The organism is Methylophaga sp. UBA2012 (genome assembly GCF_002335235.1).
GTDB lineage: Bacteria > Pseudomonadota > Gammaproteobacteria > Nitrosococcales > Methylophagaceae > Methylophaga > Methylophaga thalassica.
In genome coordinates this window covers 222,125-279,795 of the sequence record NZ_DDCG01000009.1, presented here as the reverse complement: position 1 = coordinate 279,795, position 57,671 = coordinate 222,125, and the positions used below count along the sequence as shown (strand labels likewise).

Genomic DNA, 57,671 nt, shown 5'->3' with positions numbered 1-57,671 from the left:
TGGGGTTACCAACCGATGTGTTTAACCTGCAGACAGTAAAACAGGCGTTGAGTAAATACTGGTCGGAGTTTGGGCAGGTTGCCGGAGGTGTTTTCAGCTATATGACACGCTCTGGCATGGTGTTAGTACAGTGGTTGGGGAATTTGCTTTTAATTCCGGTACTTACTTTTTATTTATTGAGAGACTGGGATAGTTTAGTTGCCCGTTTCAGAGAGTTACTGCCAAGACGTTATGCGAAAAAATTCATTGAAATGTCATTGGAATGTGATGATATGTTAGCTGGCTTTATGCGTGGTCAGTTGATGGTGATGTTCGCACTTGCGGTGATATATACCTTAGGGCTCAGTTTGATTGGCCTGGAATTAGCCTTATTACTGGGCGTAATTGCCGGGCTTGTCAGCTTTGTTCCATATCTTGGCTTAATCGTAGGCATTTTACTGGCTGGATTGGCCGCATTCTTTCAATTTGGTGACTGGCTACCGGTGCTGCAAGTGGCCATTGTTTTTGCTGTCGCCCAGGCTATAGAAGGGATGGTGCTGACGCCTCGTTTTGTTGGTGAGCGTATTGGTTTGCATCCAGTGGCCGTTATTTTTGCTGTATTAGCCGGTGGGCAATTATTTGGCTTTACCGGTGTGTTACTTGCCTTGCCTGCCGCTTCGGTTGTCATGGTGTTGTTACGCCATGCGCATCAGCGTTATCTCGATAGTCATTTGTATTCTTAAATTAGTCACGCACACATGTCATTAGCTGAAACACAACTAACGCTTAGACTATCTCCTCAGGAGATATACAGGCTCGATAATTTCTTGTTTGCCAAACAAGAAACCAAACAAGCCCTACAAGCGTTTTGTCAGTTAGCTGAATTGGATTTCCTATATCTTGCGGGGGATAGTGGCACAGGTAAAACACATTTGCTGATAGCTTGTGCCGAAACGGTTCAGCAAATGGGTTACAGGGTCATTTATTTGTCGTTATCAGAACTTGTGAAAACGGCAGCGCCTGCAGCACTTCAAGCAATTGAACAAGCCGATTTACTCTGCCTGGATGATATCGATGCGATTGCTGGCTTACCCGAGTGGGAAGAAGCTGTTTTTCACTGTTTTAATCGCTTGCATGATGCAAAGGGGCGCCTGTTGGTGGCAGCACAACAGACCCCAGCGAATAGTTCAATTCGATTACCGGATTTACGGTCAAGGCTGGCGACAGGTCTGGTTTATCAATTAGTGATGATGACAGATGAACAGAAACAGCAAGCCCTGGTATTACAGGCACAGTCACGTGGATTAACGATAACAACCGAGGTGGCACAATATTTACTGCGTCATTATGGACGCGATATGCCTGCTCTGATGACTGTTTTACAACAGCTAGATAAAGCTTCTTTACAGGCTAAACGAAAGTTAACCATACCGTTTATCCGGCAAGTTTTGGCGAATGGCTAGCCAACAACTGACGCTGATTCTGCCTGCTTTTTCGGTCGTCGTTGCCAATCCAATAAACCAGAGCTTTTTACCTCAATCATTAAAAATACTGATGAAAAGAGGGACGTTTATTGAGTCTGAAGATCGTTTTTTTCAGCAACTATTATCATTATTTTCTGAAGAAACAAGATATTGGGACGACTTCCCCATGGCGAGGTTAAGAGGTGGAACGGAGTTCAGTCTGTGTGTAGATCCCTGTTATTTACAAGCTGACCGGGACCAACTGCTGCTATTTCATCATGGCCTGGATATCAGTATGGACGAAGCTGAACAACTTATCGCTTCGATTCAATATCTGTTTGATGATTTGGGCGCTTCATTAAGCATTAATACGGCGAATCAATGGCTGCTGAGCATGCCAATCGAACCTGATATTGAATTGACTTGTGTGGATAAGGTCGATCGTCGTGCAGTGACTGAATTTTTACCCAAAGGCGCTGATGCCCGCTTATGGATTCGTTTATGGAATGAGATTCAGATGGTGTTATTCGACTGTCCGGTGAATCAGGCAAGAGAAGCACAGGGTAAGGTGCCGATTAATAGTGTCTGGTTCTGGGGGAAGGAAAAAATGCCTGATGAATGGCAGACCTGGTCACATGTTTCTGGTCAAGATGAAACATTGAAGCAATTGAGTCACTACAGTGGCTCTGAATGGCTGGAGAATATTGACCATTTTACTGATATTCAAGCAAAACACGCCTTGCATTTAGCCCATTTTGATCCGGATAAAGACTGGTCAACGCAAATGGAAGCGCTTGATAAAAACTGGTTAACGCCAATTTATAAAGCATTAAAACGTTTTCAGTTGGATTCCGTGCATATCGTTATTCCTGAGTGGGGGACTTACCATTTAACACCGACATCGGCCTGGAAAATCTGGTTATGAGTGTATTACCTGATATTGTTGAACGCTCTCACCACGGTTGGGAGAAGCTCCCTGAATCATGGCCAGACAGTTTGCGAAAAATTATGGCCGCACGTGGTATTACCGCGGTAGAACAGTTGTATTTTGAACTGGCTGACCTACCAAGGCCAGATCAGCTCCTTGGCATGCAGGCCGCTGTTGAATTATTAGCCACTGCTTTGAAAGAACAATGGAAAGTCACGATTGTTGCTGATTTTGATAGTGACGGTGCTACCAGTTGTGCTTTGGCTATACGTGGTTTGCAGTCGATGGGCTTGAAACAGGTTCATTATATTGTTCCCAATCGCTTTATTCATGGCTATGGACTGACTCCCTCATTATTAGAGGATATTCCAGCGCATGAACAGCCAGATTTACTGGTGACGGTGGATAATGGCATTGCCTCAATATCAGGGGTAAAAGCGGCACATCAACGAGGAATGAAAGTGTTGGTGACGGATCATCACTTGGCTGGTGAGGAGTTGCCGGAAGCGGATGCTATCGTGAATCCCAATCAAGCCGACGATCCCTTTCCCTATAAAAATTTGGCTGGTGTCGGTGTCTGTTTCTATGTTTTATTAGGCTTAAGGCAGCATTTAAGAACAATCGGCTGGTTCGAAAGCGCCGCTTTGCCTGAACCGAAAGTGGGGGATTGGCTCGATCTCGTCGCTTTAGGGACGGTAGCGGATGTGGTGCCCCTGGATAAATTAAATCGTACATTGGTCAATCACGGATTGCAGCGTATTCGTCGCGGTAAAGGCTGTATCGGCATACAAGCACTGATTCGAATTGCGGGCAGAGAAAAAGAAAAACTAGTTTCTTCTGACTTAGGCTTTAGTATTGCCCCAAGATTGAATGCAGCTGGGCGTATGGAGGATATGGGACTCGGCATTAACTTACTGCTGACAGATAATGCTGATCAGGCCCTTAGTATAGCGACACAGCTGGATAGCATTAATTTGGAACGACGCGCGGTAGAGCAAACGATGCAAGTGGATGCATTGAAGATGCTGGAACAGATTGATATTGAGGACAATACCTTAAGAACCGGCTATTGCTTATTTAATGAAGATTGGCATCAGGGTGTGATTGGGCTGTTGGCCTCACGTATTAAAGAAAAAACATACCGTCCGGTTATTGCTTTTGCTCCTGGTAATGAAGATGAAGTCAAAGGATCGGCACGTTCTATTCCAGGCATACATATTCGTGATGTATTGGCCCGAGTAGCAGCTAAACATCCTAAATTGTTAGAACGTTTTGGTGGTCATGCTATGGCGGCTGGTTTAACGATAAAAAAAGCCGATTTAAGCGAATTTAATCGGGCATTTGAATCGGCCTTGAATGAGATGGTGTCAACCGAAACCTACTTACAACAACTACCTTCAGATGGTGAGTTAGCAGCAAGCGATTGCCAGTTGTCATTTGCAGAAATACTGTCTGAGGCTGCGCCATGGGGCCAGGATTTTGAGGAGCCCAGGTTTCATGGGGTGTTTAAAGTAAATCATTTTCGTTTAGTTGGACAGGAACAGAATCACCTGCGTTTACAGCTTGAGATGAATGGTAACAGGCAGGTGAATGCGATGGCTTTCGGTCAGGATAAACCGAGCTGGTTAGATGAAAACAGTCTAGTATTAGTGCGTTATAAATTATCTGTAAATGAGTTTCGCGGTCAGAAAACCTTACAGTTCCTGGTGGATGAATTAATGCCAGCCAATACAGATACGCATAACTGACCATCATTAGTTATATCAGGTAGATAAGTCATGCCCACTCATCAAATTGCTGTGTTTAGTGCTAAGTCATACGATGAACGCTTTTTATTGCAAGCGTCAGTGCCTGCGATTCAATTCATTTGTCATGAGGTCACACTGAATCCATCCACCGCGGTGATGGCAGAGGGCTTTGAAATTGTCAGTGCCTTTGTTAATGATGATTTGAGTCGGGAAACATTAGGCACACTAGCAGAAGGTGGCACACGACTGATTGCCTTACGCTGTGCGGGTTATAATCAGGTCGATCTGAGCGCCGCGCATGAGTTGGGCATCAGCGTGGTTAACGTTCCGGCCTATTCGCCTTATGCTGTAGCTGAGCACACCATCGCTTTGATGTTGGCATTAAGTCGTAAAATTCCTCGTGCCTATAATCGTGTCCGTGATGGCAATTTCTCTCTGGATGGCTTACTCGGCTTTGATTTCTACCAAAAAAAGGTAGGGATAGTCGGTGGCGGGAAAATTGGTTTGTTAGTGGCGGAAAGAATGCGGGCGTTTGGGTGTGAGGTGATCGTTTATGAGCCTGTTAACTCGCAACACTGCGTAAAACAAGGATTTCAAACAGTTGATTTAAAAACACTTATTCAACAATCCGATATTATCAGTCTGCATTGCCCGTTAAACAGTGATACGCGTTACCTGGTTAATCATGACAGCATTGCCAGCATGAAACCGGGAGTGATGTTAATTAACACCAGTCGCGGAGCGTTAATGGATACCCGAGCGCTATTAGACGGACTGAAATCCAAACAAATCGGCTATCTCGGCATTGATGTCTATGAACAGGAAGGCAGTTTGTTTTTTGAAGATCATTCACTTGATATTATTCAGGATGATTTATTTCAACGTCTGTTAACCTTTCCAAATGTATTAGTGACCGGGCATCAGGCCTATTTCACCCAGGAAGCTGTTCAACATATTGCTGAAACCACAGTAAAAAATGTGCTGGCTTATCTTAATGGTGAACGTTTAAGTAATAGAGTGGGCATGTGACGGCAGTAACAACATTATTTGAGCGCATCGAAGCGGCGATGCCTGATTTTAAGGCGCGTCCACAACAGGTGCAAATGAGTGAGTTCATTGCTCAAGCCATGTCAAAACCACCGCAAAAACGGGTGGCTGTCGTCGAAGCACCGACTGGGGTGGGTAAAACGCTGGCTTATCTGACCGGCACTATTCAAACAGCCCTGCTACAAAAGAAAACACTGGTGATCAGTACTGCCACGGTCAACTTACAACAACAGCTTATTCAAAAGGATTTACCTCAGTTTTCAGCGACACTCGAAGAACCTATCCGTTTTGTTCAGGTAAAAGGGCGTCGTCGTTATGTCTGCCCCAGTAAGCTCAATCAGGTAGCTACCACACCGGAACAGCAGTCGCTCAATATTGATGTGGATGAAAAGTATCAACAGGTGCTGCATATGGCGCAAGCTAAGCAGTTACTGAGTGACTGGGACGAAGAACGCTGGGATGGCGATCGCGATAGTCGCCGTGACAAAATAGACGCCGAACTCTGGCATCAGATCTCCACAGATTCCGAAGGCTGTGCCGGGAAAAGCTGTTCCTTCTACTTACGTTGCCCATACTATAAGCTACGGCGGGAAATGACGGCAGCACAGGTGGTGGTCGCCAATCATGATCTGATACTGAGTGATGCAGACTTAGGTGGTGGTTTGGTATTACCGAACCCGGAAGAAATTCTTTTTGTGTTTGATGAAGCGCATAACCTGCCACGAAAAGCGCTGGATCATGCGGCTAAAGCATTAAATTTTATTCAGCTTTACCAAACCACAGAAACAGCGGACAGTGTACTGAAAAAGATACCGTCCACATTGTCATACAGACAACATGATTTTGGCTATATGCTGTCGGAACTAAGACGTGACCTACCGGCGGTAATGAGTCACTTGCAACAGATTGAAACCATTTTGCACAGTGATGGTGTTGTGCAGGACTTATTAGAAAAGCATATCAGTGAGCCACGTATTTTCTGGAATAGCCCGTTAGTCAATGCTCTATTAATCCCGTGCCAGGGGTTATTACAGCGCGCTAATTCGATTTATAAACACTATTCTGTAATGGCCAAATGGGTTAAGGAAGGGCTGGAAAAAACACAGCTTCCGAATAAAGTTGGGGAAGCCTTATTACCGCAAGTGGGTACGGTTCAGAATATTTTTGGCTACCTCATCGACTTTATGGCTTTGTTTCTAGAGCCTGACAAGGAGGATCGACCGCCTAATGTACGTTGGCTATCCGTAGAAACATTTGCAAAGCAGCAAACACTGGTTGTTCATGCCGGCCCAATGACGGCTGCGTATTTCCTGGATCGCAGTTTATGGTCAAGATCCTATGGTGTTGTTCTGACCTCAGCGACACTTCGTGGTTTGGGATTATTTCACCGTTTCAGATTGGATTGTGGTTTACATCGCTTTGATGAACAGCACTTTTTAGCCGTGCCTTCACCGTTTAACTATCAAAAGCAAGCCACACTACATATTCCGGATATGCGTTTCCTACCCAATGAGCAACAGCAGCAATGGCAGCAGGAAGTTGTTAAAAAACTCATCGATATTATTGACGTCACTGAAGCCACTTTAGTGTTATTTACCTCAAAGCTGGTAATGGAAGCGGTATACCGACAATGTCCTGCCGCGATTACGGCCATAACGATGGTGCAGGGTGACAACCTCTCTCCTAAAAATATGGTGCATCGTCATATTCGACAGATTGAGTCAGGCAAAGGCAGTATTATTTTCGGTTTGGATCGCTTCGCTGAAGGTGTGGATCTGCCGGGTCATTTATGTACCCATGTGGTGATTACAAAATTACCTTTTCCAGTATTCACCAGACCGATTGAACAGGCAAAACAAGAGTGGATTATTCGTAAAGGTGGCCAGCCTTTTACTGCGCTTTCCTTGCCCGCGGTTAGCGTAAAACTGATACAAGCGTGTGGCAGGTTGCTAAGAAAGGAAACGGACTCGGGAAGAATTACTATTCTTGATAAACGTTTATTAACAAAAGGTTATGGTAAACAATTGCTTGCCCATTTACCTGATTATCTGCTTGAGAAGTCATAATCGGCAACGCCACAGGTCACAACATCCTCGTTCAGCAGGAAGCGCTTCCTTAATCAAAAGGATTTAATGTAGCAGCGATTGGGAGGTTCTGCTGCATCTATTCCGTCTTCATTACTCTATTCTATTTCCTAAGCTAAATAGTCCCTGAGCTACTGATTTTTAATTTAACCTGAGGAAGGAATCTGACCATGAAAAAAACAACGTTTGCTGCGTTAACTGCATTGAGTCTTGTTGTTGCACCTGCATTTGCTGATATTGAAAACAGAACGTTTTCTGAGCAATTACAGTTACAAAAAACACAACTGCGTCCACATGCGTTTAACTTCTTTTCTGATCGCTACCTGCAAGTACAAGCGATGAAAAAACCGGTTACTTTAAGCTTTAAAGAGCAATTAGATAGCCAAAAAACATTACTGCGCAAGCAACAGTTTAATCCAATCAGTGATGCTTATTTACAGACGCATGCTCGTCAGTCATAAGCCTTATTAATAGGTTGAAATAAAAAACCCGGCTAAAGCCGGGTTTTTTTTATGCCTTATTCAGTGCGGCTAGTCACTTCTAATAAGTGATAACCAAACTGTGTTTTTACAGGTCCCTGAACGGTGTTAACGGGAGCAGAAAAAACCACTTTATCAAATTCAGGCACCATCATACCTGGGCCAAATTCGCCTAAGTCACCGCCTGAACGGCCAGATGGGCATGAAGAGTGTTCTTTAGCAATGTCAGCAAAATCGGCACCTTGTTCGATTTCACGTTTAAGTTCTAAACAGATTTCTTCACTATCTACCAGGATATGTCTTGCTGTTGCTTTAGCCATGTTCACTCTCTATTTTGATAAAAAGCGACAGTATATCAGTTTCAGGCAAACTTACGCAGACGACTCAGTAAGGCCTGAGCAGTGACTTCTGAGGACTGTGGGTTTTGTCCAGTGATTAATAAACCATCCTCACAGCAGAATGGGGCCCAGTCGTCCGCTTTATGATAATAACCACCAGCATTTTTTAATTCCTCTTCCAGTAAAAACGGGACGACATCGGTAAGGCCTACGGCGTCTTCTTCTGAGTTTGAGAAACCGGTTACCGACAGATTCTTAACAAGTGGTTCGTCGGTGAGTGTTTTTACATTGAGTAACACGGCTGGGGCATGGCAGACTGCTGCCACGGGTTTATCCTGGAAGATAAATTGTTGAATTAATTCAATCGACTTCTCTGACACACTGAGATCCCATAATGGGCCATGACCACCGGGATAAAACACCGCATCATAATCATCAGCACGGACAGTATCGAGAACCAATGTATTAGCCAGTTCAGCTTGTGCTTCTTTGTCTTGTTTAAAGCGTTTTGTTGATTCTGTCTGTGAATCTGGATCGTCACTTTTTGGATCTAATGGCGGTTGACCACCTTTAGGACTAGCCAAAGTAATATCAACGCCAGCGTCTTTGAATACATAATAGGGCGAGGCAAACTCTTCTAACCAAAAGCCGGTTTTTTTACCTGTATTTCCTAAACTATCGTGAGATGTCAAAATCATTAAAATTCGCATATTTCTCCCTTTTTTTGTCAGTATTGATGGGGCATGAATGGGTATCTACCACTAACATATGGCTAGCACCTTTCTGGAATTGATAATCAACAGGCTGCTGCTGCAGATTATAACCCCTTTGCGTTAATGCTTTGCTTATCAAGCCTAGATGAGGAGAGGGGGTATTGTCCAACCCAATCAACGGATACACTCTGACTTGTCTGGCGACTCGACACAACTCAAGCATGGCATGCAGGTGAAACTCAAGGTCAAAATGCTCGCTGTATAAAAACAAAAAGTGTGAGCATAAAGCTAAATCAAATTGCTTATCCTCAAAGGGCAGTTGAGGTAGTTGCGCATTAATATAAAACGACGGGCTTGTTGGTAGCGCATAATCGGCTAAAAATAACTGCATTGCCCTGATGCGCTGTTGATATAAATCATCAGCATCAGAGAAATCCTGCCAGATAAACTGATGTTGATGCTCACGGACCTGACCGATCACATCCGGCGCTACCTGTTCGATTCGCTGCCGGATCTGTTCAGCATTGAATTGATAGATAGGGTCTACTGATGTGACATTTGCACCTTTTTGTCTGGCTTCGACATTAAAACTCGCCGGTCCATCACCACAGCCTAAAATAGATTGTTGAAAGTCATCATCACTGAGCAGAAACATCCGTTGATATTCCAGCAGATTACGTCCCCACGGTACGACCTTATCTAATTTCATTCTTTACTTAATCAGTATGGTGTTTAGATTGCTGTTGATAACATGAGTTTCCATTCATTCTAATTGGTGAAGAAAACTGCAAATCCATCAACATTCTGGCGTTTATTCAGAGATAATCAGGGTAATATCTTCAAAGCCAATTTCATCTCCACCGACAATTTTTCTGCGCTTCCGTGTTTCCAGTTCGCCATTTACAGAAACCAGACCTTGCTCAATAAAGAGTTTGGCTTCAGCACCGCTGGCTGCGATACCTTCGAATTTAAGTACTTTATATAGCTCAACCGGTGTACTGGTGAGTTCGACTTCGATTGTTTGAGACATGATGAACTCTCATAAAAAAGACTCATGATAAAGCCTATCTGTGACAGTGTGATAACGATTTCTTAATAAAACATGTCAAAACTATTCAAGAGTGTGAATCAGGTCGCGCACTATTAATCTATCTTCTTTTATATTGTGCTAATTACACGGAGTGTTTATAGATGAAACTACTGGTTAATTTCATACAAATTCTGATTATCGGCGTCATCGTTTATCCCATTTATTATGTATGGGAAACACAGCATATTGATAATTTTTGCAGAGAAATTACACCAGGAATGTCTGATAAGAAACTGATTGAATTAGTTAAAGAGTATCATTTCACTTTAATTGGCTTTGATGAGAACGAGGCCGAAAAAGCTAAGTGGCTGGCACAAGTTAAAGCGAAATCATCGTTTTCAGATTATCGCTGTGAGATTGGTGGAATAGCGAATAAAGTGGCACATGCCAGCATAATGGAAGAAAAATAGACACCCTATCTGTTAGATAGAGTGTCTATTAATCATGTTATGCGCCGACGTAATTAATCAGAATACCTGCAGCGACAGCTGAGCCGATAACACCGGCGACATTCGGTCCCATCGCATGCATTAACAGGAAGTTATGTGGATCAGATTCTAAACCAAGCTTATTGGATACGCGTGCGGCCATAGGCACAGCTGATACGCCCGCAGAGCCAATCAGTGGGTTAATCGGTTCCTTGATCAATTTGTTCAGCACTTTAGCCATGATGACACCCGATGCCGTGCCGATAGCAAATGCCGCCATACCTAGTACCAAGATACCTAGCGTCTGCAAATCAAGGAATTTATCTGCACTCAGCTTTGAACCTACGGCTAAGCCTAAAAAGATGGTTACTGTATTAATCAGCGAATTCTGAGTGGTGTTGCTTAAACGATCTACCACAGCACACTCTTTCATTAAATTACCAAAACAGAACATACCGAGTAATGGTGCTGCATCAGGTAATAAAAACGCGACAAGGATAAGTAACACTAGCGGAAAGACAATTTTTTCTCGTTGTGAGACATGACGTTGTTGCACCATTTTGATTTTACGTTCTGATTCGGTAGTCAGTGCACGCATAATCGGTGGCTGAATTAATGGCACCAAAGCCATGTAGGAGTATGAGGCTACCGCAATGGCGCCGAGTAAATCCGGAGCGAGTTTACTGGCAACATAAATAGACGTTGGTCCATCTGCACCGCCGATAATGCCTATGGCGGCGGCATCAGCCAGACTAAAGTCAAAAATGCCAAAGTGAGCTAAAACAACGGCACCCATTAAGGTAGCAAAGATACCGAACTGGGCAGCAGCCCCCAGAAACAGTGTTTTAGGATTGGCTAACAGAGGACCAAAGTCTGTCATGGCGCCTACACCCATAAAGATGATGAGAGGAAAGGCGCCGCTTTCAATACCGACCGCATAGAAAATGTGCAGGATACCATTACCTTCGGCGAGACCAGCACCGGGAATATTGGCCAATACACCGCCAAAACCAATGGGCACCAACAGTAAAGGTTCGAAGTTTTTCTTGATAGCCAGATACAGCAATAACATGCCAATCAGAATCATGACACCTTGACCAGGTGTCATTTGGTTTATGCCTGTTACTTGCCAGAGATGAAGTAGTTTATCCATGAATTCCCCCAATTAAGCGATAGTTGCCAGCTGATCACCGACTTTGACGGAATCACCTTGTTTAACAGAAATGGACGACACGGTACCTGATTTAGAAGCCACGATTTGTGTTTCCATTTTCATGGCTTCCAGAATCAAAATAGTGTCACCTTCATTGACTTGCTGACCGACGCTGACCTCGACTTTCCAGATATTGCCGGATAAGGGGGCTTCAACAGGATCCCCTTCACCCATTGGGGCAGTTGCTGAACTTGAAGAGGATTCAACATGGCTGATATCACCACCTTCATTCACTTGAACAACATAGCTCTGACCATTGACTTTAATGGTATAGGTTTCTTGTTCCTGGCTTTGAGGACGAGAGGGGGATGATGGGGTGTTATCAATAACAGGAACAGGTTCAAATGCGTCTGGATTATGACGGTTTTTGAGGAATTTAAGCCCGATTTGTGGGAATAGCGCGTAGGTTAAAACATCATCAACGTGTTGTTCACCCTCGGCCAGAACAATTTTTTCCTCATCAGCGATAGCGAGAAGTTCGGTCGTGAGCTTTTCCATTTCTGCTTCAAGTAGGTCAGCAGGGCGGCAAGTGATGGGTTCAGCACCTTCAAGTACCCGGTCCTGAAGCTCTTTGTTATAAGGTGCGGGGGCTGCCCCGTATTCTCCTTTGAGAATACCTGCTGTTTCCGCAGCGATGGTTTTATAACGTTCACCGGTCAGAACATTGATGACGGCCTGGGTGCCGACAATTTGAGATGTAGGAGTGACCAGAGGAATAAAGCCCAAGTCTTCACGAACCCGTGGAATCTCTTTCAATACCTGATCCATCTTATCCAGTGCATTTTGTTCACGCAGCTGACTTTCCATATTGGTCAACATCCCGCCCGGTACCTGAGCAACCAAAATACGTGAATCTACACCACGCAGAGAACCTTCGAACTGGGCATATTTTTTTCTCACATCGCGGAAGTAGGCAGCTACTTCTTCGAGGAGTTCGATATTAAGACCTGTATCGCGATCCGTATCTTCAAAGATAGAGACAACTGATTCTGTTGCTGAGTGACCGTAGGTCATCGACATTGATGAAATAGCTGAATCGACATTATCAATACCGGCTTCCACGCATTTCATAATAGTGGCTGTCGACAAACCGGTGGTGGCGTGTGATTGCATGTGAATCGGGATATCAATGGTCTGCTTAAGGCTTTGAACTAATTCATAAGCTACATAAGGCTTAAGCAAACCAGCCATGTCTTTAATACATAAAGAGTGGGCACCCATGTCTTCAATACGTTTAGCCATGTCTAACCACAAATTCAGATCATGAACCGGGCTGATTGTATAGGCGATGGTACCTTGTGCGTGACGGTCATTTTCCAGCACGGCTTTGATTGCGGTTTCCAGATTGCGTGGATCATTCATCGCATCAAATACACGGAACACATCAACGCCATTGATCGCCGCTCTTTCAACAAATTTTCTGACTACGTCATCAGCATAGTGGCGATAGCCTAATAGATTCTGACCCCGTAACAGCATTTGCTGACGGGTATTCGGCATAGCGGCTTTAAGTGAGCGAATACGATGCCATGGATCTTCGCCCAGATAACGAATACAGGCATCAAAAGTGGCGCCGCCCCAACTTTCGACAGACCAAAAGCCAATTTGGTCAAGCTTGTCAGCGATGGGTAACATGTCATTTAATCTGAGTCGGGTGGCAAATAATGATTGATGAGCATCACGTAAAACGACATCCGTGATGCCCAGTGGTTTTTTAACTTCGGTCATATTCATGGCCTTAATTGATTGATTTGAAAAAGTCTTTAATGCGGTGATTTATTTATGGCGGGAACGAAATTTGTGCACTGCAGCAGAGAGCACAGTAATTAAGTTTTTATCATCATTAGCATGTTGAGACTGATTCATGGCCGGGCTGATGACAGCGGTAGGTGAAGAAATGCCTTCTTCAGGTAAGACACCTACATTTTTTTCGTAGCTGGTGATAATGCGTGACATGATGGATGTGACAAACACCAGTAATGTCAAAAATATAAATACGAACCCCATGCCGATAAGCATCAAGTTCAGACCTTCAGTCATTAAGTTTGAAGTAGTCATTATTATAATCTCTCTCCGTTGGTTTTCTTAGGTCATTAAATCAATGACTTACAAAAAAGCAGCCGGCAATTATACCATTGTTGCCCTATGAACGAATCACTGTGCCGAAACTCCTTAATTTTAAAAGAATAATGGAGAAAAAATCCCTTGTTGAAGTGACGTTAATCTATTCATTGTGCGTATGATATTTTCCTATCTGTTGAAACCCTGCCAAACTAATAGTCACGATAGCAAGCAATAACAAAGGACATCTATGACACCTGATGAGTCTGATTTCTGGTTTTTACCTTTGGGAGGAACCGGAGGAATAGGGATGAATCTCAATCTGTATGGCCATGATGGTCGATGGCTGATGGTTGATTGCGGGGTCACCTTCGAAGCCAAAACCGATATTGATGGTGAACCGATAGAAGGGGCTCGAGCAGAAGTACAAATGGCTGATCCACAATTTATTGTGGATCGCAGAGAGCAATTAGACGGCCTTATTATCACCCATGCCCACGAAGATCATATCGGGGCTGTGCCGTATTTATGGGAACGATTCCGTTGTCCGATTTACACAACGGCTTATACGGCTGAAATCTTACGCCGAAAACTGGCTGAGGCCGGATTAATAAAAAAAGTGAAAGTCCATATTGTTGAAGCGCATGCATCAAGACAAATAGGCGTATTCAATGTGCAGTGGATTCAGCTGACACACTCTATTCCCGATCCCTTTGCTTTATTGATTACAACCCCTGTTGGCAAAGTGTTTCACACCGCTGACTGGAAGCTGGATTCAGGCCCTGTGGTCGGTGAGGCGTATAGGGAAGAAGATTATTCCCGGTTGGGAAAACTGGGGATTGATGTGATGGTTTGTGATTCGACCAATGCTAATGTACCTGGCTGGTCAACTTCGGAGGCGTCTTTATACAAAGGCTTAAAACACCATGTAGAGCAGGCTAAAGGACGGGTTGTTATAACCTGTTTTGGCAGTAATATTGCCCGATTACGAACGGTGGCGGATATTGCTAAAGAAACAGGACGTCATTTAGGTCTGTTGGGACGTTCATTATTAAATACCCATGCAGCGGCAAAACGAGTCGGTTTGTGGAATGGCATTGATACCTTTGTTGATCCTCATCATTTAGGTTTTCTGCCGCGAGATACGGTTTTATTAGTCGCTACAGGCAGTCAGGGCGAACCGCGAACAGCACTGAACCGGCTGAGCCAGAACAGTTTTCGTGATATTGAGCTGGAAGCCGGTGATACCGTTATTTTCAGTTCTAAAGTCATTCCTGGAAATGAACTCCCGATTGAGGCATTAATTGAACGGCTAAAGGCAATGAATGTGGACGTGATTACCGTAGATAACAGTCGACTGGAAATTCATGCTTCAGGTCATCCGGCTATGGAAGAACTGAAGGCCATGTATCGTTGGGTTAAGCCTGCTTGCGCTATTCCTGTACACGGTGAGTTTCATCATCTCAGAGCGAATGCCAGACTGGCAAAATCAGTCGGGGTTCCTGAGCAACTCGAAGGCAAAAATGGTGACTTATATTATATAGCGCCTGTAAAAGGCATCCGACGTGATGCAGTAAAAACAGGGCGATTGGGTCTTGTTCAGGATAAATTGAAAAAATTGTTTTAATCACATTGTTATTAAATAGCGATAAGCTAACAAAATGATAGAAGAACTGAGACGGTTTATACGCCACCCAAGTAGCGTGCCTATCCAGGTTAAGCTAGGTGAGCAGCATCAACAACGTTCGCTCAAGGATGTGAGTAAAGGTGGCCTGTGTTTTTGTTCAGCTGAGCCTATAGCTGTCGGCACGCTGGTTGAGATCAATATCCTGGCCTGTAAGCCGGGATTTACGGCAAAAGGTATTATCAGTTGGTGTAAACCTGAAGGAAATCAGTACCTGGTAGGGGTTAACTTTCAGAGTAAAGCTATGACTTATGCACTCAGAATGGTTGAGCAGATTTGTTATATAGAAGATTACAGAAAACGTATTAGTGCTAACACCGGGCGTCAGTTAACCAGTGATCAAGCGGCGTTAGAATGGATTCAGAAATATGCGGCAGACTTCCCGAGATTAAACGAGTAAACCATGTCAGGCTTTTGCTTCAAAGCGTTGTGAGCGGCGATCGGATGAAACCCGACGTTCGATAAATGGTCTTTGATTTCGTTTTCTACGATCATAGCGTTGCCTACGATCACTATTGTTGGATGGTTTTGCTTCTTGAGCAGCAGGGCGAGCTGGTTCAACCTGTGATGGCGGGCTGATAGTTATCATCGTATTGTGATATAGCTTAGGTATCTCGTTCATTTTTCGCTGAAGATGAGTTATATAAACAAGCTATCGGATTGATTTTTCTAAGCTTTAGAATTTATTTTGTGTCAGCATATTCCATTAGAAACTGGCCGTTTTTAATACGGGGCTTATTGCTTAAGGGATATTGATAAAGATAGGCCCAGGCAAGCGATAGACTGACACCGGCAGCGTGTGGTTGGATAGTGATTAACTGACGTTGGTATTCATGTGGTTCAGGGAAAGATGAGGAACATTCTTCATAATCATCCAGTTGACTGAGCACCCAACTGGCATTGGATAGTTTATAGAGTTCGCCATAGACGATGTCGTCTTTGCTCTCAGAGAGAATGGCGCCCGGATAGTAGTCAATAAGGTAGAGTTGGCCCTGCATTGAGGCACGACAAATAAACTCACTATGTTTGGTAAGTAACTGCGCCATTGAATGATTGGTGTCTTTCATCAATGTGCCGTACACAAATAAATAGGTATTTTGTTCAGTCATTACTTTATTAATCTTTTTTATCTATATGATAAATATAACAAACTATAGGTTTTAAGTTGAGCGAAAAATTAAAGGTAGGCCTGGCATTAGGAAGTGGGGCAGCGCGTGGCTGGGCACACATTGGCATTATCAGACAGTTAGAAAAACTGGGTGTTACTCCCGATATTGTTACAGGTACCTCAATAGGTGCATTGGTTGGTGCAGCTTACGTAGCGAATAATATCGACAAATTGAATGATTGGGTACTGCGGTTGGATAAATTGAAAACTGCTCAGTATTTTGCGATTAATCGCTCACTACAAGGCTTCGTTAATAAAAACCGTTTACGCAGTTTTCTTAATGAATACGTGGTGGAACAGGATGTTGCCATCGAAGATGTACAAACGCGTTTTGCTACTGTGGCGACAGATTTATACAGTGGTCGTGAGATATGGAACACACGGGGCAATATAATGGATGCGGTCTGGTCATCCATGTCCTTACCTGGATTATTTCCAGCGATTAAACACAATAACCGTTGGCTAATAGATGGTGGCTTGGTCAATCCTGTCCCCGTCTCTTTATGCCGTGCTTTGGGCGCCGATGTGGTGATAGCTGTTAACCTCAACAGTGGCATCGTGGGTAAACATTTTAGAACGGATATTGATGATAGCGAGCCCGAAGCAATTCTCGATCACCCTACCAGTTGGACTGGTAAGGTCAGTCATATGGTGGCGGATTACACCAATAACTTATTTCCCAAACGACGTGAAGAAAAAGAAGAAGCACCTGCATTATTAGACGCCATTGCGGCATCGATTAATATTACGCAAGATCGTATCACCCGAAGTCGGATGGCGGGTGATCCACCAGAAATTATTTTAAACCCACGTCTCTCCCATATAGGGATTCTGGAGTTTTATCGTGCTGGTGAAGCCATAGAAGAGGGTATTGCCTGTGTCAAACGTCAGCAAACAGAGCTGGGTTATTATTTGCCAATCGATAAATGATTATCTGGCAGGACACTCCCAGTTTTTCAGTTTGGCAAAGTAGTCACGTAAGAAATCGATTAATATTCTGACTCGGTGAGATAAAAAACGTGTTTGAGAATAGATGGCATAAATCCCGACCTCTTTTTGAACCAAGGCATCATCCAGTATGGTAATGAGTTTGCCGGACTTGATTGCCGGGTAGGAAATAAAATCCGGCGTCAAGATTAAGCCTTTTCCAGTTATACAGACATCTCGCAGGTATTCGCCATTGTTTGATGAAAGCACGGTTGGTAAATTCACAGAAATGGCTTGGCCCTGATAATCTAGTAATGACCAACTGCTACTGACGTGGGAATAGTGCAGCTTCACATGACCGTAGAGAAGATCTTCTGTTTTTTCTGGTAAGCCATTTCGAGCAAAATAATCCGGGCTGCCACAGATTTGTAATCGTGTTGAAGCCAGTTTACGAGCGATTAGACTGGAGTCAGTTAAGTTCGATATACGAATGGCTAAATCTAAACCCTCAGCGACCAAATCTTGGTGTCTGTCGCTAAAGTCGATATCAAAAATGATTTCCGGATGGATCAGATTAAATTCACGTAAAGCCGGACTTAAATGCATCAAACCAAAACTAATGGGTGCAGTGAGCCTGATACGTCCAGACAGCGATGTTTGCTCATTACCTAAAGCATGTTCAACCTCATAAATATCATCAAGAATACGGACGCAATGCTGGTAGTAACTGCGACCGGCATCGGTGAGCGTTTGTTTACGCGTTGTTCTTTTTAGCAAGCTGATACCCAGCCGTCTTTCTAAATCTGTTAAACGTTTGCTGATAGCAGATTTGACCGTATTCATTTGCTCTGCAGCCTTTGTGATGCTGCCAGCTTCAACTACCCGCACAAAACACTGCATTTCTTCTAATTGACTCATGACTATTGTTCTCCATTTGGTAACAATAAGTTCATTAATACACTGTTTTATAAAAATATGGAAACGATAAACTGTGAACCATCAAGACAACACAACAAAAAGGAAAAACATGAACGCAGTAACAGGATTATCAACAGTCACAGGTCGTTTTTTACTGAGCTTGATGTTCATTTCAGCCGGCATTGGAAAACTCGGAGCAGGTTACGAAGCGACACAAGGCTATATGAGCATGATGGGAGTACCGACATCACTGTTGCCTTTGGTGATTGCAACAGAAATTTTAGGTGGTTTGGCGATTTTATTAGGTTTTAAAACGCGTATCGCTGCTTTTTTATTAGCTGGGTTTACCGTCATCGCAGCCGCCATCTTCCACAATAATTTTGCTGATCAAATGCAGAGCATTTTGTTTATGAAGGATTTAGCCATTGCCGGTGGTTTGTTGTTACTGGTGGCTAATGGTGCGGGTAATTTAGCTATCGACAATATTAAATAATGTTATCGAAAACAGGAGAATAAACATGAATAACACGATTTTACATATCAATAGTAGTGAACGTATTCAGGACTCTGTGACACGCCAGGTATCTGCTGAACTGGTCTCGCAACTACAAAAGCAGTCTGTGCTAGCTATTAAATCTCGTGATCTAGCGAAGGGTATTCCGTTTATTAACGAAGATTGGATCCATGCCAATTTTACCGATCCGGAGCAACGTACTGAGCAAAATAGACAGGCTTTAGCTACCTCGGACCAACTGGTAGAAGAATTACAAGCAGCCGAGATACTGGTCATTGCATCGCCTATCTATAACTTTAGCGTACCAGCCGTATTAAAAGCCTGGATCGATCAGGTGGCGAGAGCAAGAGTCACATTTCGTTACACTGAAAATGGCCCAGAAGGTTTATTGAAGGCGAAAAAAGCGTATCTGGTGATGGCTTCTGGCGGCGTGCCTCTGGGTAGTGAAGTCGATTACGCTTCTACTTACTTGAAGCAGGTCATGAATTTTCTTGGGATTCAGGATGTCACTGTGGTGGATGCAGGCGGTCTGATTCAAGAAACAGAAAAACTCACACAAAAAATTGCTGATATTGTCAGCTAATATCTATCAGGAGAATGTGATGACTCAGACGAGGGAATTAAGACAAATCATCAACGGAGACCGGGTCTCAGATGGTGCAGGTGTTCAGCTGACGCGTATTATCGGCTCACCACATCTCAATATGCTTGACCCTTTTCTGATGTTTGATGCCTTTGGTTCAGATAAGCCTCAGGACTATATTGCTGGCTTTCCTCCACATCCTCATCGTGGCTTTGAGACGGTGACCTATATGTTAGAAGGTCGTATGCGTCATGAGGACAGTGCTGGCAATGCGGGGGTAATTGAAACCGGCGGTGTGCAATGGATGACGGCGGGCAAAGGGATTATCCATTCGGAAATGCCAGAGCAGAAAGAGGGACGCTTAGCCGGGTTCCAGTTGTGGGTTAACCTACCGGCAAAAGAAAAGATGAGTGAACCCAAGTATCAGGAGTTTGATGCTGAACAGATTCCGGTAGCCAAATTGGATAATGGCACCGAAATCAAGGTCATTGCTGGTCAGACAGATAGTGGTGTGAGTGGTGTGATTAATAACCCGTTTGTTAATCCGCTTTACCTGCATGTGTTTTTACCTGCAGGTGTCACGTTTGAGCAGACAGTGAAGGAAACAGACAACACGTTTCTGTATCTGATGAAAGGTCAGCTACAGATCGGCGATAAACAGCGGCCACTTAACGCTGGACAACTTGCCGTATTGGAGACCGGATCAAAAGTCCGTGTCAACAGTGAACGTGATACGGAGTTTGTGCTCGTATCTGGACAGCCTTTGAAGGAACCTGTCGCCAGAGGCGGTCCATTTGTGATGAACACTCGCGAGCAGATTGAACAAGCCTTTGATGATTATCGTCAGGGTCGGTTCGCTTAAGTTTTGTTTGTTTGACTATGGAAAAGCCACTGATTTGTCAGTGGCTTTTTTGTTTAAGTATTTTTTAAGTTGCAGGGATTAATCTTGGCCAAAATTAATTTGGTCGAGGTTTACCATGCGTCGTGCAATTCCTTCTCAGTATTTAGTCTTACTGTTCTCAGTGCTCTTGATGCTTGCTTATAACAATGGTTTGTGGGAAGGCATCGTTCAGGCAAATCAATTAATCACCCAACATAATCTCTTGTTTTTAGGTTCATGCGCCATCTTTATGACGGCGCTGTTTAATTTAATATTTAATTTGGTGTCATCCCGATACCTGATAAAACCGATTTTGATTTTCATTGTGTTATGTTCCGCCGCCGCCAGCTATTTTATTGATAGCTATGGTGTGCATATTGACAGTTCGATGATTCAAAATGTGTTGGAGACGGATACCGCAGAAACAAAAGAATTATTGAGTCGAGATTTCATTATTCATTTTCTGTTATGGGGTATTTTGCCGGCATTTTTAATTGCTAAACTACGGATTGCTCATGTCCGTTGGACAAAGCAATTACTGATGAGCTCGTTTTCTATCACCATGAGTATTTTAGCCATGGGCTTGGTTGCTGCTTTTTTCTATCAGGACTACGCTTCTACCTTCCGCAATCACCGGGATTTACGTTATTTAATCAATCCCACCAGTTATATCTATGCGGTCACCAAAATTGCCAAACAACAGTTTGCTGAAGCCGATAAACCACTGATACCTATTTCACAAAATGCCGCGCTCGGCAGCTTCGCGCATGAGAAAAAACACCGTACCGTAACAGTCATGGTGGTGGGGGAAACTGCCAGGGCAGAATCGTTTCATCTGAATGGTTATGAGCGTGAAACAACCCCAGAGTTAGAGAAAACCAATAGTCTGTATTTTAATAACGTTTCGTCTTGCGGTACGGCGACAGCTACTTCAGTGCCATGCATGTTCTCACAGTTTTCTCGTGATGATTATGATGATGAAAAAGGCCATGGTTATGAAAGTGTTCTGGACGCTATTTCTGCTGCCGGTGTGAAGGTCAGCTGGCTGGATAATAACAGCGGCTGTAAAGGTGTATGTGATCGCGTTGAGCACCAGAAAGTGACAGAGGTTAATCTGGCAGAGTTATGTCCTGATGGTGAGTGTTATGACGAAGTGTTACTCACTAATCTGAAAGCGCTGGTCGCGAAGTCTGACGGTGATCAGTTGATTGTGTTACATCAGAAAGGCAGCCATGGTCCGGCCTATTTCAAACGTGTACCAGCAGCCTTTGAAAAGTATAAACCGGTGTGCCAAACCTCAGAGTTACAAAAATGCTCTAATGAGGAACTGAGAAATGCGTATGACAATACGATTTTATACACCGACCATGTGCTCGCTCAGCTGATTCAGTATCTGGATAATTTATCTTCTCAATCGATTGATACCGCCATGATTTATGTGTCTGATCATGGTGAGTCCTTAGGTGAACATAATCTGTATCTGCACGGCACACCTTATTTTGCAGCACCTAGCCAGCAAACCCATGTACCTATGGTGGTGTGGCTGTCAGATAACTATGAACGTGACTATCACATTAATCCGCTGTGTATGAAAAATGAAACCGGTAAAGCGGTCAGCCATGACAATATTTTCCATTCATTGTTGGGTATGAACAATGTCTTACTGCCAGGGAAATATGATCCTGCTTTAGATATCTTTGCCAGCTGTCAGCATAGCTAAATCAACTATGCAAAATCATCTGGTACGACTATGGGGCCTGTATTTTATTCTGATCAGTTTTATTGCTGTCACAGAGCTGGATAAATTAGTCGCCAACATCTGGTATCAACTTGAAGGCGGCCAATGGCAATTGAAGCATTATTGGCTGACACAAACCTGGTTACATGATGGCGGTCATGACCTGGCAGTCATCCTGTTTATCCTTGTATTACTTAGCTATGTCATCAGTGTTTTGACGCGATATTTATCAACATATCGTCATGTTTTAGCTTATCTAAGTATGAGTATTCCACTATCGACACTGACAGTGAGTGCGATAAAAAGACTAACCGAGGTCGATTGTCCCTGGTCTGTGATCGAATTTGGTGGAGACAGGCCTTATCAGTTCTGGTTGCATAGTTTATGGTCGCCATTGGAAGGCGCAGATCATTGTTTTCCAGCTGGTCATGCGAGTTCAGCCTATATGTTTTTTGGGGTGTATTTTGTCAGCAAGCAACTTTTCCCTCAGCATGCCAGAAACGTGTTGTATGGCATCATCGTATCAGGCGTGATTTTCGGGGTGGCTCAGCAGTTACGGGGGGCGCACTTCATCAGTCATGATCTCACCTCAGCATTTATATGCTGGACAGTATCCTGGTTATTATGGCGTTTCTGGCCAATTCAAAAATTGAAACAGGAAGTTATTCACGAATAGATGATCCACGTCATTTCAGTTATTTCGCTATTGTGTATTATTAGGGTTAGCATTCATTCCGATAACGCCTCAACACAGAAGACAACACATGCTGCGATTACGAAATTTAATTTTGTTACTGATAGTGATTGCCGTGGCCGCGGCGAGTTATTACTGGAAATCTGAACAAGAGCTGACATTACCGAGTGGTTTTGCCGCAGGTAACAGCCGTATTGAAGCCACAGAAGTCGATGTGGCGACAAAAACGGCAGGTAAAGTGGAACAAATTACGGTGAATGAAGGCGACTGGGTCTCCCAAGGTCAGGTGCTGGCGGTTATGGATACCGAACAAGCCAAGGCCAGTCTGGCGGTAGCCAATGCTAATCTGAATAAAGCGAATGAATCCAAAAAATATGCCCAGGCCATTCTGGCACAGCGGCGCAGTGAAGTTACCCTGGCAAAAAAAGAGCTTGAACGCACGCAAGCCTTGGTAAAAAAAGGCCACCTTAGTCAGGAAGTGATGGATCAAAAAGAAACACAAAAGGCGACGGCTCAGGCAGCCATGCAAGCGGCATCAGTGCAAGTGGCTGAAGCTCAAGCCGCCATTGAAGCAGCCAAAGCTGAGGTGACAAAAGCACAGGTGGTGATTGCGGATAGCCAGTTAACGACGCCGCGTAATGGCCGTGTTTTATACCGCTTAGCTGAGCCAGGTGAGGTATTAGCTGCTGGTGGAAAAGTGGTGACATTAATTGATGTCAGTGATGTCTATATGTATCTGTTTTTACCGACGGACCAGGCGGGGCAAACGCGGGTTGGTGCAGAAGCTCGTATTGTCGTTGATGCTTATCCTGATTTTTCTATTCCTGCCCATGTGTCTTTTGTGGCGCCTCAGGCTCAGTTCACGCCTAAATCAGTCGAAACCGAAGAAGAGCGCCAAAAGCTCATGTTTCGGGTAAAAGTGAAAATTGAAGAAAGTGTATTAAAAAAATACGCAGAACAAGTTAAAACTGGGGTGCCTGGTGTGGCGTACATCAAGTTAGATGAGAATGCGCAGTGGCCAGAAAAAGTGCCACCACTTATCACATACTGATCTGTCAATGTCTGCAGAAACAGTAGTCAGCTTAAAAGACGTCAGTCATCAGTATGGTGATACTCAGGCATTAAAGGATGTGTCACTGGAGATTCCTTGCGGACAACGCGTTGGTTTTATTGGACCTGACGGTGTCGGCAAGTCAACCTTATTAGGTCTTATTGCTGGGGTAAAAAAAGGTCAGAGTGGTCAGTGTCTGGTTATGGGCACTGACATCCAGAATAATAAGCAACGAACAGAGATGTGTTCAAGAATTGCTTACATGCCGCAAGGTTTAGGTAAGAACCTGTATATGACCTTGTCGGTACATGAAAATCTATTATTTTTTGCTCGCTTATTTAATTTACCTGCTGATGAGCGCGAACAACGTATCCAGCTGTTATTAAAAAGTACTGGTCTGAGTGAGTTTCGTGATCGTCCAGCTGGCCAGTTATCGGGCGGTATGAAACAGAAACTCGGATTGTGTTGTGCTTTAATTCATAACCCCGACCTGTTGATTCTTGATGAGCCGACCACCGGTGTGGATCCCTTATCGCGGCGTCAGTTCTGGACGCTCATCGACCGGATTCGAGCTCAGCGTCCACAGATGAGTGTATTAATTGCAACTGCGTATATGGATGAAGCGGCTGGCTTTGATTTTCTCATTGCCATGGATGAGGGTGTGGTCATGGCTACAGGCACACCAGAAGCACTTATTGAACAGACGGGACAAGACAATCTCGATCAAGCGTTTATTGCGCTATTACCTGAAGATAAACGCCAGGGGCATAAGGCCATCACTGTTCCACCACGACAGCAGTCAGAGAAGATTGCTATTTCAGCGAGAAATTTATCCAAGACATTTGGTAACTTTACTGCGGTTGATAACGTTAACTTTGAAATAGAGCGCGGTGAAATTTTTGGTTTCCTTGGCTCTAACGGCTGCGGTAAAACCACTACCATGAAGATGTTAACGGGATTATTACCGACAAGTTCCGGTGAGGCGCTTTTATTTGGCGAACAGGTGGATGCCAATGATATGGCGACTCGCCGCCGCGTAGGGTTTATGTCACAAAGCTTTTCTTTGTATGAAGAGCTTTCTGTCAGTCAAAATCTATTTTTGCACGCCCGCTTATTTAACTTAGCCCAGGATTATCAACACCAGCGTGTTGAGACATTATTGAAAGAATTTGAACTCGAGCGTTATCAGAAGCAGTCAGCAAAGGATTTACCCTTGGGGATTCGGCAGCGTTTATCGCTGGCGGTGGCGATTATCCATGAACCAGAAATCCTGATTCTGGATGAACCGACATCGGGTGTTGATCCCGTGGCACGTGATGGGTTCTGGGAGCTATTGATTGGCTTATCCCGTGAGCAAGGTGTCACTATTTTTGTTTCCACTCACTTTATGAACGAAGCCCAGCGTTGTGATCGGATTTCGTTAATGCATGCAGGTAAAGTGCTGGCTACTGACTCACCAGCTGCCTTATGCAAAACAAAAGGGTTTGAGACTTTAGAGGAAACCTTCATTGCCTATCTCACGGAACAACAAGCAGACGATGGGGATAATAGTCAGCTACTGGCAGAAAATACACTTTCCGAATCACAACATAAAAAAAAGCAAAACCGTTTTTCGTTGACTCGTCTACTGGCTTATAGCTTGCGGGAGACATTAGAGATTGGCCGTGATCCGGTTCGTCTGGTGTTTGCCTTTTTAGGGACAGTGATTTTGATGTTTGTGCTCGGCTATGGCATCAGTCTTGATGTCGAAGATATCGCGTTTGCGGTGATGGATCGTGATCAGTCACCTGAAAGTCGGGACTATATTCAAAGCCTTGCCGGCTCGCGTTACTTTGACGAAAAAACGCCTATTTTGTCAGATGCTGAGATGGATGAACGCATGCGAAGCGGTGATATCAGTATGGCGATAGAAATTCCACCCGACTATGGCAAAGATATGCGCCATGGACAACAACCCAGTGTCAGTGTTTGGGTGGATGGTTCGATGCCTTATCGCGCTGAAACCATAAAAGGTTATATTCAGGGCTTTCACCTCAGTTATTTATCCGAGTTGAGTCTCCGCCAGTTTGGCATAAAAGTGTCACCCAGCTATCAGCTTGTCTCGCGCTATCGCTACAATCCTCAGGTCGAAAGTCTGATTTCAATGGTGCCAGGTGTCTTGCCGATATTATTGTTAATGATTACTTCGATGCTGACGGCATTATCGATTGTGCGTGAAAAGGAATTAGGGTCCATCACTAACTTTTATGCCACTCCCGTTAATCGGCTTGAATTTCTGATGGGCAAACAGTTGCCCTATATTGTGATTGGCATGATGAATTTTCTGATGCTGATGTGGCTGGTTTATATGGTCTTTGATGTGCCATTAACCGGCAGTTTTTGGGCATTACTGGTCGGGACATTTCTTTATATCGTTGTCGCTACCTGTATGGGTCAGTTTATCTCTGCTTTTACTAAAACACAGATTGCCGCCATTTTTCTAACCATGATCACCAGTATTGTGCCTTGCGTGAATTACGCCGGACTGATTAATCCTATTAATTCATTAGAAGGGGCAGGCTATATGGTGGGGCATATCTACCCAGCTTCTTATTATCTGTTGATTTGTCGCGGTGCCTTTACTAAGGGCTTAGGTTTTGATGAATTAAACGCGTTTTATTGGCCCATGGCACTGGCTATTGTTGTTTTGATGTGTCTGAGTTGGTTGCTACTGAAAAAGCAGGATAAATAAGATGAGCAGCCTGAAAAATATTATTAACCTTGGTATTAAAGAACTTCGCACTTTGGTACAAGATCCCGTCATGGTGATTGTGATTTTGGTGGCATTCACCTTAATGGTGTACTCAGCAGGCAAAAGTGTGTCGACAGAGCTGCAGAACACCCCGATAGCTATTGTGGATGAAGATCAGTCAGCGATTTCTATCAATATTGCAGAGGCTTTTTATGAGCCTCATTTTAAACCGGCGCAGCAAATATCACTTCAGGATGTGAATAAATCACTGGATACTGGTTCTTACACCTTTGTACTCGACATCCCTGATGATTTTCAAAAGGATTTATTAGCAGGGCGCCAGCCTGAAATTCAGTTAGCGATTGATGCCACAATGATGAGTCAGGCTTTTATTGGCGCCGGTTATATCAGTGAAATTATTGATAGAGAAGTACAGCATTTATTGGAAACAAATAATGCGACATCAAGCCAGGCGGTAAAACAGATCGTAAGGATGCGATTTAATCCAAACCTCAATAGCGCTTGGTTTAGCGGGGTGATGGAGCTGATAAATATGATTACATTGCTGTCAGTGATTCTGACGGGAGCCGCGTTGATACGAGAGCGTGAACACGGCACCTTAGAACATTTACTGGTGATGCCCATCACTCCGGTTCAAATCATGGTGGCGAAAATCTGGTCGATGGGTCTGGTGGTATTAATCACAAGCACGTTTTCGCTTTATGTGGTCATTCAGGGATGGCTGAATATGACGATTGCTGGTTCCATTTTGCTGTTTCAGTTAGGGACGGCTTGCTTTTTATTCTCTACTACATCATTGGGTATTTTATTAGGCACACTGGCGCGAAGCATGCCACAGTTGGGCCTATTATTACTGTTATTGATATTGCCATTACAGATGTTGTCGGGAGGGATGACCCCCTTTGATAGCATGCCAGAAATTGTGCAAAACATTATGCAGTTTGCACCAACTTCGCATTTTGTGAGTACTAGCCAGGCGGTGCTTTATCGTGGTGCTGATTTCTCCATCATTTGGCCCGATTTATTAGCCAATGTGGCGATTGGCAGCGTGTTTTTTTTATTTGCCCTGGCATTATTCAGAAAAAGTCTGGCAAGTGTTTGAACAGTGTTTAAGTCATCATTTGTTGGACAAGTTTTACGTCGTACTTCAGTATAGCTGAGGATAGCCAATTGAATTTTAATTAAGCCCGTAAAATTAAGTCACAAAATGATAGGGTTATAACATTATTGGTCGTTTTCAAAGCTTCGCACATAGCAGACAGATGACGAGTAAGAAAAATAGCCAAGGTAAGGAGGGAATAGACCATGAATTTAGAAGAGAAAATCTGCCAGAGTTGTACAGAAGAGAATAGTTTGGATTTCGACTTCACCATGGCTTTTCAACCTATCATTAATTGCAGTAATGAGACTGTTTATGGTTATGAGGCGCTGGTTCGAGGCGTTAATAACGAGTCTGCCTATTCTGTGATATCCAGAGTTAATGATAAAAATCGTTATTTATTTGATCAGCTCTGTCGGGTGAAAGCTATTTCACTTGCATCGAAGTTGAATATTACTTCGATGCTGAGTATTAACTTCCTACCTAACGCGATTTATGTGCCAGAGCGTTGTATCCGCACTACCTTTGAAGCAGCTAAACAATATGATTTCCCCTCAGATAGAATTATGTTTGAGTTCACTGAGGTCGAAAAAATGGACGATACAGAGCATGTTAAACGTATCGTCGATTATTACCAGTCGCTCGGTTTTAAAACGGCAGTGGATGATTTTGGCTCTGGCTATTCAGGCCTGAATCTGCTTGCCGACTTTCAGACAGACATTATTAAATTGGACATGGCGCTCATCAGAAACATTGATTCGAATAAGGTACGTCAATCCATCGTCAAGAATTGTTTAACCATGTTTAATGAGTTGAATATCACGACATTGGCTGAAGGTATTGAAACTTATGATGAATATGCCTGGTTACGTGATGCTGGGATCGAACTCATGCAAGGCTATTACTTTGCAAAACCCGGTTTTGAGAGTTTGCCCGACATAAATCATAGACAATACACACAAGCGGGCTAGTGATAGCGTATTTGTATAGAATAATTGATGGATGCTGTTTTTCTTCCTGTGCTGATTAATGCGGTTCAAACAAAACATTGCTGCCTACATCACCTATAATTTATTGTTCATACCATCCTTCAGGTGGATAACGGCAGGCACATTCAGAAAATAAGAGAGTCAGATGACAATGTTTACCTGGTTAGCTAATCTTGGTGATGTTACCCATGCCGTACAATTGGCGTTAACGCCTGCCTTCTTACTTACTGGTATGGCGGGAATCCTCAATGTAATGGCAAACCGACTCGCTCGGATTATAGACAGAGCACGTGTTTTGACCGATCAAATGTCTTCTGCAACGGAGCTGTCTGAGCCTTGTCGACAAGAAATATCAGTGTTGGGACTTCGACGTCGAGCGGCAAGTAATGCGATCACCATGTGCGTTCTATCGGCACTATTAATTTGTTCAGTGGTATCGGTGATGTTTTTGGAAGCACTGCTTGATTTCAATTTACGCTGGCTAATAGGTGCCTTATTTATGGGCTCGACATTGGCACTGGTATTCGGGCTTGCGTTTTTCCTTCGAGAAGTTCATTTGGCAACACGCAATAGCTATAAGATGATTCCGTCAATGCAAAGAAAGAAGCATTGAGCTGCACGCCTTATCAAGCACGGATAATATTGAGCCAAAATATGAGAATCATTGCTTTTGATTCTCAGTCCCGATATATATTGTTTTATTGACGAGAAACTGCATCACTATGGCATCAGACTCTCTTGGATTAATGGATACGCTTAACATATTGTCGGCTCAGTTACTTGAACTATGGCAAGCGACGATCAGGGTGATGCCCTCTTTTGTTATTGGTCTGCTGGTTTTTCTTATCTTCTTTTTTCTGGCAAAGCCATTCTCTGCTTTACCTGTTCATCCCATCGGCTATATCAGTACCAGTAACCTTGTACAGAATGTTGTCAGGCGCGCTATTAGCCTGTTTATTATTTTAATCGGTTTGTATATTTTTCTAAGTATTGTTGGCTTGACGCAGGCTGCACTTGCCATTGTCAGTGGAACGGGTCTGTTAGGCATTATCATTGGTTTTGCTTTTAAGGATATTGCAGAAAACTTTATTTCGAGTTTGCTGCTGAGTGTGCAACGTCCGTTTTTGATCGGCGATGTGATTGAAGTGCAGGGACTAAAAGGGGTAGTAAACAAAGTCACAGCCCGTGGCACAACCTTAGTCGATTTTGATGGAAATTATATCCAAATTCCCAACGCGACGATTTATAAAAATGTCATTAAAAACTTTTCGGCTAATCCCTGGGTAAGAGGCAGTTTTATAGTTGGGATTGGTTATGATGCCAGTATTCAACAATCACGTCAGACCATTTTGGCTGTGTTGAATGAACAAAATGAAGTGTTAAAAGCTCCTGAACCACAGGTGCTTATTGACTCATTAGGCTCATCGACGATCAATATCGTGATTAATTTTTGGGTGGATGGTCACCAATATGCGCTAAATAAGGTGGCTTCGGTTTTGATGCATAAAACTGTTCGACGCCTTGAATCCGCTGGTATCAATATGCCCGATGATGCGCGTGAGGTTATTTTTCCTCAGGGCATACCTGTCGTCCAAGTCAATCCGCAACAGTCAATGATGGCAAAGGCGGTCGATAAGCCTCCCGTCCAGAATGACAGTGCTGAGGTGAGCACACAACAACTTACCAGTGATACACAAGATATTATTGATCAAGCGAGAAATGCACGCGATCCAGAGGAAGGCAAAAATATTATTTAAACAAACTCCTCGCAGAGTTTGATGTTGGTTTTTTAGACTCAAATAAGCAATATAAACAGGAGCCCACAATGGGGCAGGCAACACCATCAAACCTAAGTTTCTGGCAAAAATTACATAATAAAATAGACCATCTTTATAATGGCTCAACTCCGAGTTCCAGACGCTTTCGTTGGGGATTATTAGCATTTGATGCTATTACCATTGTTTATTTTATATTGGCCTCTTTTTATCACCACATAGATGATTTCCATATTCTGGAAGAGGCGATTGGGATTATTTACTTGCTCGAGCTAATGGCCAGGCTCTATATCAGCAAATCAAAATTCCAAGAATTGCTCCATCCTGTTGGTTTGGCTGATATTATCGTCATTATTTCTTTGCTTGCACCCTCTCTTGCAGAGAATTTCAGTTTCCTGAGAGTGATAAGAACACTTCGTTTATTGCGCTCTTATCACATGCTGAGAAATCTTAGAAAGCAGTCACGTTTTGTGAGAATGCATGAAGATGTGATCTTCAGCGTGGTAAATTTGTTCGTGTTTATCTTTGTGATCACTGCTGTTGTATATGTCAGCCAGGTGCATATCAATGATGATATCAATGACTATATTGATGCGTTGTATTTCACGATTGCCACCTTAACCACTACTGGGTTCGGCGATATCACACTGGTGGGACATGACGGCCATATCCTGGCGGTGCTGATTATGATTTTTGGCATCTCTTTATTTTTACGTTTGATTCAGACTATTTTTCGACCAGGGAAAATTCGTTATGAATGTCCGTCATGTGGTCTGAATCGACATGACCATGATGCCGTGCATTGTAAACATTGTGGTGAGGTGATTCATATCACTACGGAAGGTGAGTACTAAGTCTGCTGATATGATAAATGGGCAGAAAGTTAGCTGAAGACTAGATGACTTCCACACGATTACGCCCATTCGCTTTAGCCAGATATAAGGCATTATCAGCACGATTAAAAAAGTCAGTCGTCGTATCACCTGCTTGATATGATGTCATGCCAATACTCACCGTGAAGTGCGGCAATGATGCGTCTCTATAGGTATCAATTTTCGTCTGTAAAAGCTTTGCAATCTCCAGGGATTGCTCGTGTTCGGTTTGTTTTACCAGTACAGCAAACTCTTCTCCACCGATACGGAAGATAGTATCGGTTTCCCGAAGTCGGTTTTTTAACAGTTCAACAAGCTTAATGAGTACGGCATCACCCACCTCATGACCATATTGATCATTGACCTTTTTAAAGTGATCGGCATCAATCAGAAGTAAGCTTAACTTGGCGCCACGTGATGCCAAATTTAATTGCATTTTTAACTGTTCGTCCCATTTGTGCCGATTATAAGCGCCTGTCAGTTTATCCAGAGTCGCGAGTTCAATCAGTTGTTTCTCTATTTCATCGCGGCTGATTATTTCATGGCTAAATTGTTTTAATAACAGTTTTAATTCATGTTCAAATTGAGAAAGTTCATCTCGTTCGTCAGCGATATTGTTATCTACCTCGAAATCGACAACCTCCCTATGTTCAATAGCATTTCTGAATAAATGTATTGTGTCACGTGTTTGGGTAATTCGTTGACGAAAATACTGGATGGTATATTGCGTTAAATACAAACCAATAATGAATGCACACACACCTAAAATGCTGGTCATAATCATGAAGTTTGATTCATGCTTTTCAGTATAAATAGCGGTGCTGACGGTTAATGCGTTCAGGTGATTGAGTAATTTTCCAAGCTCATCATCCAGTTGTTGATCTTGTTGTTCGAGATGCTCCCAGTTAATTGGTTCTCCAGTGAGCATGGCTTGAATACTAGCCATAAAACTTTTTTCAAATGCCAGTCTGACCTGATGAAGTTTGTTCATTGAAGTCAGCAACAGTTGATGTTGTTCTTGTTTAAAGCGAATGCGACCTTTTTCAATCCCACTTTCGATAATGGCTGATGCTTTATACATTTGCTCAGAGAGATGCTGATTATAACTCTCCAGTTGTTGGTGTATGTCAGCAGGATTGATGTTGTTATTGGATGGTTTATGATTGGTTTGACGAAATAATTCAATCAGAATATGTTGCCGAAGCTGAAGCAGTTCAATTTCTGAAACGACCTCAGTTAATGGGGTATCTACCTCAGCCAGCTCAATCATCTCAGACCGAATTTGCTGCAGTCCTATCATTGAATAGATGATCATAATGATTAAAAAGGACAATAAGATAATTGAAAGTCCACCGATCTTTCTGCTGATTGATGAGTTTACCCAACGTAACATTAAAATTGCTCCTGAATCCAAGCGTACAGTTTAGCAATATGCTGCTTATACATCAGTGTTTTAAATCCTTATTTAATTTATGTTAGTGACATGATTTAATGTCTATGCCCCAGGGAAGAGGGCAAGTGAAAAAAATTAAGGAAGATAAAAATGAAAAATATCATCTTGGTGCTAGCTGTGATTTTTTTGCCAGCGTGTGTGACCTTATCAGGCGATTATCAAGCTTTTGTGTTTGATACAGAGGGTAATCAGCTTAATGAAAATTTAATCCTTACCGCCAGTGGTTCTGGAATTTATTCCTTACGTAACTCTGTGTGCCATTCTTATCCAGGGGCGACGCTAAGAATTATCGACCTAGATACAGGCAAGGAATTAGAAGGGGAGAGCCCTTATCATTGTCATTAGCGATCTAATAATAAGTCGTTTTGAGGCGACCCACTGATGATACAAGTATTATTTGTACATGGTATGGGCCGATCTCCTTTGTCAGCCTGGCCGCTGCTTAGACAGCTAAGAAAACAGGGCATTAAAACATCGACATTTAGCTATTTCGTGTCGTCACAATCGTCTGAGTTGATACAGTTTAGACTGGCAAAACGAATCCGGGATATAGCTAATCAAGGTGAATATGTGCTGATCGGTCATTCACTTGGAGGCGTGTTAATTCGATCGGCATTGGCCAATATGGATGACAAGGTTCGTTTGCCAGAACGTTTATTTTTACTGGGTTCGCCAGTTCGAACATCACGATTAGCTATGTTCTTTCAACGCTATTGGCTTTTTCGTTTGTTAACAAAAGACTGCGGTAAACTATTGGCAACGAGTGAACGGATGCAGGCGATTCCTGCTAGTTATTGCCCAACAACGGCTATTATTGGCGTTAAAGGCATAAACGGAAAAAACAGCCCATTTAAGAGTGAGTTAAATGATGGGGTGGTGTCTTTGTCGGAGGTCAGTGCTGACTGGATGACAGAGCAAATTCAGCTACCCGTGATGCATAGCTTTTTACCATCCAGCAGGCAAGTATCGAATCTGATTATAAAGAAACTCGGCTTATTGAGTTAATAGACTGGCTCAGGGTAAAACTATCCTGAGCCATCTTCTTTTTAGCGATGGTATTGGCCAGCACGTTCCGGTTGATACAGAATTTCATCAACACGAACTTGAATGGTTTTGCCATCACGCCCAGGCCAATCAATTTCATCACCTTCCACCAGGCCCAGCATGGCGCTACCGGCAGGTGCCAGAATGGAAATGGTTTTGCCATCGTCTGTCATATCTTTTGGATAAACCAAGGTCAGACAAAATGTTTGATTTGATGATGAAACTGAAAATCTGACCGTTGAATTCATCGTAACCACATTGGGTGGAATCGCAGTTGGTTCAACGATATCTGCACGTTCAAGTTCAGCTTCAAGATAGCTTGTTCGTTCTACTTCATTGGACGGTAAAGTATCCAGAATCTGTTCTAAGCGGCTTAAGTCCAGTGCTGAAACAATAATATTCGGTTGTGAAACATTCATTTAATAACCTCTCAATTGCAAGATGTAGCTATGCTGCGAACACTTGCGATAGATAAAAAAGGGAAATAAAAATAGGCGAGGAACATAAACTGTTCTGAGCGCTATCATGCCATAAAGGTATGAAAGTGGTAAGTCATATTCTCTTTTTCAACAGGTTGCCTTGTGACAATGACATCCAGTGTAAATAAGGACGAAGGATATTGCATATGAGTTAGGCTGAGTTTAGCTTAGCGGTTAATAATGATTAGATAAGTAAAACTGCCACAAAATAATGAAAAGAACGGCACTAATAATTAAACTGATATCGATAATGACTGACAGTATTTTTATTCTCAAACAATGTTGCCATAAAGGCGGCCAACAACAGTAATTACGGTGACAATACTAATACAACGACAATTAATGAGAACTGAGAGTGAGTTGTTGGTTAGGTTACGCGGATGATTGACCAGAATTGATGGTTTTTAAACAGTCTTGTATAAATTGAACAAAAAGGGGTGATTGACTGCCATCAGTGCCTTTGTCTATTTAAAACCTTTTCCGGTGAAAAATGCGTATTCAGCTCTTATCCGAGAGGCTAAATCATCAATTTTATATAACGACTGAAATTAAGTTCATTAAACAAGGAAGAGAAATTGACTATCCAAAAACGATCATCAGTTATTGCTTTGTTTGAGGCGGGGGCGATTTCTAGCCAGAAAATGCCTGCTGTATTGACATTATTAGGGTTAAAACCAGACAAAGACGGTTGGTTAAAGATTTTTCAAATGTTATTACTTTGCTTTGGTAGTTGTGCCATTGCATTTTCAGTCATCTTTTTTATTGCCTATAACTGGGCGGATATGAGCCGTCTTAGCAAATTTACCTTATTGGAAAGCAGCATTGTTTTCTCCGTTATTTTGTATTGGCGATTGGCACAAACAGGATTAGCAGGCCGCTTAGTGTTACTGGTTGCCAGCTTGCTGGTCGGCGCATTAATGGCTTTTTTCGGGCAAACATATCAAACCGGAGCTGATACCTGGCAGTTATTCTTTTACTGGGCTTTATTCATCACACCTTGGGTTGTCATTTCTCAGTTTTCTACATTGTGGTTATTTTGGTTGTCACTGTTGAATCTGTCACTCGTACTGTATTTTGATATTTTTCATTCAGTATTCGGCCTGTTCTCTGATTCAAACAATAGTCTGTTCTGGTGTCTGTTTTGGTTTAATACACTGGCATTAATTATTTGGGAGATGTTCAGCCAGAAAATGGTCGCACTCACAGAGCGGTGGCCACAGCGAATACTTGCGGTGATAAGTGGCTGGGCAATCACCACACTAGTGATTTATGCCATTGTGGAAGAATCTGAAAATGCGTTTTCCCCATCTATTACCTGGTTAGTTTGGATATGCCTGTTTATGTGGGTATATCGTCGACGCTGTACTGATTTATTTATGTTGGCGGGTGGCTGCTTATCGTTGATTGTTATGGTGATAACCCGGTTGGCGATGCAAATTATGGAGACCGGTGAGGAAGGGGCTCTGCTGTTTTTGTCAGTCCTTATTATTGCAATGGGATCCGGCGCGACCTACTGGTTGAAACAGGTTCACAAGGAGATTGAATCATGAATCAACACAGCATTGTTTGGAATACCCTGAAACAAGCTGAGCTGGTAACTGGGGAGAAACCTCAGGGATTGACTCCCAGCATACCTTGGTACATTAAAACCTTATTGGCGATTGCCGGCTGGTTAGCATCGCTCTTTATATTGTCTTTTCTTGGCTTAATGTTTAACCAATTATTAGAGTCAGTCGTTGCAGATATTATTCTGGGTAGTGGGATGATCTTTTTAGCTTACCACTTACTTTTAAAACAGCATTCTGATTTTGTTGAGCATTTAGGTTTAGCGATGAGTCTGGCAGGTCAGGCACTGTTTATTTTTGCCGTTATTCAGTGGCAAAGCACGACATACCTGACAAGCTGGCTGGCTGCATTGTGTTTAAACATTGGGCTAGTGATATTAATGCCGCACTTTGTGCATCGGGTTATTTCTGCTTTTTTTGTCTGTATTTGCCTGGCAGGAGTGATGACAGAGTTGGGTCTTTATACGCTTGCTATCCCTGTTGTTATGCTGTTGTGCGCCTGGTGTTGGTTACATGAGTTTGTTTTTGTGCACTGGCATGGACATATTACAGCGATGGGGTATGGCTCTATCCTGGCTTTGCTCGTCATTCAAACCACGCAGTTATTTGATTCTGGAATGACGTTGTTGATGGATGAGCATCTGCTTGAGCAGTACATCCGTTTTTCCTGGACTTCGGTGATAGCAGCCGCTGTTATTCTGTACGTTACGGTGATGTTAATTAAACAGCATCAGTCTTTAACACATTCATCTTCTATTTATATTCTTCTGTTGGCCCTTATATTTGCTGCGGTGGCATTTAATATCGCTGGTTTGTATATTGCCGTGATGATTATGGTATTGGGCTTTGCCAGTGGGCATCGCCTGTTAATAGGTTCTGGTATTGTTTTTTTGCTGTTTTGTATTAGCCATTATTATTACGTTTTGAATACGACGCTATTAATGAAATCCATCAGTTTATTGGTGTTGGGTATCGTTTTAATCGGCTTATATTGGTGTTTACCTAAACTGTTTGGAGGTAAACATGAAGCCGACTAAGATAGTCGCTGTACTGGGGTTGTTGCTGATATTGCTTGCTGTGAACTGGTCAATTTATAAACAGGAGCAGGTTTTAGCACAGGGTAAAACCGTTTTATTGAAATTAGCTCCGGTGGATCCTCGCTCATTGATGCAAGGGGATTATATGGCGCTGCAATTTGAGATAGCCAATCAGATTCGCTCAGCACTTCTTCATCAAAACGCTGACTCGCAAACGCCGTATAAATTAGAACCGCAAGAGGGGTATGTGGTGGTAAAACTCAACCAGCAAAATCAGGCTGAGTTTGTCAGAATTGACCATGGTGACGCCTTAGTGGGAAACGAGTTGCGTTTATTTTTTCGGGTTAGACACGGCATGGTTAAGTTTGCTACCAATGCCTTTTTTTTCCAGGAAGGCAAAGCATCAGAATACGAAAACGCCGAGTTTGGTGAGTTCAGGGTAGGGGATGATGGTAACTTGCTTCTCGTTGATTTAAAGCAGTAAGTTACCACCACCATTTTTGCTAGACATCGTGTTTACGTAATTTCTGATACAGCGCTGTTAACAAGGCTTCGGTGTCGTTCCAGCCCAGGCAGGCATCGGTGATAGATTGACCATATATAGGTTGATCTGAATCATTTTGTTTACCCGCTTCAATATAGCTTTCCAGCATTAGCCCTAATATGCCGCTGTTACCAGCAAGATGTTGATCAACCACATGGTGGGCTATTTCCATTTGGCGTTCATATTGTTTTAGTGAGTTGTCATGGCTACAGTCAATCAGTACTTTTTCGTGACAGTCATTGGCTGACAGTTGACTAAGCGCATGATGTATTGAGTCAGCGTCATAATTTGTCAGCCCTTGTCCTCCACGCAAGATAAGGTGGGTGTCAGGATTGCCTCGGGTATTAATAATACTGATTTGTCCGTCATCATCGATACCAAGTGTATGGTGTCCGCGCGATGAAGCATGCATGGCATTGATCGCACTGCTTATCCGGCCATCGGTGCTGTTTTTGATACCTACCGGGCAGGGCAGATGACTCACTAGTTCACGATGGGGTTGAGACTCTGATGTACGTGCACCTATTGCTGCCCAGCTGATAAGGTCATCCAGGTAACTCATCACCAGAGGATGCAGTGCTTCGCTAGCCAGTGGTAAGCCTAACGCTGACAATTGCAGTAATACCTGTCTTGAACGGTGTAAACCTAAAGCCATGTTGCCACGACCGTCTCTTAACGAATCGTAGGCAAGTCCCTTCCAACCATGGGTTGTTCGTGGCTTTTCCACGTAAGATCGCATCACAATCAGCAACTTATCATCCACTTGCCTGGCAAGTTTTGTCAGTCGTTTTCCATAATCTAAAGCAGCCGCTTCATCATCAATCGAGCATGGACCAACAATAACCATGAAGCGATTATCATGACCATTTAATAGCCTAACGATCTGCATCCGTTGTTGCTGGATTTGTGATGATAACTGAGTGCTTAATGGCAAAGTGTCTCTGAGTTGCCTGGGGGTAGGCAATTTCAACTCATCTGAAGCTAACTGATGTTGTTGACGCTGAATGGTTGAGGTCATGAGATGTGGCTCCTTAAACAGTGGAGACCGGACTGAGTCAGAATAGGCATAGCAAATACTCTCTACATATAAAAAAACCCCGGTGGACTGACTGACCATTCGGGGTTCTTATGGTAGTCAGCGAATGCCGGACTACCTTGAACTATTAATTAAGTACTATAGGTGAGCCGGCTTCTGGCTAAAAAAATAGCCATAAGCAAACCACCAAAACATAACAACGCTATCTACCAGAGGCAGATATTGCCGGATTTGATTTGAAGCAAAAGTTGTTTGTGAGTTCATGAGTTGAATTCTAGGCTATCAAATGGATTTTGAAAACCTCTTGTCCTTATTAATTATTGACTGTGAGTTTAATGACACCACGGACAGGCAAGAGGTTCACCGATAAAAAGGCCTTCTCCAGGTTGCTGTACGGATTTCCAATAGGCTTCTATTAAGCTATCACCACCAACATAGCTTGGGATGAGTATTTGTGCATTAGGAAATTTTTGTGGGTAGTTGCAAGGTTCAATAACGGTGCCATAGCTCCCTGTCGCTCCTGCCTCAAGCCAGCGAAAGGCTTTCATCTGACCTTGACTGCTAATGCCTGCGCCGCCGGTAGAAGTAAGATGATCAGCAATAGCGCCCGGGAGATAATGATTGCTTTTGATATCAGGTACCTGTGTGTAGCCGGTCAGATAAAACAAAATATTGTTTTTATTCTTAATACTGGTGCCCTGTGATCGAAGATGATCATCAACATAATGAATTTGTAATCCGTTTTGTTCTGGCCAGATATCAGCAAGTTTCTTGAACATCCGCCAGCGCGTGCTTCGTTGAACATCCTGAGTTCGAACTAAATAGGCATCTCCATGTGGCTGGCTATTGTCAGCTTTCACCCCTCTGTCGATCAGTTCTTTAACTTCGTCAAATCGACGGCCACTCAACATCATAGTCAATCGAATGGTATCGCTTTGCCACAGTTGATGAGACTTTGCATTAAAAAAAGGACTGTTAGCTGTCATATGGCAACCTGATATGTGGCTTTTATTGTGACTGCAATATTTTTCGTCAAAGCCTAAGCTAAATGCACTGGTGATAGACATACAGCCAACACGATACGGAGCATGCCAGGTCAGCAGTAACACTTTTATCTGGTCAGTTAAATACGGTTTAATTTGTTGTTGAATATCGGCGAATTGGCTGGGACTTATCGTGCTATTGTTTGCTGTGCTTAGTTTTATGCCGACAAGTTGTGACTTCGGTACAGCACGCTTTTGGAGATAATAATCAGCAATCTTTTTCGACAGAGAATCATGTTGTTTGAATAAAACAAGCACATTTTTCCCTGTGAGTTGTTTTACCTGGTCAGCAGAACAGGGTAGAACCATCACAAAAACTGAAACTGTAAGAAAGAGAAGTTTTAATATTGATGACAAGTGACATTACTCATTGCGGTGAGTAGTTAGTCTAAGCAAGTAAAAAGCCTAAATCAATGAAAGGAAAATGAATGAATAGGTCAACAGCTGGCTTACGTTTAATAGCGATAATGGAGGCATCAAAGGGGACGATAGCCTTATTGATAAGCCTCGGACTACATGAGTTAATGGGCCAAAATCTTCAGCAATTGGCTGAAAAGCTTATTGATCATCTTCATCTTAACCCAGCCAGTTATTATCCGGGGCATCTGTTACAGGCACTGGCGGATATTAACAATACGAAATTGATTATAGTGACAATCGCAGCGTTGCTTTATAGTTTTATCCGCTTTGTTGAAGCTTATGGTTTATGGCATCAGTATCGCTGGACGGAGTGGCTGGCTTTAGTCAGCAGTGTTGTATATTTACCTTTTGAACTTTACGAACTCTACCAAAAAGTTACTTTATTAAGCTCACTGTTATTGATGATCAATACCTTGGTTGTCATATATCTAGCCACTGTTCTAAACAAAGCCAGAACATAAAGTAATATTATTATGCTTGTGTACAAGTTAAGCTGTGATTAGTATGGGCAAATAGCTTACGAATCAGGTAAAGGTCTTTTTGATGAGTGATAAGTCTAGTCCCAAGACAGCGGAAAAGTGGCGTGAGCAATTCATCGAACTTAGTCATGAACTTGAGCAGCAAAAGTTATACGAACAGTTATTGGAACGTGGTCTTTCCCGTTTAGCATTGGCTGCCAATGGCATCGATGGTTGTCTTGATCCGCACCTTGATGCACTTAGAAAAAATCTTCGTGCCTCTGTCACCGATAAAGCAGAGGTGGAAAAAATTCTTGCGGAGATTGAATCTGCAATCACGGCCATGGATGCCAAAAAAGCATCTAAATCGGATATTGCTCAACTGCTTATAGCGTTGATCGATAAAATCAGTTGGCCGAAAACGCAAAAAAAACAGTTTGATAAACTCCGCAAACGTGCTGAAAAAAGTTCTGATAAACAATTATCAGAGATTCTTGATGAAATCGCCCATCTAATCGAAGAAAGTTTTTCAGCAAAAAAAGCAAAAGACCGAAATGGTTTTTTTTCACAGTTTTTACCGCTGAAACAGACAAAGTCCTCTTACACTGTTGTAGAGACTGACTTATCAGAGCAGGAAAGCAATGATGACGATAAGCCAGATTTTATTCATGAATCACGAAAAGATGACTTTACTCCACAGATATTACTGACCGTATTACTGGAGAGGCTATCACTACCGACAGAGTTGAGTTCAAAAGCATCGCAATTAAGATTAAAAATACATGATGGCCTCAAAACGGAAGATGTGCCTGAAACCATATCTTCTATTGCGGATCTGGTCAGTGAGCTCAGCTCATCTGCCATGGCAGAAAAAAAAGAATATGAAAAATTTCTGCGAGACTTAACAAAGAAAATTACCTCGCTGGATAAATATCTGTATGAAGTGGTTAAGCAAGACCTCTCTGCTTTTGAACAAAGGCACAAATTGGCCGGAGATGTTGAGCAGACCATGGTTGAGTTAAGGACGGATATGGAAGGTGCGGCGGATTTTGTCGAAATAAAGTCTGTGCTTAGTCAACGTCTGGATCACCTCAATGAGCAGATTACTAATTATCAGCAAGCCGATAATACCCGCTTTGCTGAGTCTCAAAAGCAGATTGAAGCGTTAACACAGCGTCTGCATGAAATGGAGTCTGAAGCAAACGAACTCCGACTGGCTACCAGTAAGGCCCGTGCGTTGGCAATGAAAGATCCCTTAACCGGAATATGGAACCGTCAGGCTTTAACTGAAGTGCTACAGACGGAATACAGCCGCTGGGCTCGTTACCAAAAACCCCTAACCATGGTGGTGTGGGATGTTGACTACTTTAAAGCGGTAAATGACAAGTTTGGCCATAGTGCAGGGGATGTCGTGTTAAAAACCATCGCTCGCATTTTTAAAGACTCCACACGCCAGGCGGATTTTATCGCGCGCTTTGGGGGAGAAGAATTTGTTGGTTTGTTTCCTGAAATTAATTTAGAGCAAGGGTTGGAGATGGCGAATAAAATTCGTCAGACAATCGAAAACACGAAATTCCAACATAATGGTATCTCTGTTCCGATAACAACATCCGCCGGTTTAGCGACCTTTGAAAAAGGCGACACCATTGAGGATGTTTTTACCCGTGCCGATAAAGCTTTGTATGAAGCCAAAGGGCAGGGTCGAAATAATTGTCAGATAGAAAGAAAGTAAATTCAGGAACTATTCACAGCAGTATGACTGTCAACTAATACAGATATTCAATTAAGACAACGTGAAGTCGTTTGAATATCGTTAAGGTTAATCCTTATTTTTTGAACTCAAAAAGGAGACAGTATGAGTATTGTGAAGACTGGTTCGGCCATCTATAAAAGCCTCGGCAAAAAAGGAGAAGCCAGCGTCAGCACTGAAACGCCGGCACTCAAGGATCATCCTTATGGTTTTACTAGTCGATTTGAGGGTGGCAAAGGCACCAATCCCGAAGAACTCCTTGCAGCGGCCCATGCGGCCTGCTTCACCATGGCGCTCTCTTTTGCATTGGAAGGAGAAGGCTACAAAGACGGTGATTTAAAAACCGACGTATCTATCTTTCTCGATGAAGACGGTGATGGCTTTCGTATTAGCCGATCAAAATTATCTCTTACCGCTAATGTGAAAGGTATTGATGAAAAAGAATTTGATCGTATAGCTCATGAAACTAAATTCGGTTGTCCTGTGAGTAAGTTATTTAATGCCGATATCGAGTTGGAATATACCCTCAACGCGGCATAAAAGCGCTCAGTAGAACTATTGGCCTCACATAATAAATAGTATTTGATTATGTGAGGCCATTTTTATGGATACCAATTATGCATATTAAGTCACTGGACCACCTTGTTTTAACGGTTAACTCGATTAACGACACGGTTGATTTCTATTGTCATATTTTAGGAATGGAAAAAATCGTCTTAGCAGAGAATCGTGTTGCGTTATTATTTGGTAGTCAAAAAATTAATCTGCATGAGCGTGGTAAAGAGTTCGAACCCAAAGCACAATATGTCAGGACTGGAAGTGCTGACTTATGTTTCATCGTAGAAACACCCTTAACCAGTGTTATTGCTGAACTTAATCATAAACAGGTAAAAATTATTGATGGTCCGGTGATGAGGACAGGTGCTCAGGGCGCTATTGAATCTGTTTATCTTTATGATCCAGATGGCAACCTTATTGAATTATCTAACTATATAGAGCTTTCGGCCCGGTAAAAATAGTCGACAGCAATCAATTTGCATGTTTGTCAGCAAGTATTTTAATCAGAGTGAGTTTATGGAATTGAACCTAATCCTTAAGAAAAATGATAAACCTAGTTTGAGTCATGTCAGTACATCATCTAGCTTGCTAAGGCATATTGCTATTGGTTGTGCATTCGCTATCGGCCTGGCCACCAGTCAGCTCAGTTATGCCATTACTGATCCTGTGTCGCCACCGGCAGGTGAGAAATTTAGCTATGCCTGGTTAAAAGGCTATGCCAGAGCATTATCTGAAAAAGCCTATATCAGCCACAAGGGCGAGTTACCCAAAAGCATTAAAGGTATGAGCTGGGATGATTATCAGCAATTACAGTTTAAAAAAGATAAGGCACTTTGGCGAAATGATGATAGTGAGTTTCGTGCGGAGCTTTTTCATTTAGGTCTGTATTTTGATACGCCAGTACATATCTCAGAGCTAAAAGATGGTAAAACAATGCCGATTGAGTACTCATCTAAAATGTTTGATTACGGCAAAACAGGAATTGATGGTAAGACATTACCTGAAGACTTAGGTTACGCCGGATTTAGAATGCAATTCCATACTGACTGGAAACGGGACGTGATTGCTTTCCTGGGGGCCAGCTACTTCCGTGCTGTGGGTAAAGAAATGCAGTACGGTTTATCTGCACGTGGATTGGCGGTGGATACGGCGATGCCTCGACCTGAAGAATTTCCGATGTTTACCCATTTCTGGTTGGAGCAGCCAAAGCCGGGCAGTGATATCACCACTGTCTACGCACTTCTGGATTCTGAAAGTGTAACTGGGGCCTATCGTTTTGATATTCAACCAGGTGACCGACTGAAAGTGAAAGTGGATGCAGCACTGTATCCGCGTAAAGCAATTGAACGTTTAGGTATCGCACCGTTAACCAGTATGTACATGATCGGTGAGAACGATAAACGCACAGACTGGGACTGGCGACCTGAAATTCATGACTCCGATGGCTTATCAGTTCATATGGGCAATGGCGAGTGGATTTGGCGTCCGCTGACAAATCCTCGTAATCTGAGATTTAATGCCTATGCCGACAATAATCCACAAGGATTTGGCCTGATGCAACGTGATCGCAAATTTGATCACTATCAGGATGATGGGGTGTTTTATGACCGCAGACCCAGTCTATGGATTGAGCCGGAAGGCAATTGGGGGAAAGGTTCAGTGCAGTTAGTTGAGATCCCGACCCTGGATGAAACCTTCGATAATATTGTGGCTTTCTGGAACCCTGACAAACCTGTGAAACCAGGTGAGGAATTACTTTATAGCTATAAAATGTATTGGGGTGGTGTGCCGCCAGTTGAACCTGAACGTGCCAAAGTGGTAGATACGTTTACCGGCATTGGTGGCGTAATAGGTCAACACCGTCAGTATTACAGTAAACGATTTGTCATCGATTTTGCCGGTGGCAGTTTGCCAATGCTAGCTGATGATGCCCAAGTGAAACCTGTCATTACGACTTCTGCGGGTAAAGTGGAAATTACCTCAGCTCGGCCTCAGCATGCAATTGATGGATACCGGGCCATGTTTGATGTGGTGCCACCCGATAACAGTACAGATCCCATCAATCTGCGAGTTTACCTTGAAGCCGGAGGTCAGCCTCTAACGGAAACCTGGATTTATCAATGGACTCCGCCACCGCAAAATGAGCGGGATTTACATAATCCTTAACAATAAAAAAGCAGATGTTTAACATCTGCTTTTTTTATGTGTGACATAGTGGGATAGTTATATAAAGGCGGCCAGTATTTGATTGACCTGCGCAGGCTATTGGCCCATTAATTATATTCACCAGCGCGTAATAGCGGTAACAGTTCTGTTAGTGGACGTTCAGGTAAATCGATAAAAACATCTTTATCATCAGGCTCGTTGTCCAACATACTTAATAAGCCGTTTAAGCCATGGCAAACGGCGTCCGTTCTTACTTTCTGGCTACTGAAGTTATTGATAAAACCACCTATAGCCTGTTTGGGATTAGTAATATTGTAGGTATTGTTTTCGTTATAGGTGTTTTGTAATAACCAGCGACTGGTTTTACGCATAGCATCACGATACTGATCACAGTCACCTAATTTCTGTTGTTCACAGAAAGGTACCATTTCTCCTATGACTTCATTGATCCAGCCATTACCGCTGGTTGTCATGGCATCGAGGTAGCGACCATGATTATAGGCATCGTCAGGCTGGTTGATCTGTCGCTCTAATAGTACGTCGCCAATTTGTAAAATAGTTTTTATGTAAACGGGCGTGGGATCAACTTTAGCCAGATCGATTAAAGCCATCATTATCCAACTGGATGATATGGAATTAGCCGGACGATATTCATCGCCGACCAGTGCGCCATGCAGGCCGACCTCACGAATTAACTGGCTGGCCACTTGTTTGGCACCCTCTAAATAGCGTTGGTCCTTAGTTATGGCGTAGAGACGAGAGAGGGCAGATACCACCTGACCGGAATAAAGAATGGACTGTTTGTTGTTGTAGCTCCACTTATCATCTTCGCATTGAGCAACCGGTGTCACAGTGCCGTCATCATTGATCATCTTTAGTAGCCAATTGCCAGCCGATTGCGCGGATTGCAGGTATTTCTCCTCATCAGGTGTCATATTGTGAAGCAACAACAGGGTAAAGATCGTTTTAGATGTGGTACCAACAACAATACGACAGGTTTCTTCATTAGTTTCAGGATCGACACCATAATCAAATCCGCCTGCATTGGGGCCTGATGTTAACTGTCTGTCGAGTAGAAACTGTGCCATGCCTTCAAAGTAGGATTGCAACTCGATATCTTTCTGGTGTTGATTTAGACGTATTAGTGTATTTAACGTTGTCGCTGAGTAAGTCGTTCGCAGCAGTTTCTCAGATGTATCATGCTCGGCGTCATAAAACTTGAAAATACCGGAATAGTCATTATTAATGGCACGTAATAAATACGCTTTACTTTGCTTTATTTGATTCTCAATGCGTTCTCTATCTACATGACGAACGATGACACGATCGCCCTGAACTTCATAAGCGTTGTCTTCATTATTTACCATGGCATAAACGTGATCTGGGTGATAGTCGAAACTCACTTTGAAATAATAGTCATTCAGATCGGTTTTAGACGTGATAACCGTATCGGCTAACGATGCTTGTGTGGCTTGCTGCAGTGTTTCTGTCAGTGAGGCTCCCGATGCATCTCCTTCACCCAACACGTTACCTTCGTGATAACTGACAATGTGAACACGCCAATGCGTTTGCTGATAATGGTTATTCCATTCTTTTTCTAATTGAGTGAGTGCTGTTTTGGTTGAATTATCTTCATTTTCCATGGCTATGCTACGCACATAACGAACCACTTCTTGCCTGAAGGTTTGATGATCTATCTGTAATGCCTCGTTCTCTAACTTTGTTTCTGCGACATCGGCTTGTACCAGAGGCATAAACAAAACAGTCACACATAAGGTGACAATCAATCTCATCATACATATCTCCTTTTGAAACCAAAAAGTAAGAAGGATTGTGTGTTGGAGTGATGAAATACGAAATATATCCATACCAATTAAGAATTATTGAAAATCGCACATTCAGAAAAAGGGGATGATCGTGTAAGCTTTCTTAAGAATGACCACAGTCATTCATGGTTAACGTGAAATTATAGTTGCCATTATTCACATTTGTTATGAGGTAGGTATGTTGAAAGGCAGTTGTTTGTGTCAGTCTGTTCAGTATGAGATTGATAGTGAACTCGGACCCACGATGATCTGTCATTGCCAAAATTGTCGAAAAGCCAGTGGCTCTGCTTATGCGATTAATGCGGCTGTAGAGAGTAACAAGTTTCACCTTAACACTGGCGAAAAGGCGATAGCCGAATATGAATCTTCACCGGGTGTTTTCCGGGTGTTTTGTCAGCTCTGTGGTTCACAGCTTTATAGTAAACGTAGCACCATGCCTGAAATTATACGGTTACGTTTAGGCACACTCGATACGGCAGTCGATATCAAACCACAAGCCCATATCTTTGTGAGTTCAAAAGCATCTTGGCATCAAATTTGTGATGACGTCCCTCAGTTTGCTGAACGCCCATAAATGCAGTCTTCAGTAGTTTTGAATACTGTCATTATTGTTATTGCCTTAGCTGTAGCAGCTTATCTGGCTTTTTCTAAACGCTTAAAGCAGTCCTCATCATGGAAAGCAACAGTCACGCCGCTGGCATCCATCATGGGGAGTGGTTTCCTTATTAGCGCACCACTACTGGCAAATACGGTAGGCAACTATGCTGTCTTATGTATTGTGGCATTATTGCTTATAGCTTGTGCCGTTGGACATGCTATTCGTTTTAATATTCGTCACTTTGAACCGATAGAACATCAGCAGGGAACCGCACAAAACGTTGCTTTTTTGTCGAGAATTGTACTGGCTGTCGCCTACTTTATTTCCGTGACTTATTATTTACAGTTGCTTGCTGCTTTTGTATTAAATGCTGTTGGTGTAAGTGGTGATGTTTATGCCAATATCATTACCACGGCTCTGTTAGTAGCGATTGGCGGTATTGGCATGTGGCGTGGGTTAGACGAGTTGGAGAAAATCGAAACCTATGCTGTGAGTCTAAACCTGGGAATGATTGTCGGGCTTCTGTTTGCATTATGTGCATACAATATACATTTACTTCTGGGCGGCGAGTGGCGGTTACCTGATATGTCCTCAGAGATAAATCTGCATGACTTTCGGGTATTACTGGGCTTATTGATCGTGGTTCAGGGCTTCGAAACTTCACGTTATTTGCAAGATGAGCATTCAGCAGATGAAAGAATTCAAACCATGCGTAGGGCTCAAATTATCTCTGCCGTGATTTATGTGTTGTTTATCAGTCTGTCGACCGTGCTATTCCACTCCGGACTGGATGCCGATGTGACAGCTATCACTAACATCATGCTACCTGTTGCTGTGGTTTTGCCAATATTAATTTCTATTGCTGCTGTGGGTAGTCAGTTCAGCGCCGCGGTTGCCGATACCTCAGGTGCCGGTGGTTTGCTGCAGGATATTGTGCAGCACAAGCTATCTATTCGATATGTTTATCTGATTATTATGGTTGTCACGATCATGCTTACCTGGGCAACCAATGTGAATGAAATCATTGCTTATGCTTCTCGTGCGTTTGCATTATTTTATTTTCTGCAAAGTCTGGTGGCTTCTATTGTTGCGCATCAGCAAAAACAGACCTGGCAAAGTCGTTTTTTTGCGTTGATTTCGATAATGTGTTTTAGCGTATTTGTTTTTGGTATACCTTCTGGTGGCTAAAAAGAAATGAGTCGTATCGACGTTAAACTCTTATGATGCGAGGAAGAAAAAATGGAAAACATTTGGCTGCAAGCGGTAAAGCGCATACATGCTATTGCAGAGACAGGACGTGAATTTAGTCATAACGAATATGATCTTGAACGCTATCAGGATATTTCAACACTAGCTCAGCAACTGTTGGCTTCATTAGCTAATACACCCTTAACCGCGATTGAAAATTTATTTCGCCCTGATGTCGATGATGGCGGTTACATTACACCAAAAATTGATGTTAGAGGCGTCGTATTCAAAGATAAACGTGTATTACTAGTGAAAGAAAAGATTGACGGTTTGTGGAGTTTACCCGGTGGTTATGCTGATTTAGGTCTATCGGCAGCTGAGAATACCGAAAAAGAAGTGTTTGAAGAGGCCGGAATTATTGTCAAAGCGTCACATTTATATGCAGTCAGACATAAAGCTAAAGGTGAATATACACCGGATATCCGTGATTTTTACAAGCTTTTTTTCTTATGTGAAGCGCTGCCGGAGCAAGAAATAAAAGCTGGGATGGAAACGGATGATGTGGGCTATTTTTCGATTGATGATTTGCCACCCTTATCCAAAGGGAGAGTGATTGCCACTGATATTCATCATGCTTGGGAGTTTGTGTGTAATCCTGCTCGACCTACCTTATTTGATTAGACCAACATTTATTTTTAATACCCTATGGAGATGAAATGAAATTTATTCAATTTTTTGCTCTGGCATTACTGTTAGCTGCCAGTCAGATAACCCTCGCTGATACGGCATCAGAAAAAGAAGCGGCTGAACTGATGGAAGCGGTCGGCATGAAGTCAGCATTAGAGCAGTCAATGGAACAGATGCTGGATGTGCAAATTAACAATAACCCATCATTGGCGCCATTTCGTTCGGTGATGTTGACGTTTTTCAAAAAGTATATGAGTTATGAAAGCTTAAAGCCTGACATTATTCGAATTTATGCCGACGCGTTTACCGCACAAGAGTTAAAAGATATCCGTGATTTTTATGGCAGTAAAACAGGGCAAAAAGCGATTAAATTGATGCCTCAGCTGATGCGCCAAGGCGGTGAAATCGGTGCTAAACGAGTACAAGCTCATATCGGTGAGTTAGAGGCGATGATTAAAGCTGAAGCGGAACGCCTTAAAAAAGAAGCAAAATAAGTTTAATAATTCAACCCGGTAGCTGCGTATGCTATTGGGTTGAATTTCATTGTCATATCTTTGCATAGTTTTACACGCTCATTAACTCAGCTTTAACTTTATATCAGTAATACTCTTTGGCAACGATGAGACGCCTTCCATGCTGACTGTAACTGGCTCGTCGTTATCCATTTTTGCCAAGAGGAGTCATTGCTAATGAAAAAGCCGATGAGGGTCACATTACAATCTGTGACGAATCAAGAAACAAATATCTATGTTGCCTCACCGCTGTCATTTCATATCGATAGTCAGGATGAGTTATTGATGATGGCTGAATGCCTGCAAAAGCGGGGAGACTTTACTACAGAGTCTGCGGCGTCATTTGCACTGGGCTTGAAGTTACTCAGTGATGTGATGGCTGAAAACAAAAACAAAGCCATATTTTCTGATTTTCAACCATTTTTTAAACACTTCATGGATCTGCTCAAACAGTCTTCTCAACAGGAGATGCTAACTCGATATGGCTAACTCTTAACGAGTGTCATTTGTTGCCTGTAGCGTAAAAACAGATTGTTTGAAATTAATGCCGTTATCACGATGGCTGCTCCAAGTATTTCTGCATGACTAAATGAGCGACCATTGATTACCCCAATGGTAAATGCGGTAATAGGGACAAAATTAATAAATAAAACACCATTTACGGGACCGAGTAATTTAATGCCCGCATTCCAGCTTAAGACGGCAATTAATGCCCCCATAATGACCAAATAAGCGATGGTCCAATGAAGCTCACCAAGTGTTGCCAGGGTGGGTGTATGAATATCATGATTTATGGTGAGTACAAACGTGATGATACCGATGGCAATGGCACCCAATACACAGGTAATGGTGGTGTAACGAAGTGGAGACCAGTCTGGGAAGCGTTCTGCTCCCATCGTATAAGCGACCCAGCAGATAGCACCGCTCAGGAATAACAAATCCCATTCCAACTTACCCCCAGCAAAGGCTTGTTGTGGGTGACCACTTGTTATCACTAAAAACACACCAAGAAATGCAGCCATAATTGTCACTAAGGTAAAGGTATGGGGTTTATGGCCTTTTAGAAACCAGCTAAGTAAAACCGTTATCATCGGCATCATGGTAATAATGACGGCGCCATGTTCTGGTTTAGAGTGTGTGAGTCCGCTAAACGCCAGCAGATTGAATCCTGCAAACCCTAATGTACCGAGAAAAAGTAATGGTAATAATCTGTTATGAAGCCGAAATGCTTGTTTGCCTTCAACACACCATAAGATGACGACAAAAAGCACAGCAGCAATTCCATAACGAATCAGCGTGATGTAGTAGGGATCAATAATCTCTAAAGCAGGCTTAGCGATAGGAAACATTCCACCCCATGAAAGTGTGGCAGCAAGCAGCATCACAATCCCCCAGCTCATATTTTTTGTATCCATCACACGATCCTTTTTTATAGTGGAGTTATTGTAACTTTTTCCTATAAATCTATAATTGCTGTTTTTAGAAAATTATTGTTTCTGAATATTTGGGAATGATTATGCAATCGCTGGATGATATGGTGATCTTTGGCGCTGTAATTGATGCAGGTGGATTTACTGCTGCAGCAAAACAACTAGGTATTTCAACACCTGTAGTAAGCAAAAGAATTACAGCATTGGAAAAAGAACTCGGAGCAAGACTGTTATTCCGATCAACACGTCGCTTAAGCCTGACTGAAGAAGGCCGTATTTTTTATCACCATTGCCGTAAAGTAATATCGGTAGCCCATGAAGCTGAGGCGGCAGTGACGTATTTAAACGATACACCCCGTGGTTTATTACGCATTACAGCACCGGTTACCTTTGGATCACATCAGGTGGCTGAAGCGATTCCAGGTTTTCTTGATGAATATCCTGAAGTGTCTGTTGAAATGGATGTTAGTGACAGAACGGTTGATTTGGCCGATGAAGGTTACGATATTGCTATTCGTTTAACTCGAGAGCCGCCACCACTGTATGTGGCTAAACTCCTTAGCACAACACATCGCGTTGTTTGTGCATCACCCGCGTATTGGCAGAAGTTTGGCAAACCAAAGGTACCGGCAGATTTGGCAGCGCATCAAGCCATTGTTTATACCCCCAATCCGACTTATAACCATTGGATTTTTGAAAAAAACACGGAAATAGAAACGGTTGAGGTCAAAGGGCGGTTTAATGTCAATAACACCGATGCGATGTTGGAAGCCGCTATTGGTGGCATGGGGGTCATTATGTTGACGTCCTATACCGTCGATAAAGCTATCGCATCAGGACAGTTAGAAGCGGTGCTGGAAGAGTATGAAACGCCGGGGGCAAATATCTATGCGATGTATTTGCCCACTATGTATTTATCGAGCAAAGCCCGGGCATTTATTGATTATATGAAAGCATGGTGTCAGAAAAAATGAGATGGCTGCAGTCAGAAAAAACGACATGACATGTTAGCCATGCCGTTTATTTCTCTATGCTGATTTCTGAGCTTCAATACTACGTTTAATCAGTGGTGCAATGGTTGAACCCTGAACAACGATTGAGAAAATCACCACAACATAGGTCATCATCAATAATAGGGTGTGGTAATCGACACCATTTACAAATAAAACTTCTTTTGGAATAGAGGCTGCCATGGCCAGTGCCAGACCGCCACGCAAGCCTCCCCAAGTCAGGATTTTAATAGCGTGTGCGTCGTAGGTTCTGAAGCGTTTAAAACCAATATAAGGAACAGCGACGCTAGCAAAACGGGCCAGAAGAACCAAAGGAATCATCACCAGTCCCAGGCCGATTTCTGTCCAGCTAACTGGCAGAATTACTAACATCAGGCCGATTAACAGAAAAAGAAGCGCATTTAGGAATGCATCTACCGTGTGCCAGAAGTGTGACAAGGTAAACTGACTATGTTCCGAGAAACCGACGGTACGGGTGATATTGCCGATAACAATACCACTCACCACCATGGCTAGAGGTCCTGAGACATCAATCACATTGGCTAATGCATAACCTGCACTTGGAATACATAAAGTAATTAGCAGTTCAATACTGGAATCATTACTACGACAGATACACCAGTGAGCTACAAAGGCCAGCACAGCGCCAAATACGATACCGCCAACCGCATCCACCAAAAACAGCTCTGCTACCCCAGAAAAGGTAGGTTCAGCACCTGAGAACGCTAAAGCAAAGATAGTGGTAAAAACGACCAGACCGACACCGTCGTTAAACAGCGATTCACCTTCTACCTGCACAGATATTTTTTCAGGTGCGTTCATCTTTTTGATAATCGCGAGTACGGCTATCGGATCCGTCGGGCTGATTAATGCGCCGAATAACATGCAATAAATTAATGGCAGGTTCCAGCCCAAAAGACCTAATACCCAGAAACTGGCATAGCCAATCAATACGGTAGAAAGTAGGGTGGAGAACAACGCCATGATGGTGATTTCCCAGCGTTGCTGACGAAGCAGATGTAAGTCAATTTCCAGGGCGCCAGCAAACAGAAGAAAGCCTAACATCCCTTTTAATAACAAAAGGTTAAAGTTTAATCCCTGAAACGCTTCGCTGATGGATGCAGCCAGATCATTACCACCAAATTTAATTAATGCCATCAACAGAAGTGACATGGCTACTGAGCCAGTGGTGATAGCAATAGTCGTTTGCAACCTCAGTAGATATTGATTAGCAAAAGCAATAAATACCGACACCGCCGATAAAAAGCAGAGGAAATACCAAGCGTTCATGGGTTGCTCCAAATTTTTAAATTTTAAGATCTGTTTTCAGAGCAAACGCATTAGCGCTACTGTGAGAACAGTACTTAAATATTGACTGAATCAATGGTGTGTAGAGCTAAAGTCAGGCAATTTGTTCCCGATCACATAGCCACAAAATATGATCGCTGTGAGACAGCATTGTTATCACAGAAGTGATGCCAAAATTGGAATTTGCTAATAGACAAATCGAGATGTGGGACCTTACTACTTCTGCTTTGAACATTTCAGCCATCGTTCAGACAAGCGCGACAAGTTTAATGCTATTCCATCGGCCTGTAAAAACTAATTTTGTCAGTTTTAACGGTCGCTATGAAAATGGTTAATTTAGTATTAGCAACGCAGTTGGTTTGTTTTATTTACGCGGACTTTTAAGATCAAAATAACCATAGGTGGCGACAATTAAAATACAGCCAGTGGGGAAGGCGAGACAAAAGTAGGTGCCATGATACGCAAACAACACCAAAGCCGGTTCTCCTGACTCATGACAAACACTTTACTTAACACTTTAACCAGCGGGCAGCCACGCCCCAGGCAGCAAAATAGCTAATTAATAACAAAAAGATATGGCGTTTATCACGATAAACAAAGTCCTGAGTTCGGTCATTTTTTCTCCGCCAATTTGCGTTTTTTCAATCAGTTTTTCAACAAAGTGATAAACGATACTCTCTCAGCTAACTATCGTTTATCTAGTGGCAGGATCTAACTGCTGCACTTCCCTAATAGTAAATGGCTGTTGTATCGTGTTGGCTGTCATTGATGATTCACCAAAAGGACTGTGCATGCGAGCGTTATTTGCCATCAAAGGATTCTTATTATTCAGTTTGATTGCTTTTTTGAATGCCTTTGTCGATCTTGGGCATAAAATACTGATACAAAACACTATTTTTAAAACCTATGACGGTGATGTGCAAATCATGCTCTCAGCATTGGTCAATGCCTTAATCCTGTTACCGTTTATACTGATGATGACCCCATCATCGTTTCTTTCTGATAAATATCCTAAAAATAAAGTGATGCAATACAGCGCCTTATCCGCCATCGTTGCCACTGTTTTGATTACGATTTTTTATTATCTAGGCTGGTTCTGGGCTGCCTTTTTAATGACACTGGCATTGTCTATTCAAAGTGCGATTTATTCTCCAGCCAAGTATGGCTATATAAAAGAACTGGTCGGTGTAAAACAGCTTGCCTCAGGCAATGGTGTGATTCAGGCGGTGACGACAACAGCAATTTTGCTGGGGACACTGGCATTTAGTTTTGGCTTCGAGTCTTTATTGAGCAATCATTATTATCGTCAGCCTGAGGATATTTTGCCGTTGATTGCCTCGCTGGGCTGGATTTTAGTGCTTTTATCCACAATAGAGTGGTTCGCGACATTAAAGCTCGAGCAAAAATCTAGCATCAGAAAAGAGCATGAATTCGATACAAAAGCTTATCTTAGTGGTCGTTCCGCCATTACTATTATGAAAGAGTTGTCCAGTAACCAGGTGATCTTTCGATCGGTGATTGGTCTGGCTGTGTTCTGGTCTTTATGTCAGGTTATGCTGGCTACCTTTCCGGCTTTTGCTAAAGATATTGCTGGCATTGACAACACCATTATTATTCAAGGCACGATGGCTTTTGCCGGTATCGGGATTGTGATTGGGGCATTTATGGCCGGTAAAGTATCGTCAAATTATATTGAAACCGGGCTTATTCCAGTGGGTGCAATGGGGGTTGCATTAACAGTCGCCTTTGTCAGCTTTGCTATCACGCCATTTTTACAGGCCATTAACTTCTTTTTACTCGGGGTATTTGGTGGACTTTATCTGGTGCCACTGAATGCTTTGATTCAATATCATGCCAAAGCGGGTCAGATGGGACGTATCCTGGCAGGGAATAACTTTGTGCAAAACATTGCCATGTTGTCATTTCTGATCCTGACGATGCTAGCTGCTTATGCGGGTATGAACAGTCTGGGCATTTTTGCCATTTTGTTGGCGGTGGCTCTAATTGGTGCTGTCTACACTATTACGCAGTTACCTCAGTCACTGGCACGTCTTGTTGTCTCATTGGTGTTTTCATTACGTTACCGTCTGACAGTACTCAATATGGAACGTATTCCTGCCAGTGGTGGTGTATTGATGCTGGGTAACCATATCAGCTGGATAGACTGGGCGATTGTACAAATGGCAAGCCCACGTCCGCTTCGCTTTGTCATGGCAAAATCGATATATGAACGCTGGTATCTGCGTTTTATCTTTGAGTTCTTTAATATTATTCCTGTTGGTACAGGGGGCAGTAAACAAGCACTTGATGCGGTACGGGAAAGTTTAAATAACGGTGAAGTCGTGTGTTTATTCCCGGAAGGCGCGATCAGTCGTAATGGTCATTTGGGCGAGTTTCAGCGTGGCTTTGAAGTCGCTGCAGCGAATGCCAATGCGGTGATTGTGCCTTTTTATCTGCGTGGTTTATGGGGAAGTCGTTTTTCCCGCTCAAGTGATCGTTTAAAAACACTGCGCAGTAAACAGTCTTTTTCAGATTTAATTGTGGCTTTTGGCGAACCACTCGCCATTAATTCAGATCGGGTTGCGGTGAAACAAGCTGTTTTGCAGCTCTCAGTAGATGCCTGGACGAGTTATACCGAAACCTTGGAGCCATTACCTGAAGCCATTATCAAAGGTTTAAAACGTCAGGGTAGTGAAATGGCCGCCGCTGACATCATAGGCTCTGCAATGAGTGGTCATAGGATGTTGAGCGCATCGATTTTATTTTCTAAACAGATTCCTACTGACTGCCATCAAAATATCGGCATTTTAATGCCAAGCTCCAGTGCAGGGATTATTGCCAATATTGCCAGTTTGTTGAAGGGAAAAACGCTGGTCAATCTCAACTTTACCGCCTCAGCTGAGGCGGTGGCTGCAGCCATCCAAAAAGCTGATATCAACACGATTATTACTTCCAGAAAATTTGTGGAAAAACTCAGCAATAAAGGGTTTGATGCGAGCCTTATAGATAAGGCGAAAAATCTGCTCTATATGGAAGATTTACGTCAGAATATTAAAAAGCGTGACTTCATCAGCATGATGATTTTTGTCCGTTTAATGCCGCTGGAAGTTATCAAAGCGCGTTATATGACCGCGGTAAAAGCTGAAGATCCTGCGGTGATTCTATTTTCATCCGGCAGTGAAGGGTCGCCGAAAGGTGTCTTACTGTCGCACCGAAATATTATCAGTAATATCAAACAGGTAGCGGATGTTCTTAATACAGAACGTGATGATGTGGTTATGTCTGTTTTGCCGCTGTTTCATGCTTTTGGCTTAACCGTGACCACCTTATTACCACTGGTCGAGTCACTACCAGTGATTTGTCACCCGGACCCAACCGATGTCAGAAATATTGCCAAAGGCATCGCGACTTTCCGTGGCACGATTCTGTGTGGTACATCAACATTTCTTCGTATGTATGTGCGTAACCGTAAAGTGGAACCGTTAATGTTGGAGTCTTTACGTATTGTTGTCTCCGGTGCTGAAAAACTGAATCCAGATGTGCGTGACAGCTTTAAAATTAAATTTAATAAAACCATCTACGAAGGTTACGGTGCAACGGAAACTACACCCGTGGCAAGTGTGAATATTCCAGATAAGCTGGCGCCTGATACTCTAACAACACAGGTGGGCAGTAAGTTGGGTACCGTCGGCATGCCTCTGCCTGGTACACGTTTCAGAATTGTTAATCCTGATACATTTGAAGATTTAGCAGCGGGTGAAGATGGTTTAATTCTGATTGGCGGTAATCAAGTGATGATGGCTTATCTTAATGATCCTGAAAAGACTGAAGCAGTGATTACTGAGCAGGATGGCGTACGTTGGTATCACACTGGTGATAAAGGGCATCTTGATGAAGATGGTTTCCTGGTGATTGTGGATCGTTATTCTCGTTTCGCTAAGGTCGGTGGAGAAATGATTAGCCTTGGTGCCATCGAATCAGCACTAAAGCCATATATCAACGAAGAGGTGGAAATACTAGCCACCACGGTCGCCGATGATAAAAAAGGTGAAAAAGTCGTGTTGCTATACACCCAGGAACAAGCGGAGTCTGAGATAAAACAGGCGATCAGTGAACAATTATCACCGTTAATGCAGCCCAGCAAACTGCTCTATGTAGAGGAGATCCCCAAACTGGGTACAGGCAAAACTGATTTAAATGCAGCAAAAAAATTGGCTGCACATGCTGTTGAGTGAGTCTAGAACAATGAAACCGTGTTGGCTTGGAAGAGAGATATGACAGATACGCAGCAGATGACCGATTTTTTAATGGAGCTGGATGCGCTAAAGCATATTAATCGTCGTA

At 42.9% G+C, this 57,671-nt stretch carries 58 protein-coding genes (2 of these 58 running past the window's edge); 41 read left to right on the top strand and 17 right to left on the bottom strand.

The window, feature by feature from the left end; genetic code table 11:
* The 7 genes from B2248_RS08255 to B2248_RS08225 all read left to right on the top strand — a co-directional run.
* Window positions 1–722, top strand: partial view of an AI-2E family transporter gene (locus tag B2248_RS08255; protein ID WP_273180608.1) — the 3' portion only. Its footprint begins 349 nt before the window's first position; the window shows 722 of its 1,071 coding nt (coding positions 350–1,071); its start codon lies beyond the left edge, outside the window; its stop codon occupies window positions 720–722.
* 15 nt (window positions 723–737) lie between these two features.
* Window positions 738–1,442 (top strand): DnaA regulatory inactivator Hda, encoded by a 705-nt coding sequence (hda, locus tag B2248_RS08250; protein ID WP_273180606.1) that lies wholly within the window; start codon window positions 738–740, stop codon window positions 1,440–1,442.
* Window positions 1,435–2,367, top strand: coding sequence for a hypothetical protein (locus B2248_RS08245; protein ID WP_273180604.1), 933 nt, complete (start codon window positions 1,435–1,437; stop codon window positions 2,365–2,367). Before hda ends, B2248_RS08245 begins: the two co-directional genes overlap by 8 nt.
* Window positions 2,364–4,118, top strand: a complete 1,755-nt coding sequence (recJ, locus tag B2248_RS08240) for a single-stranded-DNA-specific exonuclease RecJ (protein WP_273180602.1) — start codon at window positions 2,364–2,366, stop codon at window positions 4,116–4,118. Before B2248_RS08245 ends, recJ begins: the two co-directional genes overlap by 4 nt.
* 30 nt (window positions 4,119–4,148) lie before the next feature.
* A complete protein-coding gene (locus B2248_RS08235) occupies window positions 4,149–5,147 on the top strand; it encodes a 2-hydroxyacid dehydrogenase (protein ID WP_273180601.1) in 999 nt (332 codons plus the stop codon).
* Window positions 5,144–7,231, top strand: coding sequence for an ATP-dependent DNA helicase DinG (gene dinG / locus B2248_RS08230; protein WP_273180599.1), 2,088 nt, complete (start codon window positions 5,144–5,146; stop codon window positions 7,229–7,231). The genes B2248_RS08235 and dinG overlap by 4 nt, the downstream gene beginning before the upstream one ends.
* A gap of 188 nt (window positions 7,232–7,419) precedes the next feature.
* Entirely contained in the window at window positions 7,420–7,710 is a 291-nt protein-coding gene (locus B2248_RS08225; RefSeq protein ID WP_007144929.1) for a hypothetical protein, read from the top strand.
* A gap of 56 nt (window positions 7,711–7,766) precedes the next feature.
* On the opposite strand, the gene B2248_RS08220 is transcribed toward B2248_RS08225, so the two are convergent.
* The 4 genes from B2248_RS08220 to B2248_RS08205 form a co-directional block, all read right to left on the bottom strand.
* Window positions 7,767–8,048: a peptidylprolyl isomerase gene (locus B2248_RS08220; protein WP_007144930.1), complete on the bottom strand. Its 282-nt coding sequence runs from the start codon at window positions 8,046–8,048 to the stop codon at window positions 7,767–7,769.
* A 41-nt stretch (window positions 8,049–8,089) separates the two neighbouring features.
* Complete coding sequence (locus tag B2248_RS08215) at window positions 8,090–8,776, bottom strand: type 1 glutamine amidotransferase domain-containing protein (RefSeq protein WP_273180596.1); 687 nt, start codon at window positions 8,774–8,776, stop codon at window positions 8,090–8,092.
* Window positions 8,742–9,488 carry a class I SAM-dependent methyltransferase gene (locus B2248_RS08210; protein WP_273180595.1) on the bottom strand — a complete coding sequence of 249 codons (747 nt, stop codon included), beginning with the start codon at window positions 9,486–9,488 and terminating at the stop codon, window positions 8,742–8,744. The genes B2248_RS08215 and B2248_RS08210 overlap by 35 nt, the downstream gene beginning before the upstream one ends.
* 102 nt (window positions 9,489–9,590) lie before the next feature.
* A complete protein-coding gene (locus B2248_RS08205; RefSeq protein WP_007144933.1) occupies window positions 9,591–9,809 on the bottom strand; it encodes an RNA-binding S4 domain-containing protein in 219 nt (72 codons plus the stop codon).
* A 161-nt stretch (window positions 9,810–9,970) separates the two neighbouring features.
* Between B2248_RS08205 and B2248_RS08200 the strand changes: the two genes are divergently transcribed.
* The gene (locus B2248_RS08200; RefSeq protein WP_273180593.1) at window positions 9,971–10,279 is read left to right on the top strand and encodes a hypothetical protein; all 309 of its coding nucleotides are present in this window, start codon (window positions 9,971–9,973) and stop codon (window positions 10,277–10,279) included.
* A gap of 37 nt (window positions 10,280–10,316) precedes the next feature.
* Here B2248_RS08200 and B2248_RS08195 read toward each other — a convergent pair whose 3' ends face one another.
* From B2248_RS08195 to B2248_RS08185, 3 genes are read right to left on the bottom strand one after another with little or no spacing between them, the layout of a single operon-like run.
* Window positions 10,317–11,450, bottom strand: a complete 1,134-nt coding sequence (locus B2248_RS08195) for a sodium ion-translocating decarboxylase subunit beta (RefSeq protein ID WP_007144935.1) — start codon at window positions 11,448–11,450, stop codon at window positions 10,317–10,319.
* 12 nt (window positions 11,451–11,462) lie between these two features.
* Window positions 11,463–13,238: a sodium-extruding oxaloacetate decarboxylase subunit alpha gene (oadA, locus tag B2248_RS08190; protein ID WP_273180592.1), complete on the bottom strand. Its 1,776-nt coding sequence runs from the start codon at window positions 13,236–13,238 to the stop codon at window positions 11,463–11,465.
* 48 nt (window positions 13,239–13,286) lie between these two features.
* Window positions 13,287–13,568: an OadG family protein gene (locus B2248_RS08185; protein ID WP_040576204.1), complete on the bottom strand. Its 282-nt coding sequence runs from the start codon at window positions 13,566–13,568 to the stop codon at window positions 13,287–13,289.
* A 253-nt stretch (window positions 13,569–13,821) separates the two neighbouring features.
* Here B2248_RS08185 and B2248_RS08180 point away from each other — a divergent pair, with 253 nt between their 5' ends.
* Both B2248_RS08180 and B2248_RS08175 read left to right on the top strand, forming a co-directional pair.
* On the top strand, window positions 13,822–15,198 hold the full coding sequence (locus B2248_RS08180; RefSeq protein WP_273180590.1) for a ribonuclease J: 1,377 nt from the start codon (window positions 13,822–13,824) through the stop codon (window positions 15,196–15,198).
* Between the two features lie 34 nt (window positions 15,199–15,232).
* Entirely contained in the window at window positions 15,233–15,655 is a 423-nt protein-coding gene (locus B2248_RS08175; RefSeq protein ID WP_273180589.1) for a PilZ domain-containing protein, read from the top strand.
* A gap of 6 nt (window positions 15,656–15,661) precedes the next feature.
* Here B2248_RS08175 and B2248_RS08170 read toward each other — a convergent pair whose 3' ends face one another.
* Both B2248_RS08170 and B2248_RS08165 read right to left on the bottom strand, forming a co-directional pair.
* The gene (locus tag B2248_RS08170) at window positions 15,662–15,877 is read right to left on the bottom strand and encodes a hypothetical protein (protein ID WP_237701191.1); all 216 of its coding nucleotides are present in this window, start codon (window positions 15,875–15,877) and stop codon (window positions 15,662–15,664) included.
* Between the two features lie 61 nt (window positions 15,878–15,938).
* Window positions 15,939–16,364, bottom strand: coding sequence for a gamma-glutamylcyclotransferase family protein (locus B2248_RS08165; RefSeq protein ID WP_273180587.1), 426 nt, complete (start codon window positions 16,362–16,364; stop codon window positions 15,939–15,941).
* Between the two features lie 56 nt (window positions 16,365–16,420).
* On the opposite strand from B2248_RS08165, the gene B2248_RS08160 reads away from it, so the two are divergent.
* Complete coding sequence (locus B2248_RS08160; protein WP_273180585.1) at window positions 16,421–17,353, top strand: patatin-like phospholipase family protein; 933 nt, start codon at window positions 16,421–16,423, stop codon at window positions 17,351–17,353.
* Here B2248_RS08160 and B2248_RS08155 read toward each other — a convergent pair whose 3' ends face one another.
* Window positions 17,354–18,268 (bottom strand): LysR family transcriptional regulator, encoded by a 915-nt coding sequence (locus tag B2248_RS08155; protein ID WP_273180583.1) that lies wholly within the window; start codon window positions 18,266–18,268, stop codon window positions 17,354–17,356. It abuts the gene before it with no gap.
* A 109-nt stretch (window positions 18,269–18,377) separates the two neighbouring features.
* Between B2248_RS08155 and B2248_RS08150 the strand changes: the two genes are divergently transcribed.
* The 12 genes from B2248_RS08150 to B2248_RS08095 all read left to right on the top strand — a co-directional run bounded on the left by B2248_RS08150 (window position 18,378) and on the right by B2248_RS08095 (window position 31,197).
* Window positions 18,378–18,761, top strand: coding sequence for a DoxX family protein (locus tag B2248_RS08150; protein WP_273180581.1), 384 nt, complete (start codon window positions 18,378–18,380; stop codon window positions 18,759–18,761).
* A 25-nt stretch (window positions 18,762–18,786) separates the two neighbouring features.
* Complete coding sequence (locus tag B2248_RS08145; protein ID WP_273180580.1) at window positions 18,787–19,365, top strand: FMN-dependent NADH-azoreductase; 579 nt, start codon at window positions 18,787–18,789, stop codon at window positions 19,363–19,365.
* 19 nt (window positions 19,366–19,384) lie between these two features.
* Entirely contained in the window at window positions 19,385–20,227 is an 843-nt protein-coding gene (locus B2248_RS08140; protein ID WP_273180578.1) for a pirin family protein, read from the top strand.
* A gap of 115 nt (window positions 20,228–20,342) precedes the next feature.
* The gene (locus B2248_RS08135; protein WP_273180576.1) at window positions 20,343–21,965 is read left to right on the top strand and encodes a phosphoethanolamine transferase; all 1,623 of its coding nucleotides are present in this window, start codon (window positions 20,343–20,345) and stop codon (window positions 21,963–21,965) included.
* 7 nt (window positions 21,966–21,972) lie between these two features.
* Window positions 21,973–22,659 (top strand): phosphatase PAP2 family protein, encoded by a 687-nt coding sequence (locus tag B2248_RS08130; RefSeq protein ID WP_273180575.1) that lies wholly within the window; start codon window positions 21,973–21,975, stop codon window positions 22,657–22,659.
* 88 nt (window positions 22,660–22,747) lie between these two features.
* Window positions 22,748–23,728 carry an HlyD family secretion protein gene (locus B2248_RS08125; RefSeq protein ID WP_007144949.1) on the top strand — a complete coding sequence of 327 codons (981 nt, stop codon included), beginning with the start codon at window positions 22,748–22,750 and terminating at the stop codon, window positions 23,726–23,728.
* 7 nt (window positions 23,729–23,735) lie between these two features.
* Window positions 23,736–26,459, top strand: a complete 2,724-nt coding sequence (rbbA, locus tag B2248_RS08120; protein WP_273180573.1) for a ribosome-associated ATPase/putative transporter RbbA — start codon at window positions 23,736–23,738, stop codon at window positions 26,457–26,459.
* Between the two features lies 1 nt (window position 26,460).
* A complete protein-coding gene (locus tag B2248_RS08115) occupies window positions 26,461–27,582 on the top strand; it encodes an ABC transporter permease (RefSeq protein ID WP_273180571.1) in 1,122 nt (373 codons plus the stop codon).
* A gap of 203 nt (window positions 27,583–27,785) precedes the next feature.
* Window positions 27,786–28,550, top strand: coding sequence for an EAL domain-containing protein (locus B2248_RS08110; RefSeq protein WP_273180570.1), 765 nt, complete (start codon window positions 27,786–27,788; stop codon window positions 28,548–28,550).
* Between the two features lie 163 nt (window positions 28,551–28,713).
* Complete coding sequence (locus B2248_RS08105; protein ID WP_273180569.1) at window positions 28,714–29,181, top strand: DUF2721 domain-containing protein; 468 nt, start codon at window positions 28,714–28,716, stop codon at window positions 29,179–29,181.
* A 109-nt stretch (window positions 29,182–29,290) separates the two neighbouring features.
* The gene (locus tag B2248_RS08100; protein WP_273180567.1) at window positions 29,291–30,325 is read left to right on the top strand and encodes a mechanosensitive ion channel family protein; all 1,035 of its coding nucleotides are present in this window, start codon (window positions 29,291–29,293) and stop codon (window positions 30,323–30,325) included.
* Window positions 30,326–30,393: 68 nt separating this feature from the next.
* Window positions 30,394–31,197 (top strand): potassium channel family protein, encoded by an 804-nt coding sequence (locus B2248_RS08095; RefSeq protein WP_273180565.1) that lies wholly within the window; start codon window positions 30,394–30,396, stop codon window positions 31,195–31,197.
* Window positions 31,198–31,237: 40 nt separating this feature from the next.
* Here B2248_RS08095 and B2248_RS08090 read toward each other — a convergent pair whose 3' ends face one another.
* Entirely contained in the window at window positions 31,238–32,608 is a 1,371-nt protein-coding gene (locus B2248_RS08090) for a GGDEF domain-containing protein (RefSeq protein WP_273180564.1), read from the bottom strand.
* A 150-nt stretch (window positions 32,609–32,758) separates the two neighbouring features.
* Here B2248_RS08090 and B2248_RS08085 point away from each other — a divergent pair, with 150 nt between their 5' ends.
* Both B2248_RS08085 and B2248_RS08080 read left to right on the top strand, forming a co-directional pair.
* Window positions 32,759–33,013, top strand: coding sequence for a hypothetical protein (locus B2248_RS08085; RefSeq protein ID WP_273180562.1), 255 nt, complete (start codon window positions 32,759–32,761; stop codon window positions 33,011–33,013).
* Window positions 33,014–33,049: 36 nt separating this feature from the next.
* Complete coding sequence (locus B2248_RS08080; protein ID WP_273180561.1) at window positions 33,050–33,673, top strand: esterase/lipase family protein; 624 nt, start codon at window positions 33,050–33,052, stop codon at window positions 33,671–33,673.
* Window positions 33,674–33,714: 41 nt separating this feature from the next.
* On the opposite strand, the gene rnk is transcribed toward B2248_RS08080, so the two are convergent.
* Window positions 33,715–34,131 (bottom strand): nucleoside diphosphate kinase regulator, encoded by a 417-nt coding sequence (rnk, locus tag B2248_RS08075; protein WP_273180558.1) that lies wholly within the window; start codon window positions 34,129–34,131, stop codon window positions 33,715–33,717.
* A gap of 635 nt (window positions 34,132–34,766) precedes the next feature.
* On the opposite strand from rnk, the gene B2248_RS08070 reads away from it, so the two are divergent.
* The 3 genes from B2248_RS08070 to B2248_RS08060 are packed head-to-tail and all read left to right on the top strand — an operon-like array spanning window position 34,767 to window position 37,277.
* A complete protein-coding gene (locus B2248_RS08070) occupies window positions 34,767–35,741 on the top strand; it encodes a DUF2157 domain-containing protein (RefSeq protein ID WP_273180557.1) in 975 nt (324 codons plus the stop codon).
* A complete protein-coding gene (locus tag B2248_RS08065) occupies window positions 35,738–36,793 on the top strand; it encodes a DUF4401 domain-containing protein (protein ID WP_273180555.1) in 1,056 nt (351 codons plus the stop codon). The genes B2248_RS08070 and B2248_RS08065 overlap by 4 nt, the downstream gene beginning before the upstream one ends.
* Window positions 36,780–37,277 (top strand): GDYXXLXY domain-containing protein, encoded by a 498-nt coding sequence (locus B2248_RS08060; protein WP_273180553.1) that lies wholly within the window; start codon window positions 36,780–36,782, stop codon window positions 37,275–37,277. Before B2248_RS08065 ends, B2248_RS08060 begins: the two co-directional genes overlap by 14 nt.
* 19 nt (window positions 37,278–37,296) lie before the next feature.
* On the opposite strand, the gene B2248_RS08055 is transcribed toward B2248_RS08060, so the two are convergent.
* Both B2248_RS08055 and B2248_RS08050 read right to left on the bottom strand, forming a co-directional pair.
* A complete protein-coding gene (locus B2248_RS08055; RefSeq protein ID WP_273180551.1) occupies window positions 37,297–38,355 on the bottom strand; it encodes a 3-deoxy-7-phosphoheptulonate synthase in 1,059 nt (352 codons plus the stop codon).
* A gap of 350 nt (window positions 38,356–38,705) precedes the next feature.
* Complete coding sequence (locus B2248_RS08050) at window positions 38,706–39,725, bottom strand: TIGR03790 family protein (RefSeq protein ID WP_273180549.1); 1,020 nt, start codon at window positions 39,723–39,725, stop codon at window positions 38,706–38,708.
* Between the two features lie 119 nt (window positions 39,726–39,844).
* Here B2248_RS08050 and B2248_RS08045 point away from each other — a divergent pair, with 119 nt between their 5' ends.
* From B2248_RS08045 to B2248_RS08025, 5 genes are all read left to right on the top strand, one after another.
* Window positions 39,845–40,297 (top strand): DUF2127 domain-containing protein, encoded by a 453-nt coding sequence (locus tag B2248_RS08045; RefSeq protein ID WP_273180547.1) that lies wholly within the window; start codon window positions 39,845–39,847, stop codon window positions 40,295–40,297.
* A gap of 82 nt (window positions 40,298–40,379) precedes the next feature.
* A complete protein-coding gene (locus B2248_RS08040) occupies window positions 40,380–42,026 on the top strand; it encodes a GGDEF domain-containing protein (RefSeq protein ID WP_273180546.1) in 1,647 nt (548 codons plus the stop codon).
* A gap of 123 nt (window positions 42,027–42,149) precedes the next feature.
* A complete protein-coding gene (locus tag B2248_RS08035; RefSeq protein WP_273180544.1) occupies window positions 42,150–42,584 on the top strand; it encodes an OsmC family peroxiredoxin in 435 nt (144 codons plus the stop codon).
* Between the two features lie 77 nt (window positions 42,585–42,661).
* On the top strand, window positions 42,662–43,057 hold the full coding sequence (locus B2248_RS08030) for a VOC family protein (protein WP_273180543.1): 396 nt from the start codon (window positions 42,662–42,664) through the stop codon (window positions 43,055–43,057).
* A 61-nt stretch (window positions 43,058–43,118) separates the two neighbouring features.
* The gene (locus tag B2248_RS08025; RefSeq protein ID WP_273180541.1) at window positions 43,119–44,768 is read left to right on the top strand and encodes a glucan biosynthesis protein; all 1,650 of its coding nucleotides are present in this window, start codon (window positions 43,119–43,121) and stop codon (window positions 44,766–44,768) included.
* Between the two features lie 107 nt (window positions 44,769–44,875).
* Here B2248_RS08025 and B2248_RS08020 read toward each other — a convergent pair whose 3' ends face one another.
* Window positions 44,876–46,564 carry a glycoside hydrolase family 76 protein gene (locus tag B2248_RS08020; protein ID WP_273180539.1) on the bottom strand — a complete coding sequence of 563 codons (1,689 nt, stop codon included), beginning with the start codon at window positions 46,562–46,564 and terminating at the stop codon, window positions 44,876–44,878.
* Window positions 46,565–46,772: 208 nt separating this feature from the next.
* Here B2248_RS08020 and B2248_RS08015 point away from each other — a divergent pair, with 208 nt between their 5' ends.
* From B2248_RS08015 to B2248_RS07995, 5 genes are all read left to right on the top strand, one after another.
* Window positions 46,773–47,168, top strand: a complete 396-nt coding sequence (locus B2248_RS08015; protein ID WP_273180538.1) for a GFA family protein — start codon at window positions 46,773–46,775, stop codon at window positions 47,166–47,168.
* A complete protein-coding gene (locus B2248_RS08010; RefSeq protein ID WP_273180536.1) occupies window positions 47,169–48,380 on the top strand; it encodes a hypothetical protein in 1,212 nt (403 codons plus the stop codon). It abuts the gene before it with no gap.
* Between the two features lie 51 nt (window positions 48,381–48,431).
* Window positions 48,432–49,061, top strand: coding sequence for an NUDIX hydrolase (locus B2248_RS08005; RefSeq protein ID WP_007144975.1), 630 nt, complete (start codon window positions 48,432–48,434; stop codon window positions 49,059–49,061).
* A 35-nt stretch (window positions 49,062–49,096) separates the two neighbouring features.
* Entirely contained in the window at window positions 49,097–49,561 is a 465-nt protein-coding gene (locus B2248_RS08000; RefSeq protein WP_007144976.1) for a DUF2059 domain-containing protein, read from the top strand.
* A 195-nt stretch (window positions 49,562–49,756) separates the two neighbouring features.
* A complete protein-coding gene (locus B2248_RS07995) occupies window positions 49,757–50,068 on the top strand; it encodes a DUF3861 family protein (protein ID WP_273180533.1) in 312 nt (103 codons plus the stop codon).
* On the opposite strand, the gene B2248_RS07990 is transcribed toward B2248_RS07995, so the two are convergent.
* The gene (locus tag B2248_RS07990; protein WP_273180532.1) at window positions 50,065–50,994 is read right to left on the bottom strand and encodes a DMT family transporter; all 930 of its coding nucleotides are present in this window, start codon (window positions 50,992–50,994) and stop codon (window positions 50,065–50,067) included. The two genes, B2248_RS07995 and B2248_RS07990, sit on opposite strands and share 4 nt — an antisense overlap.
* A gap of 101 nt (window positions 50,995–51,095) precedes the next feature.
* Here B2248_RS07990 and B2248_RS07985 point away from each other — a divergent pair, with 101 nt between their 5' ends.
* The gene (locus tag B2248_RS07985; RefSeq protein WP_007144979.1) at window positions 51,096–51,983 is read left to right on the top strand and encodes a LysR family transcriptional regulator; all 888 of its coding nucleotides are present in this window, start codon (window positions 51,096–51,098) and stop codon (window positions 51,981–51,983) included.
* Between the two features lie 54 nt (window positions 51,984–52,037).
* On the opposite strand, the gene B2248_RS07980 is transcribed toward B2248_RS07985, so the two are convergent.
* The gene (locus B2248_RS07980; protein ID WP_007144980.1) at window positions 52,038–53,309 is read right to left on the bottom strand and encodes a cation:proton antiporter; all 1,272 of its coding nucleotides are present in this window, start codon (window positions 53,307–53,309) and stop codon (window positions 52,038–52,040) included.
* A gap of 809 nt (window positions 53,310–54,118) precedes the next feature.
* Here B2248_RS07980 and B2248_RS07975 point away from each other — a divergent pair.
* Together B2248_RS07975 and B2248_RS07970 are read left to right on the top strand one after the other, a co-directional pair.
* Window positions 54,119–57,562 carry an acyl-[ACP]--phospholipid O-acyltransferase gene (locus B2248_RS07975; protein ID WP_273180529.1) on the top strand — a complete coding sequence of 1,148 codons (3,444 nt, stop codon included), beginning with the start codon at window positions 54,119–54,121 and terminating at the stop codon, window positions 57,560–57,562.
* A 39-nt stretch (window positions 57,563–57,601) separates the two neighbouring features.
* Window positions 57,602–57,671, top strand: the 5' end (the start) of a protein-coding gene (locus B2248_RS07970) for an HD domain-containing protein (RefSeq protein ID WP_273180527.1). The gene runs 536 nt beyond the window's last position; 70 of the gene's 606 nt are visible here — the first part of the coding sequence; its start codon is at window positions 57,602–57,604; the stop codon falls past the right edge of the window.

Excerpts from the sequence above, each read along its gene's own strand:
- hda (WP_273180606.1), top strand. The coding sequence starts at position 738 with ATGTCATTAGCTGAAACACAACTAACGCTTAGACTATCTCCTCAGGAG.
- B2248_RS08245 (WP_273180604.1), top strand. The coding sequence starts at position 1,435 with ATGGCTAGCCAACAACTGACGCTGATTCTGCCTGCTTTTTCGGTCGTC.
- recJ (WP_273180602.1), top strand. The coding sequence starts at position 2,364 with ATGAGTGTATTACCTGATATTGTTGAACGCTCTCACCACGGTTGGGAG.
- B2248_RS08235 (WP_273180601.1), top strand. The coding sequence starts at position 4,149 with ATGCCCACTCATCAAATTGCTGTGTTTAGTGCTAAGTCATACGATGAA.
- B2248_RS08225 (WP_007144929.1), top strand. The coding sequence starts at position 7,420 with ATGAAAAAAACAACGTTTGCTGCGTTAACTGCATTGAGTCTTGTTGTT.
- B2248_RS08220 (WP_007144930.1), bottom strand. The coding sequence starts at position 8,048 with ATGGCTAAAGCAACAGCAAGACATATCCTGGTAGATAGTGAAGAAATC.
- B2248_RS08215 (WP_273180596.1), bottom strand. The coding sequence starts at position 8,776 with ATGCGAATTTTAATGATTTTGACATCTCACGATAGTTTAGGAAATACA.
- B2248_RS08210 (WP_273180595.1), bottom strand. The coding sequence starts at position 9,488 with ATGAAATTAGATAAGGTCGTACCGTGGGGACGTAATCTGCTGGAATAT.
- B2248_RS08205 (WP_007144933.1), bottom strand. The coding sequence starts at position 9,809 with ATGTCTCAAACAATCGAAGTCGAACTCACCAGTACACCGGTTGAGCTA.
- B2248_RS08200 (WP_273180593.1), top strand. The coding sequence starts at position 9,971 with ATGAAACTACTGGTTAATTTCATACAAATTCTGATTATCGGCGTCATC.
- B2248_RS08195 (WP_007144935.1), bottom strand. The coding sequence starts at position 11,450 with ATGGATAAACTACTTCATCTCTGGCAAGTAACAGGCATAAACCAAATG.
- oadA (WP_273180592.1), bottom strand. The coding sequence starts at position 13,238 with ATGACCGAAGTTAAAAAACCACTGGGCATCACGGATGTCGTTTTACGT.
- B2248_RS08185 (WP_040576204.1), bottom strand. The coding sequence starts at position 13,568 with ATGACTACTTCAAACTTAATGACTGAAGGTCTGAACTTGATGCTTATC.
- B2248_RS08180 (WP_273180590.1), top strand. The coding sequence starts at position 13,822 with ATGACACCTGATGAGTCTGATTTCTGGTTTTTACCTTTGGGAGGAACC.
- B2248_RS08175 (WP_273180589.1), top strand. The coding sequence starts at position 15,233 with ATGATAGAAGAACTGAGACGGTTTATACGCCACCCAAGTAGCGTGCCT.
- B2248_RS08170 (WP_237701191.1), bottom strand. The coding sequence starts at position 15,877 with ATGAACGAGATACCTAAGCTATATCACAATACGATGATAACTATCAGC.
- B2248_RS08165 (WP_273180587.1), bottom strand. The coding sequence starts at position 16,364 with ATGACTGAACAAAATACCTATTTATTTGTGTACGGCACATTGATGAAA.
- B2248_RS08155 (WP_273180583.1), bottom strand. The coding sequence starts at position 18,268 with ATGAGTCAATTAGAAGAAATGCAGTGTTTTGTGCGGGTAGTTGAAGCT.
- B2248_RS08150 (WP_273180581.1), top strand. The coding sequence starts at position 18,378 with ATGAACGCAGTAACAGGATTATCAACAGTCACAGGTCGTTTTTTACTG.
- B2248_RS08145 (WP_273180580.1), top strand. The coding sequence starts at position 18,787 with ATGAATAACACGATTTTACATATCAATAGTAGTGAACGTATTCAGGAC.
- B2248_RS08140 (WP_273180578.1), top strand. The coding sequence starts at position 19,385 with ATGACTCAGACGAGGGAATTAAGACAAATCATCAACGGAGACCGGGTC.
- B2248_RS08135 (WP_273180576.1), top strand. The coding sequence starts at position 20,343 with ATGCGTCGTGCAATTCCTTCTCAGTATTTAGTCTTACTGTTCTCAGTG.
- B2248_RS08130 (WP_273180575.1), top strand. The coding sequence starts at position 21,973 with ATGCAAAATCATCTGGTACGACTATGGGGCCTGTATTTTATTCTGATC.
- B2248_RS08125 (WP_007144949.1), top strand. The coding sequence starts at position 22,748 with ATGCTGCGATTACGAAATTTAATTTTGTTACTGATAGTGATTGCCGTG.
- rbbA (WP_273180573.1), top strand. The coding sequence starts at position 23,736 with ATGTCTGCAGAAACAGTAGTCAGCTTAAAAGACGTCAGTCATCAGTAT.
- B2248_RS08115 (WP_273180571.1), top strand. The coding sequence starts at position 26,461 with ATGAGCAGCCTGAAAAATATTATTAACCTTGGTATTAAAGAACTTCGC.
- B2248_RS08110 (WP_273180570.1), top strand. The coding sequence starts at position 27,786 with ATGAATTTAGAAGAGAAAATCTGCCAGAGTTGTACAGAAGAGAATAGT.
- B2248_RS08105 (WP_273180569.1), top strand. The coding sequence starts at position 28,714 with ATGACAATGTTTACCTGGTTAGCTAATCTTGGTGATGTTACCCATGCC.
- B2248_RS08100 (WP_273180567.1), top strand. The coding sequence starts at position 29,291 with ATGGCATCAGACTCTCTTGGATTAATGGATACGCTTAACATATTGTCG.
- B2248_RS08095 (WP_273180565.1), top strand. The coding sequence starts at position 30,394 with ATGGGGCAGGCAACACCATCAAACCTAAGTTTCTGGCAAAAATTACAT.
- B2248_RS08090 (WP_273180564.1), bottom strand. The coding sequence starts at position 32,608 with ATGTTACGTTGGGTAAACTCATCAATCAGCAGAAAGATCGGTGGACTT.
- B2248_RS08085 (WP_273180562.1), top strand. The coding sequence starts at position 32,759 with ATGAAAAATATCATCTTGGTGCTAGCTGTGATTTTTTTGCCAGCGTGT.
- B2248_RS08080 (WP_273180561.1), top strand. The coding sequence starts at position 33,050 with ATGATACAAGTATTATTTGTACATGGTATGGGCCGATCTCCTTTGTCA.
- rnk (WP_273180558.1), bottom strand. The coding sequence starts at position 34,131 with ATGAATGTTTCACAACCGAATATTATTGTTTCAGCACTGGACTTAAGC.
- B2248_RS08065 (WP_273180555.1), top strand. The coding sequence starts at position 35,738 with ATGAATCAACACAGCATTGTTTGGAATACCCTGAAACAAGCTGAGCTG.
- B2248_RS08060 (WP_273180553.1), top strand. The coding sequence starts at position 36,780 with ATGAAGCCGACTAAGATAGTCGCTGTACTGGGGTTGTTGCTGATATTG.
- B2248_RS08055 (WP_273180551.1), bottom strand. The coding sequence starts at position 38,355 with ATGACCTCAACCATTCAGCGTCAACAACATCAGTTAGCTTCAGATGAG.
- B2248_RS08050 (WP_273180549.1), bottom strand. The coding sequence starts at position 39,725 with ATGGTTCTACCCTGTTCTGCTGACCAGGTAAAACAACTCACAGGGAAA.
- B2248_RS08045 (WP_273180547.1), top strand. The coding sequence starts at position 39,845 with ATGAATAGGTCAACAGCTGGCTTACGTTTAATAGCGATAATGGAGGCA.
- B2248_RS08040 (WP_273180546.1), top strand. The coding sequence starts at position 40,380 with ATGAGTGATAAGTCTAGTCCCAAGACAGCGGAAAAGTGGCGTGAGCAA.
- B2248_RS08035 (WP_273180544.1), top strand. The coding sequence starts at position 42,150 with ATGAGTATTGTGAAGACTGGTTCGGCCATCTATAAAAGCCTCGGCAAA.
- B2248_RS08030 (WP_273180543.1), top strand. The coding sequence starts at position 42,662 with ATGCATATTAAGTCACTGGACCACCTTGTTTTAACGGTTAACTCGATT.
- B2248_RS08025 (WP_273180541.1), top strand. The coding sequence starts at position 43,119 with ATGGAATTGAACCTAATCCTTAAGAAAAATGATAAACCTAGTTTGAGT.
- B2248_RS08020 (WP_273180539.1), bottom strand. The coding sequence starts at position 46,564 with ATGATGAGATTGATTGTCACCTTATGTGTGACTGTTTTGTTTATGCCT.
- B2248_RS08015 (WP_273180538.1), top strand. The coding sequence starts at position 46,773 with ATGTTGAAAGGCAGTTGTTTGTGTCAGTCTGTTCAGTATGAGATTGAT.
- B2248_RS08010 (WP_273180536.1), top strand. The coding sequence starts at position 47,169 with ATGCAGTCTTCAGTAGTTTTGAATACTGTCATTATTGTTATTGCCTTA.
- B2248_RS08005 (WP_007144975.1), top strand. The coding sequence starts at position 48,432 with ATGGAAAACATTTGGCTGCAAGCGGTAAAGCGCATACATGCTATTGCA.
- B2248_RS08000 (WP_007144976.1), top strand. The coding sequence starts at position 49,097 with ATGAAATTTATTCAATTTTTTGCTCTGGCATTACTGTTAGCTGCCAGT.
- B2248_RS07995 (WP_273180533.1), top strand. The coding sequence starts at position 49,757 with ATGAAAAAGCCGATGAGGGTCACATTACAATCTGTGACGAATCAAGAA.
- B2248_RS07990 (WP_273180532.1), bottom strand. The coding sequence starts at position 50,994 with ATGGATACAAAAAATATGAGCTGGGGGATTGTGATGCTGCTTGCTGCC.
- B2248_RS07985 (WP_007144979.1), top strand. The coding sequence starts at position 51,096 with ATGCAATCGCTGGATGATATGGTGATCTTTGGCGCTGTAATTGATGCA.
- B2248_RS07980 (WP_007144980.1), bottom strand. The coding sequence starts at position 53,309 with ATGAACGCTTGGTATTTCCTCTGCTTTTTATCGGCGGTGTCGGTATTT.
- B2248_RS07975 (WP_273180529.1), top strand. The coding sequence starts at position 54,119 with ATGCGAGCGTTATTTGCCATCAAAGGATTCTTATTATTCAGTTTGATT.